This window comes from Proteus sp. CA142267 (assembly GCF_003336825.1).
Taxonomy (GTDB): Bacteria; Pseudomonadota; Gammaproteobacteria; order Enterobacterales; family Enterobacteriaceae; genus Proteus; species Proteus terrae.
Map to the genome: position 1 here is coordinate 1 of NZ_QPMG01000014.1, position 57,671 is coordinate 57,671.

Genomic DNA, 57,671 nt, shown 5'->3' on the forward strand with positions numbered 1-57,671 from the left:
TATTTTCGATAAAAACTTGCAAATGCAAGGTTTGCTGTTGATAGCAATGAGGTATGTTTACTTTCCTAAGTTTACCACACACTAATGAATATGTACGTTTTAAAATATAAAGGGATCATCTTTAAATTTAAGCAACAAAAAAACCCCGCCAAAGCGAGGTTCTATATATTCAACTATTTAACGCTTAACTCATTTGAGCAGCCATTACAGTCTTACAAAAAATACATTTTGCGCCGTGTGGATTGTTCACTGTGACATCAAATTGTGATGTTCTATATTGTGAACTGCTACAACAAGGGCATTTAAAATAGAGGCGAATAGTAATAGCGCCTTTAGAGAGCCACCACGTTGCCTGCTGCTGGGCCTTTCATACCATTTTCCATGGTGAATGAAACTTGTTGGCCTTCCGCTAATGTTTTGAAGTTATCACTTTGGATTGCAGAGAAATGTACGAAGACATCTTTGCTGCCATCAGCTGGAGTAATAAAACCAAAACCTTTACCTTCATCGAACCATTTTACTGTACCAGTCATTGTATTAGACATAGAATTTCCTTTAATTTATTTAATTTGCCATAAGGCATATGCGGTTTGTTTTGTATTTTTACTTATGGGTATTAATTAGAAGGAATTCACAATGAAGAGGTATCGAGGATAACGCTAAACGGGAACAACTTTAAACTTACTAACATAAATAGGTCTGTACTTCCAAACCAGTGACGCTATTAAGCCATAGAAAAATTCAGATAGCAAACTTTATTTTTTAGCGATGAAACCACTTGTGTACTATCAAAAATAAAACCCTACTAAATTTTAATTAATAAGACGCCTACTCAAAGCTCTTGAGTGAATGTGATGTGGGTATTGATTCTCTAGTCGGCATAGACGAAAAAGATACCAAAGCAACCTAATTTAAGATCGATACATTAATGGGAATCATTATTATTACCATAATATCAATTCCGGCAGTAATTGGTTATTTATACAATTATCTGCCTGGTCAGTTTGAACAAATTATTAATTAGCTTGAAACCGTTTTTGGAGTTTATCAAATTCATCTGATGGCAAATTTTCAATTCTCTCAGAACATGCATTTGCAAAACGAGTTAGCTGAGATTTATTCGTATGATCAAATGAATTTTTTACATTTCCACCCCGAGAAGCATATTTTACTTTTTCATTATCAATTACTAGTACAACACGCTCTTGATTATTTGGAGTCTTGTAAACTCCACCAACAACAATATCCTTTTCACTGATAGCCATATTAATCAATCCTCTTTTAATTCATGAAATTTTACTTCCAAGATAAACTCCATATTTTACAAATAGAGCCATATACACTATTGAAAACCTTTATTCATAGCGAATAGCAAGGCTCATAAAGTATACTATATAAGAGCGTAATGAATAGAAATCAATTCCTTCTCATCAGCAATAATATCTTGAATTGTGTAAGCCAATCTTCAATAAACACCTTCCGTCTCCTCAAGCTTTATAATCTATGGACTTTATAAAACAATTATAGCTACACATAAAAAATATGAGTAGCCATATCTACACACGATAACAATTACTTAATTAATTGTAATTTTGGTGTGAATTTATTTTTAGATCTCTGTATTTCTTCATTACCACTAATTGCTTCCATAAAGAAATTATTATTAAAAGTCAATGCGCTCAGCTCATCAATTGGTAATCTTAATTGTTTTAATATTTCACCTCGTTTAACCCCTTGAGAACGTAATGTAGAAAATACCTTATCTAATATTAAGGATTTTTCACGTCCGGGCATTCCTTCAGGTTCACTAGTTCGATAACCACGCCGAGCTAACTCAATAGATAATTGTCTATAATGCCATTCACTAGATAACCCAACATCAAATGTACGCCGTACCAACGCGGCTAAAGAAACTTTCCAATTCTTTTTCATGGAAATTAATAATTCTAATGGAGGCATTCTTGGAATTGTCGCTAAAATACTACGTTCAGGCATTAGAAATGCTGATGCAAAACGATCTGCATCTAATTCAGCTTGTCGCCCATTATTACTAGAATGTTTATGAAGAACTAAATGACCTAATTCATGCGCCGCATCAAAACGACTACGTTCCGGTGTTTTCATTGTATTTAAAAGTACAAAAGGTTTTTCATCCATCCAGAATGAAAAAGCATCAACTTCAAGACAATTTTCAGCTAAAGAAAAAACTTTTATACCATTGGCTTCAAGCAAATGAATTACATTAGATATTGATAACTCACCTATACCCCAACTTTCTCTAACTGCTCTAGCAGCATGTTCTGGTTCTAAGTAGCTATCAAAACTACAATTAGGCACATTTACCTTAGGTAAGGTAAACTTATTATCAATCCACATGGACAACTCTTGCGCCAACTTTCCAGCACTAAGCGCCGAATCTCTTTTTTGAGCACTCAGTTTTGTCATTGCGCGAAAACTCACAGCTTCTGTTGATAAAGAAGGGATATCTCTATCAAGAAAAAACTCTATGGGATAACCAAGAACAGCTGATATCCTCTCCATGCTATCACTTGCAATAGGCTCAAAAATACCTGCTTTTTCATAATTAGAAATTGTCTTACTAGTTAATCCTGCCTCCTCAGCTAACGCCCTTTGTGTCAAGCCTCTCCGCTCTCTGGCTATACGCAAACACTCTGAATTAAACATGGTACATACTTAACCTACTTTGGAAATATCAAGTTCAATATCCTGGGTAAACTGTGGTGTATCTCTACCTTGGATAATCGGTTCTGGTTGGTGAATATCTAATATCAAACGTGTAGAAAAACTATTTACTATATTCTTATCATTATAAGAAATTGGTCTCGAAAGTTCGGCTCGAATACCAACACGCCCATATTCGTCAGTCTTATCGAAATCATACAACAAAAACCATAAATCTAATCCAATTTTATTAGGTAAAGGTGGGGTAATGTCTTCATTCGAAAGGCCAAAATCTATTTTTAGTTGATTATCGTTCAGTTCTAATATGCCTTGACCAGGATTATTATTGCGAATAAGCCCCATTAAATCACAGGTAAAATCCCCTTTTTTCATACGGGATTCTGGATATCCATTAATAAGCCCCGTTTGATTACAGCCACGACAAATATAAATTGCGTGATTTTTATCAACCGTCAATTCAACATTTCTTAGAGATAATCCTTTATATCCCCTAGATGCAAGAATATCCCTAGCTCCACTCACTGCTTCTCCATAAAAATACTGCCCTCTAGAAATTAAAGGGTGATTTCGCGTTGTTGAATAACGCCCGGATAGACCCCGTTCAAAAATGCGGGTAAGATCGTGAAGACTAAGATTCATAGATTGTAAGTAAGATTCCACCACATCAGAATCTGACAACACTGTAGGTTTTGTAAGATTAAATGCTTGCATCAAATTAGCCTCGCTATAATTTTCTATTTTTTATACCTCATTTGAGGTTAAAAAACAAGAAAATAACTGGATAAATTCACAGAAAAGCATTTGTCTTGTAAAATAGAATTGAAATTTAGGAAGTCTTAATACAACCCCGTTATACTCACGAGGTTTTTAATTGATAAGCGATGTAACATCAAAACCATTATGAACACAATATATTGTGCTTTGTAATTACGCAAGACCATAAATGTGGTGCTTTCTAATTATTTTATCCATGTCTAATTTTACGTTATCAACCGATAGACATCCCTCAATAAAGCCTTCCGCTGTCTGCAATCGCTTAGCCACTTCGTTATGAGAAATACCGAGTTTTGAAGCCATTGAACGCAAAGGATAATTCTTCACGTAGTACATAATAACCAACTGAAACAAGTAACTATTATTTACCTTTAAATGTAATACCGCTTTATTGATTTTTAAGCCATCATCATCAGAACATTGCTCTCGGCTTCGTCTTGAGCTTGGAATTAATCCTTTAAAACCTGCGGCAATTGATGAGTAATCGATACTATTTCCCTCATTAGCTGACCACGCACCCCAACGCGATAAAACTTCCTGCATATCTCTCATACTAATACTCCCCGTGCCGTATACACGTTAAACCAATGCTCCCATTCCTAATGAACGGTTTAAAAAAGAAAATAACAATTCGATTTGATTGCCATAAGTGGCTTCCCACAACTTGGGATCACGATGCAATTCATCATGATGTTGACGACATAATGGGATAGTGAATAAGTCATGAGCTTTCGTTCCCATGCCTCCCATACCATGGCCGATGATATGATGTGGGTCATCAGCTTGTTGTCCGCAAACACAACAAGGCTGTGTTTTTACCCATTGAAGCCATTGGGTATTCTCCCAACGCCGCATTTTAGGTTTAAGAAGAAATGAGGCTGGAGGTTCAGGATCGACAGCTACATTAATAACGGGTTTTATAGCATCTAAACACGCATTCATTGCTGATAGTGCTGTCACTTCATTGGGAACAATATCAGCTTCAGGAAAACCGCCATGCACCCTGCGCTCTTTAGTTTTATCAGGCCAATTTAGAATACGGCGCAATATGGCATCAGGTAATTTATCAACCAGTTTATGCATCACGGCAAAAGCAAAAAAATCAGGTATCGTCAGCGAATGGCTATCATCTAATCTCAAACGACTGCGAATAGTGTCTATCATCCAAGCAATACGATTTTTATATGCTAATTCAGCAACCCACTCCGCCGATAAATTACGAATATGATTATCATGATACCAACAGGTTCGTATCACACCGTCTTTATGCCATGTGGTTGTTAATTCATGATGATGATAACTGTCATGCTCATCGTTAATCTGGCAGGAATGGATATTCCTGCCTATCCACATATTCATCGATGCCAACCCGCCCATAGCTTGGATCACTTTTTCATTATTCAAAAAGCCAATAATGTCCTTGTTATTCAATAATGGTTGTTCGTTCCCTGTTAATGCACCAGAAGGCCATTTATTTAAACTCTTTGGTACATCACTAATAATCACACGAGAATGTTGTTTAAGTTGCTCAAGCAACTCCGCTTCAGGCTTCAATAAAACAACGCCAAGATCGGGCTGAATATAGGGTGTTAATAGTAATTTCATGCACTCACCTGCTTATTCAGCATCACCATACGGATCAATTCATCCGTTTTACTTTCAAAAAAATGGGGTTGGGTTTCACGAGGATTATTAGGGCTGGTCATGTTCTTCCCAAACTGACAACCTCGAGCAGTCACAGACCAGAACTCTTTCACTTTGTTTGCGGTTTTCGTACTTGGACGAGATAAACGTTTAACAATGCCAAGATCGGCTAATCGTTTATAAGCTTGTTGCGCTGAAATAGGTAATTGGTGTTTTCTAATCAGTGTTGATAAAGCTACTGTTGGACGACTTGAACCATCCATTGATCCGCTTGGCGCATCAATCGCATACACAGGGGCTAATTCGGGTAAGCCTGCCATGGCTTGTAATTTTTGATACGCCCCTAATTTCGAAGAGTTTGAGAAATTCAGGCTCTTTGCCATCGATTCAAGCAGTATGACTCCAGCTTGAACTTTATCGGCTAACTTTTCGCCGTGTTGCTGTGTTATCAATGCATCAAAAGTACGGATCACTTTTAAATGAAATGATGGGCTTATCCACATTGCATAGGCATACACTAATTCTTTGCAAACATATGTTCCTTGGTTAAGCCCACCAACAATGGTCACAATGGGAACCGCTCCTGTGATCTCAGGAGCGGTTGAAATTTCATCAACCAATTCTTTGGTTTGAGTCAAGGCATTCCAATTCGAAGGTTGATGCCGTTTTTCACCACCTGAGACTCGATGAAGATCATTTAAACAATAGCGCCCCGCGATATCTCGACGAATTTGAACACCATCAATAACAATTAATCCATTCATGTTATTTTTCTCCACTCTCGTTTATAGCAAAACTTCCTGAGCAACTTGTTCCGCGACTTGTTGCCAAATACCTCGCCACGCAGCTAAACCTGCAACCTCATTCATTCGACCTAGACCATTTTTCTTTGCCTGAATAGCGGCTAATTCTTGGATTTTATTTTTAGGTTTCCAACCCGTACCCCAGATGAGCCGGAATGTTTCATCACGCTCTACGGAGTCGATGGTGATTTTTTTCTTACCCGCCAAACGTAAGGTTAAATCATCCCATTGAGCCCTGAGTGTACGAGGACACTGAACATTCTTTTTCCAAAAATCATCTTGTGTAATTCGTTTATAGAACTGGCAAATTTCTTTGTGAGTATGCCCATCAATCGTTGTCATTAAGCGAATATCATTAGCCCAATCAGTGAAATTGGGCTCTTTAGGCGTTTTTAATCCCATCTCTTGAAACACTTCGCATTTACGACTGAATAGCCATTTAGCGCACTTCAAATCGTCAGCGGAGCCCCATTTTTGAAAATTGGCGCTGTAAATCACAGCTTCAGGATAACGAGTTAAAAAATCATTTTTGGGCTGGTCGCTGGATTCGCCAGAATTCTGCGACGAAGAATGATTTATTAATGGATCATATTTTGAAGTTACTGATGGATCGCCCTCAGGAGCTGGCGGGTCAAAATCCCTATTTTTGCTCGATTCTGAGGGTACAGAATTTGATGCAACAAATTTTGATGGGTCAGATCCTGATGTGTCAGGTTTTGACACGTCAGATTTTGTTGGTTGAGAAAGCGCTTTCTTGGCTGATTGGTATAGTTTTTCTACATTCAGCTGATAAATATTGCTTGCGTTGCGATTGCCTTTTCTACGCTTTTCGCTGGTTAACCACCCTTCTTTTTCCAACTGTTTTATTGCCGTGCGCACCGTGCTTTCACCCGCACCAATTTGACGTGCAATCGTCACAACAGAAGGCCAACAAATACCTTCATCATTAGAAAAATCAGCTAATCTTGCCATGATAGCGACTGATGTGAGTTTTAAACCTGCATGGGCGCAACCATCCCAAACATAACTAGATAATTTAACACTCATAAGAGGCCTCACTTAACTCGGGTATATCTCTCTTTAAATCTTTGAACCGGCTCGCATTGTTCGTATTCACAACCATCAATCATAAAAATAACGCGCTGTTTTTGTCGATCATAACGAATGACATGAACAAGGAGCCCTCGAGGGTTTCTGTAATAGCGATCAAGACAATTGGGATCTTCATTTCGCATTGCATTTTCCTCCACTCAAGAAATAGAAATCAGCCCATGACTTTTTCAGTGTCCTCTTATCTACCAAATCGATATTTTTTCGGTAGTTGTGTGATCGATTGTCACTCGGTATGCTTTCTACATAGCGAAATGTTCCCTCTTTAGTTAAGGGTAAACAGCGAAATTGCTTTTTAGGTATTAGATGCGCTAATCTACTCATGCTTATTTCTCTTCACATAATTGAAATTGGCAATCGAAGCCAGAGGCCGTATACCTTTGGCTTCACCCTTTCTTAGTCGCTTCCTGTTTTTCACCGTATAACACTTTCAGTGAATCCAAGAACCCAATTGCATATGCAAAAACTTTCCCTGCTTTTCGATAAATACGCCCTATTTCTTCATCCGTTAAAACACCATCAACAAGGCTTTCTTGAATTAAAACGGCGAGTGATCCTTGCATAGCAGCCAATGTCATTCGCATATCAAATAGCTCTACTTGATCTATCTTTTCCGCTTCTATTTTTGGTAATGCACTCATGCCATGACGATCTAGGTGATATTCCACCAGCAACTTAGTGCCTGAAATGTCTTCCATGGCTTCTTGTTCATCAATATCAAAGAAACGACAGCCATTTTTTTCGTATAACTTGTTATTAAACGTCTCGAGTGACATACCTAAAGCCCCTGCCATAGCAGAACGTCCACCCGGCAGTGCTTTGCACATTTCTTTAATAACTTCTTTAATTGAATGTTTGCTCATATCTACCTGCTCTATCTTTTATTGGTAGTTAATTGCCTTATGCTATTTTGATATTTTTTCTATAAAGTTCAGGGTTATATTTAAGTTTTCCCTCAGTTAGTAAGTCAGCTTCAATTGCTCGATTTTTAGGTATTAATTGACCTGGTCTTTTCTTCCATTGATAAAAGGCTTCTGGCGTAATTTTAAAAAAACTAGCGACTTTGCTAGCATCACCAAAGTAAACTTCAACTTCATTAGTTGTCATAAGCACCTCCAATATAAGTTTTATTAGATATTAAAATATAAGTTTTCTTTTATCAATAAAAACTAAGATAACTTAGTTAAAAACTAACCTCGGAATGAAAATGGATACTGTTGGAAGCAGAATAAAAAAGCTTCGTAAGACAACCAAGACGACACAAAATGAACTAGGGAAATACTGTGGCGTATCGGGTGTTGCGGTTGGCTATTGGGAAAAAGATCTTAATTTGCCAAATGGTGATGCCCTAATAAAGCTTGCCCAGTTTTTTAATACAACTGAGTCTTACATCCTTTACGGCATATCATCGAAGGAAAATATTTCTGTGATTACAACAATGAGAAAACTTCCCGTTTTGTCATATGTACAAGCTGGTAAATTCACTGAATACCTAGCAACAGAGATTTATGATGAAACGTTGGAATATCTAGAAACTTCTTTAAAGGTATCACCTTCAAGCTTCGCCCTTACAGTAAGAGGTGATTCGATGACTAATCCTTCGGGTATGCCTTCTATTCCAGAAGGTGCGAAAGTTATTGTTGATCCCGCAGCAGAGGCAATTAGTGGCAAAATTGTAGTCGCTCGCCTTACAGGAAGTGACGAGGTAACAATTAAAAAATTAATTATTGATGGCCCTAATAAATACCTATCTCCACTCAATCCCCGCTATCCAAACATCCCGATCAATGGCAATTGTGAAATTGTTGGTGTTGTAAAGGGTGTTCAGTACGAATTGTAATCTCACCATCACACAAATCTAAATTTACTTAGATTTGTGTTGACATAAAATATAAGTTTTATTAGATTTAATTCTAACAAAACTTAGTATTAGATGAAGAGTCTTTCCCACTTCATAGAAAACAGCAGAAACCGCCACAACTTGAGGTAAGCAATAATCAAGTTCAATAATTGAAACATAAAAAATAAGTCTTTATTTGAATTTACCATTAACCAACATCAGGGAAACTTAATCTCGATTAATTCGAGAGGGATTTTTATTACTTAAATTATGTGGAGAGAATAATGTCTTATATTGCAACTGCAACGAATAAGCACTTCTATTACCTCGATGTACGGATCGAGGATATAGATATTCAAGACATTGCGACGGGTTTAGCTAATGAATGTCGCTTTAATGGGCAGATTGATAATTTCTATTCTGTTGCTCAACACTCGGTATATGTCAGCTATTTAGTTGCACCTGAATATGCTTTAGAAGCCTTACTTCATGATGCCAGTGAAGCCTATGTAAAAGATCTGCCATCACCGCTTAAAAAGCTATTACCTGAATATAAGGAGATAGAAAAAAGAATTGATGCTGTTATTCGTCAAAAATATAACTTGCCATCCGTTATGTCGGACGCTGTGCATTTAGCCGACTTAATGATGTTAGCAACCGAAAAACGAGATTTAGAAATTGATGTGGGTAGTAATTGGCTAATGCTTGAAGGTATTCCTACGAGTGATTTTATTGTTAATCCATTAACCCCACTACAAGCCAAAGTTTTATTTTTACGTAGATTTAATGAATTAAGTAAAAGGAGCTAAATAAACAGTTCTAAAAAGTTTAAATAAATACCACCAGCATAATTAACGTCTATTTAAACTGTATACGGCAGTATGGAGAGAAAATATGTCAAGAATGGTGACTCTTGAAGCGTGGGCAAGGTTGGAATTTGGAGATGCCTCTCCTTGCATAACGGTATTACAAAAATACGCAAAGAATAACCTTATTGCACCACCTGCAATGAAAGTTGGCCGCAAGTGGATGGTTGATAGAGAGGCTCGTTATGTGGGTTATCTATCTCTCCCTCAAATTCCTACTAAATCAACGGAACGACTTAAGAGGATAATTACAGATGGCTGCCCGACCACGAACCCATAAAATTATCATCCCTAATCTATATCGAAAGCTAGATAAACGTAACGGCAAAATTTATTGGCAATATAAACATCCCATCACTGGTAAATTTCATAGCTTGGGCACCGACGAGCAAGAAGCGAGAGAAACTGCCATTCAGGCCAATACAATTATTGCTGAACAACATACTCGACAGTTATTAAGTATTAATGAACGGTTATCAAAAATTAAGACAAACAAGTCTGAAATATCTGTCGATATATGGATAGATAAATATTTAGATATTCAAAAAGAAAGATTAGATATCGGTGAATTAAAAATTAATTCTTATCGACAAAAAATGAAACCTATTAATTTATTCCGTCAGTATTGTGGTACGAAAATATTAAAAGAGATAACTGCTTTAGATATTGCTGAAATAATAGATTCCGTCAAAGTATTAGGGCATTCAAGAATGGCTCAGGTCGTTCGCATGGTGCTTATTGATGTATTTAAAGAAGCTCAACATGCTGGCTATGTTCCGCCTGGTTACAATCCTGCGAAAGCAACTAAACAACCACGGAACCGAGTGAAAAGAGAACGCATGACATTGGACGAATGGCGCACTATTTACCAGCAAGCTAAGAACCACCCTCCTTACTTGCAATGTGGCATGTTGCTGGCCTTAACCACAGGTCAGCGGATCGGTGATATCTGTAAAATGAAATTCTCTGATATCTGGGATGACATGTTACATGTACAGCAAGAGAAAACAGGCAGTAAGTTGGCCATCCCTCTCTCGCTTAAATGTGAGGCTATCAATCTCTCTTTAAGGGATGTCGTTGCTCAATGTCGTGATGCTGTTGTAAGTAAATATCTCGTGCATTATCGGCATACCACCGCACAAGCAAAACGAGGCGAACAAGTCACACCAAATACATTAACCACAACGTTTAAAAAAGCGCGAGATAAATGTGGGTTAACTTGGGAAAAAGGTACGGCACCTACTTTCCATGAACAACGTTCTTTATCTGAGCGACTTTATCGTGAGCAAGGAATTAATACACAAAAATTATTGGGGCATAAAACACAAAATATGACCGATAAGTACCACGACGATAGAGGCAAAGAATGGCAAATTATTGCTGTTTAATTGAACAGTTTTGGGGAAGAGTTTTGGGGATATTTTGGGGAAGAATTTTATAGTACAAAAAATAAACGGGAACTAATAAGCTCCCGTTAACTATTTATCAAGTCAACAATTACATATGTTTGATAATCGCGTCACCAAACTCGCTACATTTCAGCAGTTTAGCGCCTTCTAACTGACGTTCGAAATCATAAGTGACAGTCTTAGCGGCAATCGCGCCTTCCATACCTTTAATGATTAAGTCAGCAGCTTCTGTCCAACCCATGTGGCGTAACATCATTTCTGCGGAAAGAATGATAGAGCCTGGGTTAACTTTATCTTGGCCTGCATATTTTGGTGCTGTACCGTGTGTTGCTTCAAATAAAGCACATTCATCACCAATATTTGCGCCCGGAGCAATACCGATACCGCCTACTTGAGCCGCTAATGCATCGGAAATATAGTCACCATTAAGGTTCATACATGCGATTACATCATACTCTGCTGGGCGTAACAGGATTTGTTGTAAGAATGCATCGGCAATAACATCTTTAACGATGATCTCTTTACCTGATTTTGGATTCTTGATTTTAACCCAAGGACCGCCATCTAATAATTCACCACCGAATTCTTCGCGTGCTAACTCATAACCCCAGTCTTTAAAGGCACCTTCGGTAAATTTCATAATATTACCTTTGTGTACCAATGTAACTGAATCACGATCGTTATCGATAGCGTATTCAATTGCAGCACGAACTAAGCGCTTAGTTCCTTCTTCTGAGCAAGGTTTGATACCAATACCGCAATCTTGTGGGAAGCGAATTTTGGTTACACCCATTTCATTTTGTAGAAATTTAATAACTTTATCCGCTTCTGCTGAGCCCGCTTTCCACTCAATACCTGCATAGATATCTTCTGAGTTCTCACGGAAGATAACCATATCAGTTAGTTCAGGTTGTTTAACTGGGCTAGGAGTGCCTTTGTAATAACGTACTGGACGTAGGCAAATATAGAGGTCTAGTTGTTGACGTAATGCAACGTTTAACGAACGGATACCACCGCCAACTGGGGTAGTAAGAGGACCTTTAATAGAAACACGATATTCACGGATAAGATCTAAGGTTTCTTCTGGTAGCCAAACATCTTTACCATAAACCTGCGTTGATTTTTCACCGGTGTAAACTTCCATCCACTCAATCTTACGCTCTTTGCCGTAAGCTTTCTCAACTGCTGCATCAACAACTTTTAACATTGCTGGCGTGACATCGATACCGATACCATCCCCTTCAATATAAGGGATAATCGGATTATTTGGAACAACAAGCTTACCTTTAGCATCTAGTGTAATTTTAGCGCCATTAGCCGGAACAACTACTTTGCTTTCCATTTACCTCTCCTTTCATGTAAGCGCACGCTTTGTTAATTTTTTGTAAGAGACCTGTCAATACTACTTGATTATTCAGCTAACGCCAATCGCTTCTCTTTTAAGGTATAATCAATCTCCCATTTTTTACAAAAATTAACTATGGCAAATCAACTTAAAAATAGCGCTAAATCGAGAAAACACTACACTCCATCAGCACAAAGAAAACCAGTGCGCCCAAGAGGTGAGCGTAAAGTCGTTATCTTCAACAAGCCCTTCGATGTTCTTGTGCAATTTACGGATGAAAATGGCAGAAAAACACTAAAAGATTTTATTCCTATTCGTGATATTTATGCAGCAGGACGTTTAGATAGAGATAGTGAAGGACTTTTAGTCTTAACAAATGATGGGAAGCTACAAGCAAAATTAACACAACCGGGTAAAAAAACAGGAAAAACCTACTATGCTCAGGTTGAAGGCACTCCAAGTGTGGCCTCATTACAACAATTTAGAGATGGGTTAGAGCTTAAAGACGGCAAAACATTACCTGCGCAAGTCGAAATAGTTGAACAGCCCGAATGGCTATGGAAGAGAAATCCTCCAATTAGAGAACGTCAAACTATCCCGACAACTTGGTTAAAAATAACGTTATTTGAAGGCAAAAACCGTCAAGTGAGACGAATGACCGCTCATATTGGTTATCCAACATTACGTTTGATCCGCTTTAGTATGGGAAATATTACATTGGATAACTTATTACCCGGTGAATGGAAGGAGATTGATTTTGTTTAAACCTCATGTGACTGTCGCGTGTATCGTTCATGCACAGAATAAATTTCTCGTTGTTGAAGAAACGGTCAATGGAAAAGCGACATGGAATCAACCTGCTGGGCATCTTGAAGCCAATGAAACACTTATTCAGGCTGTTCAGCGTGAATTATGGGAAGAAACAGGGTTAACACTTCCGGTTCAACATTTTCTTAAATTACATCAATGGATTGCGCCGGATAAAACCCCTTTTTTACGTTTTCTTTTTCTTATTGAGGCGCAAGAACAATTTGAAACACAACCTCAAGATAGCGATATTAATTGTTGTCTCTGGGTTAGTGCTGATGAAATTATTCATAGCCAGCAACTACGTTCACCGCTGGTGAGGGAAAGCCTGTTATGTTATCAACAAGGTGAACGCTATCCCCTCTCTATCTTGAGTAGCTTTGGAATCCCCTTTAACTAAATAATAGAAAAGGAAAAAACAAAGCATCAAAAACAGAGTAAGACTTGATGCACCTATGTCAGTGATATGGTAAAGTATGGCGCTTATTTTTCCGCAGTGAGATCCAGTCATGTCAGATAACAGCCAAAAAAAAGTCATCGTAGGAATGTCCGGTGGCGTAGATTCATCCGTCTCAGCCTATCTTCTTAAGGAACAGGGATATCAGGTCGTTGGTCTGTTTATGAAGAACTGGGAAGAAGACGACGATACAGAATATTGCTCAGCCTCTACCGATCTTGCCGATGCGCAAGCCGTGTGTGATAAACTTGGCATTGAGCTCTATACCATCAATTTTGCCGCTGAATATTGGGATAATGTTTTTGAACATTTTTTATCTGAATATAAAGCTGGTCGCACCCCAAACCCAGATATTCTGTGCAATAAAGAAATAAAATTTAAAGCATTTTTAGAATATGCCGCTGAAGATTTGGGTGCTGATTACATTGCAACAGGTCACTACGTTCGTCGTCGCGATATTGATGGTAAAAGTCAATTACTTCGCGGTGTTGATAATAACAAAGACCAAAGCTATTTCTTATACACATTAAGTCATGAGCAAATTGCACAAAGCCTTTTCCCTGTTGGTGAAATGGAAAAACCTGAAGTCAGAAAAATTGCTGAAAAGCTTGATTTAGCAACAGCAAAGAAAAAAGATTCAACAGGTATTTGTTTTATCGGCGAGCGTAAATTTACCGATTTCTTATCGCGCTATTTGCCTGCAAAACCCGGTGCTATCGTGACTGTTGATGGTGAAACTATTGGTGAACACCAAGGTTTGATGTATCACACATTAGGTCAGCGTAAAGGTTTAGGTATTGGTGGCACTAAAGATGGTGGAGAAGATCCTTGGTATGTAGTTGATAAAGATGTTGAGAATAATATTCTTGTTGTCGCTCAAGGTCATGAACATCCAAGATTAATGTCTGTTGGTCTAATTGCTCAGCAGTTACATTGGGTATCAAGAGAACCTATAACTGAAGCTTTCCGCTGTACTGTTAAAACACGATATCGCCAACCTGATATTGAGTGTACAGTAACACCATTAGGTGAAGATAAAATTGAAGTCCGCTTTGATTATCCTGTAGCTGCTGTAACTCCAGGACAATCAGCCGTCTTTTATCAAGACGAAGTCTGTTTAGGTGGCGGGATCATTGAAACACGTATTCAGGAGTAGATGTGGCTAAAGATTTTCGTGATATAACACTTGCATTGGCAGGCATCTGCCAAGCAAGTCGTCTCGTTCAGCAAATTGCTTACCAAGGTAATGCGAACGAGAACGATGTTGAAGTAATGGTTAACAGTGTTTTTAATCTCAACCCAACTTCAACACTAGATGTTTATGGCAATCAAATCAGCCACTTAAAATTAGGTTTTCAAACACTGAAAGCTATTCATCAGGCGGTAAGAAGAGAAAAGCTAACGCTTGAATTGATGACTTATCAGCAAGGGTTAATCAATCTAGAGCGTCTTATCAATAGAAATGATGATTACAGCTCTCATTTATCGCAAAAAATTTCTCAATTAGAGCGCCAAAAAAGTTATTTTGAACCTATGTCTGAAGGTGTATTTAATGCACTTGCGGGCGTTTATGTTGATGCTGTTAGCCCTGTTGGCCCTCGCATTCAGGTTCATGGCTCTATTGATCTTTTAAAGAATCCTATTATTCAAGCTAAAGTTAGAGCGTTGTTATTAACTGGCATTCGTAGTGCTGTGCTCTGGCGTCAAGTCGGTGGTCGTCGTTTTGATTTTTTACTGCATCAAAAGACTATTCTGCGACAAGCTGATGATTTTCTCGCTCAATGTTAATACTTTAAATTCAACCTGGGAGTTGCCAACAATGGAATTATCTTCGCTGACAGCGATTTCACCGATTGACGGTCGTTACGGTAGTAAAACTTCGTCGTTACGTTCTATTTTTAGTGAATTCGGTCTTCTGAAATTCCGTGTACAGGTAGAAGTTCGCTGGCTACAAAAGCTGGCATCTTGCGCCGACATAAAAGAAGTTCCAGCCTTTGAAAAAAACGCAAACGATTACCTTGATGCAATTGTTGCTAACTTCAATGAAGAAGATGCAACGCGTATTAAAACTATCGAACGTACCACTAACCATGATGTAAAAGCCGTAGAATATTTCTTAAAAGAAAAAGTGGCGACCATCCCTGCTTTACATCAGGTTTCTGAATTTATTCACTTTGCTTGTACTTCTGAAGATATTAATAATCTGTCTCATGCCATTATGTTGGAAACAGCACGCCAAGAGATCTTATTACCTGCATGGCGCGAAATTATTGATACCATTAGTAAAATGGCTCAGGAATACCGTGATTTACCATTACTTTCTCGTACTCATGGTCAACCTGCAACGCCGTCTACAATTGGTAAAGAGTTTGCTAACGTTGCCTACCGTATGGAACGCCAATATCGTCAACTAACACAAGTTGAGATCTTAGGTAAAATCAACGGTGCAGTGGGTAACTACAATGCTCACTTAGCTGCGTATCCTGAAGTAAATTGGCATCAATTTAGTGAAGAATTTGTCACTTCACTTGGTATTACATGGAACCCGTACACAACTCAAATTGAACCGCACGATTATATTGCTGAGCTTTTTGATTGTATTAGCCGCTTCAATACTATCTTGATCGATTTCGACCGTGATATTTGGGGTTACGTAGCACTGAACCACTTTAAACAAAAAACGATTGCTGGGGAAATTGGCTCATCAACCATGCCTCACAAAGTAAACCCAATTGATTTTGAAAACTCTGAAGGAAACTTAGGGTTAGCAAATGCCGTTATGGGACATCTTTCTAGCAAGTTACCTATTTCTCGCTGGCAGCGTGATTTAACAGACTCAACGGTACTGCGTAATTTAGGTGTGGGTATCGGTTATGCGCTGATTGCTTATCAATCAACCATGAAAGGTCTTAATAAACTTGAAGTGAATGAAAATCATCTTCGTGAAGAATTAGACTGCAACTGGGAAGTGTTAGCAGAACCGATTCAAACTGTAATGCGTCGTTATGGTATTGAAAAACCTTACGAAAAACTAAAAGAGCTTACTCGTGGTAAACGCATTACAGAACAAGATATGGCCATTTTCATTGATGGTTTAGAACTACCAGAAGATGAAAAAGTACGCTTAAAAGCAATGAAACCTGAAAGCTATATTGGTTTTGCAACTCAACTTGTTGATAAGTTAAACTAATTTCCCTCTCTAAAAAGGCAGATAATTTCTGCCTTTTTTTATAACCAAAACACAGAGAAAACTATCTACAACTTAAACACTTTGCTGGATACAGTGTTTTTTAAGCGCTAGATTGTCTATGATGAGCCCATATTTTTATATGATAGTTTGACTATCATTTCCTGTATTTATTTTACAACAGTGAATTTTTGCTGATTGTACTCAAGGTGGAATAATGCGGATCTTAATTATTGAAGATAATATCTTACTTCGCCATCACTTATCTGTGCAATTTCGTGATGCTGGACATCAGGTTGATGCAGCAGAAGATGCCAAAGAAGCAGATAGCTTTATAGCAGAAGGTACACCTGATGTTGCCATTGTGGATTTAGGATTGCCAGATGAAGATGGCATTAGCCTTATTCGTAGATGGCGAGAGAATAATATTACCCTACCAATAATGGTCTTAACGGCGCGTGAAAGTTGGCAAGAAAAAGTCTCAGCATTAAATGCAGGTGCTGATGACTATGTGACAAAGCCTTTTCATTTTGAAGAAATTGTTGCACGTATTCAGGCATTAATGCGAAGAAACATGGGAATTGCATCACAAACTCTCGTCATTGAATCTTTTGAATTGGATTTATCACGTAAAGAGTTCATGATTTCAGGAGAGCAAATTAAGTTAACCGCATTTGAATATACAATTCTAGAAACATTGATGCGCAATCAAAATAAAGTTGTTAGTAAAGATGCATTAATGCGTCAGTTATATCCAGATGCTGAATTAAAAGAGAGTCACACTATTGATGTACTAATGGGTCGACTACGTAAAAAAATCTTAGAAAAATACCCTGATGACGTTGTAGTTACAGTACGTGGGCAAGGCTACCGTTTTGATATGAAACCTTAATATGCAAAAAAAACAGCGCTCTCCGCTCTCATTACGAACTCGCTTTTTACTTGCAACTAGTGCCATTATTTTGGCACTTACACTCTCTTATGGGTTAGTTGCCATTGTCGGTTCGATTGTCAGTGTGGATAAAACTACTTTTATGTTGATGCGTAGTCAAAGTAATCTTTACTACAGCTTAGCGCAGTGGGATAGGAACAAGCTGAATATTGAATTTCCAACAAATCTTAATAATAACAATACCTCGCTGGTGGTTATTTTTGATGATAAAGGTAGTGTATTATGGACGCCGCCCGACTTACCGAAAGCTATTCCTGATAGCATTAAACATAAATGGCGCCATGAAGAAGGCCTATTTGAAATCTCTGTTGATGTCAAAACAACACGTTTAATGTTACAGCAGTTACCGCAATATCGTATTTATCTCAAACGCCTTGACGAATATTCCAGTAATGAATTTTTAACTCACTCTGTTGTGATTAATCATTATCCGGCGGCTGATAATATGCCTTATATGGCAATCGCGGTTATCGATCCTATTCCTCAACGTATGCAAAAAGTCAGTCAGGTTTGGGATTGGTTCTTATATATCATTCTTGCAAATCTATTTTTAGTTGTCCCCTTAATTTGGTTGGCTGCGCATTGGAGTTTAAGACCCATAAAGCAAGTTATTGAACAAATCAGTGCATTAGAAAAAGGGACTCGCAATGATTTGGATGAAAACCCGCCAACCGAACTAAAAGGCTTAGTCCGAAATTTAAATGTGTTATTGCGTAATGAACGCAGTCGTTACAGTAAATATCGTACAAGTTTATCTGATCTCACCCACAGCTTAAAAACGCCACTAGCTGTGTTGCAATCAACATTACGCTCTTTGCGATCAGGCAAACAAATGACGATAGAGCAAGCTGAACCTATTATGCTCGACCAAATTGAACGAATTTCACAACAAATGGGTTATTACCTACACCGCGCATCCATTCATGGTGATCACGATATTACCACGCGAAAACTCCATTCGTTGTCAGGATTACTCGATAATCTTTGTAGTGCATTAAGTAAAGTTTATCAGTCAAAAGGGGTTGATTTAACACTCAATGTTTCACCTGAAATTATGTGGTTAGGTGAGAAAAATGACTTTATGGAAGTGATGGGAAATATTCTGGATAACGCCTGTAAATATTGCTTAGAATTCGTTGAAATCAACGTTAGCAATAATGAAAACAGTGTAATGATTATTGTTGATGATGATGGCCCAGGTGTCAGCCCCGAAAAAAGAGAGGCTATTTTCCAGCGAGGAACTAGAGCAGACACGCTACGTCCAGGACAAGGTTTAGGCTTATCTATCGCGGTAGATATTATTGAACAATACAGTGGTGAAATTACTATTACCGATAGCCCTTTAGGTGGCACTCGTATCACCGTAACCTTTGCTGAGCAACAACTTACCACTGAGCGTGAATAATCATTATTGATAAGACACTCCTTTCTTTTTTCATTACTGCCAAATATACGGCGTTATGTATGATATCTGTTCAATTATTATTGTGTTACTCGCTATTACTCACATTGCTCAAAGGAATGTTTAGCAGGAAATTAGAATTCATTATACTATGGCTTCAGGCTTCCCGAATTCAGGATATACACAATGGACTATAAACTTAATTTAGATTGGCAATCATTCCTCGAAAGCCATTGGCAAAAACGCCCTTTATTAATTAAAAACGGCTTCTCTCGTTTTGTTGATCCTTTATCTCCTGACGAACTTGCTGGTCTTGCAATGGAAGATGAAGTAGATAGCCGTCTTGTAAGCTGTCAAGACGGACAGTGGGGAGTCAAACACGGGCCTTTTGAGCACTTTGAAGGACTTGGTGATAAAGACTGGTCTTTACTTGTACAAGCCGTCGATCACTGGCATTTTCCTAGTGCGGCATTAATGAAGCCATTTCGCGTGTTACCCGATTGGCGCATTGATGATTTAATGATCTCTTACTCTGTTCCCGGTGGTGGTGTAGGCCCACACCTTGATCAATATGATGTCTTTATTATTCAGGGTCAAGGTCGTCGTCGCTGGCGTGTGGGTGAAAAAATCCCAATGAAACAACATTGCCCTCACCCTGATCTGCTTCAAGTTGATCCTTTTGAAGCAATTATTGATGAGGAATTAGAACCGGGTGATATTCTTTATATTCCACCTGGATTCCCACATGAAGGCTATGCGATTGAAGAATCGCTAAACTACTCGGTTGGTTTCAGAGCTCCTAATGCTCGTGAACTTTTCAGTGGTTTCGCTGACTATGTGCTAGCAAATGATTTAGGTAGTTATCGTTATAGCGATCCAGATCTAACACCGCGTGAGAACCCTGCATTAGTGCAACATCAAGAGTTAAATAAACTCCATGACATGATGGAAGATTTACTTGCTCAACCAGAAGTATTCCGTCATTGGTTTGGTGAATTTATTTCTCAATCTCGTCATGAACTTGATCTCGCAGTTCCAGAGCCTTTATATGAAAATGCAGAAATTCACGATTTACTGCAACAAGGTGAGCAACTTCATCGTTTAAACGGTATTCGTGCGTTACGTGTTGGCGATAACTGTTTTGTAAATGGCCAATTGATGGATACTGATCATATAGAAGCTGTGGATGCGCTTTGCCAATATGATTATATTGCTAAACAACACTTGGGCGATGCATTAGCTGATCCCAAATTTGTGCGTTTATTAACTCAGTTAGTTAATCAAGGTTATTGGTATTTTGAAGATTAATTATTACTAATTTCCAATAATAAGTTATAAAGCCCTGTCATATTAATGGCAGGGCTTTTTTTATTATTAAATATTTTATAACTTAACGAATTAAATAATTTATCGTTTCTTTTAAAAGTACTCTTGTATTACGAAAGAAAAAAGGAATAACAACAAAAAATGTACTCTGTAAGAAAAAAAGCAATAACGTATGCTTACTATTTGTTGCATAAAGAGAAAATGAGATTAAATAAGTTATCAAAAAATAGCTAGAGATAATAATAAATGATTGTTTTTCATGTGTTTTTATTAACATTTTATTTTCATTATTAATATTCATTTCTTTTTTATTATTTAAATCAATTTGTTTTTCAATTACAGGATTAACTAATTTCCCTGATGTCGCATCCATTCTACCATCCTTATATTATCATTTTACAATAATTATAGATGACATTAACTTGTTCTAATTTATCAATCTATTGCGGTAAAATAGCGTATATTTTAAGTTTGAAAAACTCATAATTAACATTCATATTATTATGAAGTGATTTTATTTTAACTTAAGAGACTCTATCTAATTTATTTTAGATTTCTTTTTAGTAATTTATTCTATTTTGTTTTATCAATATCACTTAAGATAAAACTGAAGGTAACACGTTAAATGAAGATTAAAAAGAACATAAATAGCCTTAGCTAACACTGTAAATAAAAAGTGTAACCAAAAAAATAGCCGAAATATCGGCTATTTTTTTATTTTCGAAGCTCTCAATAAGTGATTAATTAATCACTTTAGCCTTTTCTCTTTCAGCTGTAATTTCAGCGATACGCATGATCACACTCACCGCTGCTTCCATGCCTTCTAAAGAGATAAATTCATGCTTACCATGGAAATTATAACCACCTGTAAAAATATTAGGGCAAGGTAATCCACGGTAAGAAAGTTGAGCGCCGTCTGTACCACCACGGATAGGCTTGATATTTGGTTCAATATCACAATCAATCATTGCTTGTTTGGCTATGTCAATGATATGTGGGAATTGAACAACTTTATCATGCATATTGTAATAGCTATCATCAATCGTTAGCTCAATATAGCAATCAGGATGTAGACCTTTACCGACCCTCTCTGCAATCGCAATCATATTTTGTTTGCGTTTTTCAAATAAGTTACGGTTAAAATCACGGATAATATAATGCATTTCCGCTCTTTCTACCGAGCCTTTGATACTTTGCAGATGGTAAAAACCTTCATAACCGTCGGTATTTTCTGGCGTTTCATCGACAGGTAATTCTTGATGAATGCGCGTTGCTAATCCTAACGCGTTAACCATCACCCCTTTTGCACTGCCTGGGTGAACATTGTTACCTACAATTTTGATACTTACGGATGCGGCGTTGAAGTTTTCATATTCCAGTTCGCCAACACCACCACCATCAACGGTATAAGCCCAGCTTGCGCCAAATGCTTTTAAATCTACATAATGCGCGCCACGCCCAATTTCTTCATCAGGAGTGAAAGCAATACGAATATCCCCATGAGGTCGATTCGTTTCTTTTAAGCGCACCATCGCAGTAATAATTTCAGCAATACCCGCTTTATCGTCCGCACCCAGTAATGTTTTGCCATCTGTAGTAATTAATGTCTTACCAATCATTGAATGTAAGATTGGGAACATTACTGGTGATAACACTTCATCACCAATACCCAAAGCAATATCACCACCACGATAATCTTCAAGAACTTGTGGTTTCACATGTTTTCCTGAAAAGTCAGGAGATGTATCAAGATGCGAAATAAAGCCAATAACTGGCACTGGCCAAGATACATTGGATGGTAAACTTGCCATTACACATCCTTTGTCACTGAGCATCACATCAGAAAAACCCAGTTTTTTTAATTCTTGAGCCAATGCCTTGGCTAGTTTTAATTGTCCATCACTGCTTGGTGACATTTTTGAAGATGGTTTTGATTGTGTATCAAAATTAATATATTCAAAAAAACGTTCTAATAATTTATCCATTTTGCCCCCTAAGATCTCTCTAAGAACAATAATAGGGAACTCTATAAAATAATTATTGCGTCAAATCAGCTTTAGGATCATTAATTAATTCAAACAATTTATGAACATATTCATCAACTACCTGACTCGCAGGGCCATAATGTTTCTCTTCAAACTGGCTTTCAACCAAACTTGGCTCAAGATTTAGCTCAACGGTATGAGCACCTGTTAAGCGAGCTTCATGGACAAAACCTGCTGCTGGATAAACATTTCCAGATGTACCGATAGAGATAAAAATATCAGCCTCAGCCAAAGCACGATAAATCTCTTCCATGCCAATTGGCATTTCACCAAACCAGACAATATGAGGGCGTAATGGTGATGGGAATTGGCAACAATGGCAACGATCTGTTGTTTCTAAGTCCTCTTTCCATTCAAATACTTGGCGAGATTGAGGGCAACGCACTTTTAGCAATTCACCATGCATATGCAAAATATGTTTACTCCCTGCTTTTTCATGCAGATTATCAATATTTTGAGTCACCAGTAAAAAATTCTCTTTGCCTAAACGTTGCTCTAGTTTCGCTAATGCATAATGCGCTTCATTTGGTTGAATAGAGGGTTGCTGCAATTGGCGGCGACGTTCATTGTAAAACTGCTGAACCAATTGGGGATTGCGTTGATAACCTTCAGGTGTTGCAACATCTTCAACGCGATGTTCTTCCCACAATCCATCTTCTGATCGGAATGTTTTAATTCCTGATTCAGCCGAAATGCCAGCCCCTGTTAATACGACAACTTTGGGTAAATTCATTTCATGTTCCGTTTTATGGGTTAGATGAAAATAGCGACAACGTGAATGTTGTCTACGTAAATTCTTAATTTTACGAAACTTCCTAAGCCGACGATGACGAAGTTTAAGTTTCATCATTACAATCCTTGGTTTTCAAATTTAAATATCGCGTTTCTTATCTTCACTAGTTTAAGCGTTTTTTCTTCTTTGTATGTCAATAAACTTATTGTCCACTTAAAATTCTTGCAGGATCTAGTTTAGTGGCTCGACGTGCAGGATACCAACTTGCAATCAGGCTTAAGATCACAGTGGTAATAAATACAGAGAAAACGTCAATTAAATGAACTTCTGAAGGTAGAAAATCAACGAAATAAACATCGCCAGACAACACACTATGTCCTGTTAATGATTCAATAACAGACACTAATGGCGTTAAATTATAAGCAACCAACACACCCAATATCACACCAGCGATACAGCCAATCATGCCTGATAATAAGCCATACCATAAAAAGATATTACGAATATGGCTATCTCGTGCACCTAATGTTCGTAAAATAGCGATATCACTACTTTTATCTCTTACCGCCATAATCAGCGTTGAGACAATATTAAAACAAGCGACACCAATCACTAAGATCATCGATAAATACATAATGCTACGGATCATCTGAATATCGCTATACATATAGCCATAATCACTTATCCAGCTTTTTGCATAAACATATTCTTTGCTGTTTAAACCTGCATTATGAATAATTTCATTGGCGAAAAAAGGATCTACCGTTTTCACTTCAATCCCAGTAATGCCTTGCCCATAATCCATATATTGCTGGGCATCTGCTAAAGGAATTAACGCTAATTGATGATCGAGCATACCACTAAGTTTAAATATGCCACTGACTTGTAAGCGAATACGTTTAGGCTGTAAAAGTTTAGTTGGATCATCATTATTAGGAATTAATACGGTGAGCCAATCATCCTGTTTGATCTTTAGTGCATCAGCAACGCCTTGCCCGATAATAATTTGTTGCTTACCGGCTTTAAAATCTTGCCATGCATTGTTTTGAACATATCGAGGTAACAGACTGATATCACTTTGCTTTTCAGGTGAAACACCCATAACTTGCACTGCCTTTAACTCTGTTCCTTTTTCTAACAATCCAGTGAGTAAAACATAAGGAGCAGCAGCGACAACACCTTGAGTATTCTCGATACGAGGTAATGCGGATTGCCATTGCATAAATGGCTGCTCTACTGAATAAATTTGCCCGTGAGGCACCACCGATAAAATGCGATTTTTTAATTCACGTTCAAATCCATTCATGGCACTTAAGCCAATAATTAAGACAGTAACACCAAGCATAATGCCCAGCGTTGAAATAACTGAAATTAAAGAAACCATTCCCGCACGTTTTCGTCCTCTTGAAAAACGTAATGCGGTCACTAATGCAAGTGGCAATTGCGCCATTATTTCACTCCTGAAATTGCGTTTTGTGACTGTAGTTGACCATCTTTCATTTCAAGTTGGCGCTGAAAACGAGCAGCCAATGACAAATCATGCGTGACGACCAGAAATGCAGTTTGTTTTTCTCTGTTTAACTTAATCAACAATTCGAAAATCCCTTCTGCATTTTTCTGGTCAAGATTACCCGTCGGTTCATCAGCAAGAACTAATGCAGGATCGTTTACTAATGCTCTTGCAATCGCAACACGTTGTCTCTCACCACCAGAAAGCTCTGAAGGACGATGATGAGCACGATCTTTTAATCCAACCGATTCAAGTAAAGACATCGCTTTTTCTTTCGCCATTGAAGCGCTCGTGCCACCAATCATTAGTGGCATAGCAACATTTTCAAGTGCTGTAAAATCAGGTAATAGATGATGAAATTGATAAATAAAACCTAATTGGCTATTACGCAGATCTGCTTTTTCAGAAGAGGATAATTTATTAAGTGACTGCCCTTTAAAAAAGACTTCACCTGATGTTGGAGAATCGAGCCCACCCAATAAATGTAATAGGGTGCTTTTTCCTGAGCCTGAGCTTCCCACTATGGCAAGAAAATCGCCCTTATCCATTTTAAAAGAGACTGATTTCAGCACTTGTGTGGAAATAGAGCCATCTTGGTATTGTTTACATAGGGCGTGGCAATCCAATAAACCATCTTCGTTAATTTGCATTTGTTTTTCTGATGCCATTGGCTGTTTATTCAAAGAAGAATTACTCATAACGTAGCGCCTCTGCTGGCTGAATAGCCGCGGCCCGCCAAGACGGGTATAAAGTGGATAAAAGGGAAATGATAATAGCGGAGAAACCAATCATAAAGACTCGTCCCCACTCAAGTGTTGCGGGTAACTCCACACCTTGGGGAATAAGTCCTACTGCTGGCATAATAACATTTAGTTGGCTCGAGAGTAATGCGCCTAACAAGCCACCAGCTACCGCCCCTAAAATACCTGCTCCTGCACCTTGTAGCATAAAGATGGACATAATCTGAGAACGTTTTAAACCCATAGTTTGCAAAATAGCAACTTCACCTTGTTTTTCCATCACCAACAAAGAAAGTGAGGTAATAATATTAAAAGCCGCCACTGCGATAATTAAGCTTAATAATAATCCCATCATATTTTTTTCCATTTTAACAGCTTGGAAAAATTCACCTTTACGTTCGCGCCAATCTCTCCAACTTAGATTTTTATCTAAAGGTTGCGCACTGTATTTTTCAATATTAAGAGGATCAGAGAAGAAAAGACGCCATCCGGTAATATTCCCCGGCTGATAACGCATTAAACGTGCTGCATCTTGCTGATTCACTAAGATTTGTGAGGCATCTGCATCACCACTACTTTGGAAAATACCTTTAACAGTAAATAGCCGTTGGCTAGGTAATCTTCCCATTGGCGTTAATTGGCTTACACTTGGCACAATAAGGCGAATGTTATCCCCTTCTTTTGCTTTTAACTGTTTAGCGAGGCCACTACCTAAAATCACACCATAATCGCCCGCTTTCAGCATAGAAAAATCCCCAAACCGAATATGCTGCGTTAAAGGTTCATCTTGCTCTTTTTCTATACCCAGCATGACACCAACGCTGATATTGTCTTTACTTTGCAAAACAACATCGCCTTCTACTAAAGGGGTCACGTTTATGATACCTTCACGCGTCAGTAATCTTTCAGCTATATTTGAATCTCGGGGTAATTGCCCGTTAGGTGATGTCACGATTGCTTGTGGAATATAAGCAAGAATACTTTCTTGCAATGAACGTTCAAAGCCATTCATGACAGAAGTCACTGTGATCAGTGCTGCTACACCTAACATAATCCCTAAAGCGGATAGCCATGAGACGAAGCGACCGAACTTATCGACCGCACGACCCCGCATATAACGGAGCCCTATATAAAATGAGACAGAATTGTACATGAAATCTGTGCTGTTCCTGTTGCTAATGCGAAGTGTTCAGGGATAATAAAGGGTAGTCTTACTGAATGGAACCACTCTATTCCCAAACTGTGGTTTTTTCTTTTATCTTAACCTGCCCGCCAGTTTAAGCTTTAGCCATTAAGCTAAAGATGTGTTGGGAGTTAACTACAACAAAGAGTTCACATTACACGCTTATGTCCTCAGAATATCGTTATCAACTTCCTATAAAACAAGGGGATACTCGTCAGCTAGGTCAACTGACTGGCGCCGCTTGTGCTCTAGAATGTGCAGAGATCATCAAACGTCACTCTGGATTAGTCGTTCTTGTTACTCGTGATATGCAAAATGCATTACGTTTACAAGATGAAATCCGTCAGTTTTGTGATTATCCAGTAGAGACATTATCGGATTGGGAAACACTGCCATACGACAGTTTTTCACCTCATCAAGAAATTATCTCAAACCGCCTTTCTACGCTATACCGTATTCCATCACTTCTCAAGGGAATTTTAATCTTACCTGTCAATACGTTAATGCAGAAAGTCTGCCCTACGGATTATCTCGCAAGTCATGCGTTGGTAATGCAAAAAGGAGAGACACTTTCTCGTGATAATTTACGTAAAACATTAGATGAAGCGGGATATCGCCATGTCGAACAAGTTTTAGAACATGGGGAATACGCAACGCGTGGTGCATTATTAGACTTATTTCCGATGGGAAGTGAATTTCCTTATCGTATTGATTTTTTTGATGATGAAATAGATAGCCTGCGTACTTTTGATGTTGACACACAGCGAACATTAACAGAAGTTGATCAAATTAATTTACTACCTGCCCATGAATTCCCAACAGATGCAAATGCGATAGAAATTTTCCGTAGCCAATGGCGCGAGCGGTTTGATGTAAGACGTGATCCTGAACATATTTATCAGCAAGTAAGTAAACACATATTGCCAACGGGAATTGAATATTGGCAATCCCTATTTTTTGAACAGCCTTTATCTAACTTATTTGCTTATTTCCCTAAAAACACATTAATAGTGACGCAAGATCTGCAAGATTTTGCAGAAAAATTTTGGCAAGACATCAATCAACGCTTTGAAAGTCGTCGTGTTGATCCTATGCGACCACTGTTACCACCGGATGATATTTGGCTGAATGTTGATAAATTTAATAAAGAATTAAAGCAGTGGCCTCGTATTCAACTTAAAACAGAAACGTTGCCAGAAAAAGCCGGGCAGACCAATTTAGGCTATCAACCTCTTCCTGATTTATCGATTAACTCTCAAAGCAAATCACCTTTAGATAATTTACGCCGATTCCAAGAACAATTTTCAGGTAGTGTAATTTTCTCTGTTGAAAGTGAAGGTCGACGCGAAACTGTACAAGAGCTTTTATCACGGATAAAAATAGCACCCAAGCAGATCATTGAATTATCTGACGCCCAAGAGAAAGGTTTTTACTTTATCATTGGTGCTGCAGAGCATGGTTTTATTGATAGCTATCGCCAATTAGCCATGATCTGTGAAAGCGATATGTTAGGTGAACGCATTAATCGCCGTCGCCAAGACAATCGCCGCGCCATCAATACAGATACCTTAATTCGCAACCTTGCTGAATTAAGCATAGGGCAACCTGTTGTTCATCTTCAGCATGGTGTTGGTCGTTATCAAGGTATGACAACCCTAGAAGCGGGTAGCGTTAAAGCTGAATACTTGATGTTAAGCTACGCAGGTAATGACAAGCTTTATGTTCCTGTTTCATCACTGCATTTGATCAGTCGTTATTCTGGTGGTGCAGATGAAAATGCCCCATTACATAAATTGGGTGGCGATGCATGGGTAAGAGCACGTCAAAAAGCCGCTGAAAAAGTACGTGATGTCGCAGCCGAGTTATTAGATGTTTATGCTCAACGTGAAGTAAAAACAGGCTTTGCCTTTAAAATGGACAAAGAGCAGTACCAATCTTTCCGTCAAAGTTTTCCTTTTGAAACAACACCTGATCAAGAAATGGCTATCAATGCAGTACTTAGCGATATGTGCCAAGCTATTTCAATGGATAGACTCGTCTGTGGCGATGTCGGATTTGGTAAAACAGAAGTTGCGATGCGTGCCGCTTTTCTTGCAGTTAACAACAATAAGCAAGTCGCCATTTTAGTACCAACTACCCTATTAGCTCAGCAACATTTTGATAATTTCCGTGATCGTTTTGCTAATTGGCCCGTTAATATTGAGATGATCTCGCGTTTTCGTAGTGCAAAAGAGCAGCAACAAATCACAGAAAAACTGGCTGAAGGAACAGTTGATATTGTGATTGGTACACACAAACTCCTTCAACCGAATATTCAATGGAAAGATTTGGGATTGTTAATTGTTGATGAAGAGCACCGCTTTGGAGTTCGTCACAAAGAGCGTATCAAAGCTATGCGCGCAAATGTCGATATTTTAACGCTAACAGCAACGCCTATTCCTCGTACGCTGAATATGGCAATGAGTGGCATGCGTGATCTTTCTATTATTGCAACACCACCAGCACGTCGCTTATCCGTGAAAACATTCGTTCGTGAATATGATGATTTAGTGGTGCGTGAAGCTATCTTGCGTGAAACCTTGCGTGGCGGACAAGTTTATTATTTGTATAACGATGTTGAAAATATCGAAAAAGCACGCGAGAGACTGGCCACACTCGTTCCTGAAGCACGTATTGGTATTGGTCACGGACAAATGCGGGAACGTGAACTTGAGCGTGTGATGAATGATTTCCATCACCAGCGTTTTAATGTGTTACTTTGCACCACTATTATTGAAACAGGTATCGATATACCCACTGCAAATACCATTATTATTGAACGGGCAGATCATTTTGGTTTAGCACAATTACATCAATTACGTGGTCGTGTAGGTCGTTCTCATCATCAAGCTTATGCTTATTTGTTGACGCCACATCCGAAAGCAATGACTAAGGATGCTCATAAACGTTTAGAAGCGATTGCTTCTCTGGAAGATCTGGGTGCAGGTTTTGCATTAGCAACTCATGACTTAGAAATTCGAGGTGCTGGTGAATTACTAGGTGAAGAACAAAGCGGTCAAATGAATACCATTGGTTTCTCACTTTATATGGAATTACTAGAAAGCGCTGTAGAAGCACTTAAAGAAGGTAGAGAGCCATCACTTGAAGATCTCACCAATCAACAAACTGAAATTGAATTAAGAATGCCAGTCTTGTTGCCTGATGATTACATTCCTGATGTAAATGTCAGACTTTCATTCTATAAGCGAATTGCTAGTGCTATCGACTTAACAGAGCTTAATGATCTAAGAGCAGAGTTAATTGATAGATTTGGTAAATTGCCTGATGCAGGACGTTATCTACTACGTAATGCCGCTATTCGCTTAAGTGCGATGAGCTTGGGTATCACCCGAATTGAAGCGCATGATAAAGGCGGTTTTATTGAGTTTGGAGAGAAAAACAAAGTCGAACCAGGCTACTTAATCAGCTTACTTCAAGAGCAACCTGCCATTTTCCGCTTAGATGGCCCATCAAAACTGAAATTTATTACCGATTTAACTGAGCGTGAAAAACGACTCACTTTTATTGATGATATGTTAAGTGCATTTGATGAGCATAAAATAACCACTCTCTAATGGTTATTAGATCAACAAAAAGGCGTAACTGAAGTAACTTCATTACGCCTTTCTTTTTACATCATTAGATTTATTCTTTGCGGCAAGGCACTTTTTCATTCATAGAGCAATAAGGTTCTTGTTCTAAAATCAGCCTACCATCAGAATCTAACGCAATAACTTCACCTGGTTTAAATGTAGTTCGTACTTTGCCCGGTGTTCCATCGATAGTATAAAGCACATCATAACCCACAACTCTGCGCTCTTGACGATAAATTGGAATACACTCTTTAAATTGAGGATAAGGGAAATTAGCAATATTACTGTTATTAAGTGCTTCAATCATATAAAACACCCGACACTCTTGCTCTGCTGGGTGAAATCGTGACAATTTTTCTGGTGTAAAAGGTGTAGGTAAGCCAATTCGATGACAATACTCTTCTGTCACAAAAACGGTCGATTTAATAGGTGTCGCTGAAACGACATGAGCGTATTGAGGCTGGGGAAATACCCACCTCCATGCAATAAATGAAAGAATAGCTAATACAATGATTAGTCCTATTAGTGTGTACTTTCTGACATTAACACCCACTTTTACCCCTTTTTATTTGTTTTATCCTTAATTGCCACAGATACGTAATAAAAGCCACTGTTTCACTCTAACTGGCTAATATATTTAGTATTCAATAAATGAATTCTCTAATCTAATAGCTTAATTCAACATCCATGCTGATTAACATAATAAGTAAACTACGTATTTATGACATGTTAAATACACCACTTATTTCTGTTTTAATTACTTAATTAAATAAATACTGACTACATTCTTAAGACTTACACATTATATTAAGATAGATCTTAATTTATTAAGCTGAAAAAAATAGAAGTCGTTATGCTATTTATAATATAGCATTATGATAACACCAAGTTAACAAATGTCGCCTAAAAATAGGAGATATTTCATATTTAACTCATATCATAAAATTTACTTTTAAGATTTGTAAAATTATTTTACTCACTTAAATACGAGTAAAAATAACAAGTTAAGCTTATCTCTAATAATTTTCACTTATTATCTTTTTAATACAAATCCATGAAATACCATAACATTTTATTTGATGAATTAATGAATTAAATATCATTTTTTATTTAAGAAAAGTCTTAAATAATTTAGCGTAATAAATAAAAAAAATGCTATTTTTAATATTACAAGTTTAACCTTAATAATAAAATTATATTTATCATTGTTCTATTGAGCTTTAGAGTTATTGGTTATTTTCGATATAAACAGATAAATCATCTAGTGCTTTATGCTAAGATTATTTACCTTATTTAGATATTCTCATTTAATTATTTAATTTAAAAGAAAAAATAGATAAAAAACCCTCATATAATATGAGGGTTTAAAAAGGTAACTTTTGCCTTATCTACAAAGCAAAAGATAAATTAATGAAGTTTGAGCTTAGGTCTAATCACTCGGTTGATTGATCCTACTAGCATCATAAGCCCTGTTTTGATGTAACCATGCAAAGCAATCTGATGCATTCGATATAAAGAGATATAAACAATCCGCGCAATGCGCCCTTCGATCATCATGTCACCCTTCATCAAATTCCCCATCAAACTCCCTACAGTACTGAACTTAGAAAGTGAAACGAGTGAACCATGATCGGTAAACACATAATCTTTTAGCGGTTTATCTTTTAACATTGCCAAAATATTGCTGTAACAACGACTTGCCATTTGATGAGCTGATTGTGCTCTTGGAGGAACAAATCCCCCTTCTTTTCGTGGACAAGATGCACAGTCACCAATCGCAAAGATGGACTCATCTAAGGTTGTTTGTAAGGTGGGTTTAACAACTAACTGATTAATACGATTGGTTTCTAGGCCTGCAATCTCTTTCATAAAATCAGGCGCTTTAATACCTGCTGCCCACACCATTAAGTCAGCATCGATATGCTCACCTTCTTTGGTGTTTAATCCACCATTATCTGCGCTTGTGACCATAGTTTTGGTCATCACTCGCACGCCTAATTTTGTTAATTCTTGATGTGCAGCACTAGAAATACGTACTGGTAATGCAGGTAAAATACGTTCACCTGCTTCAACCAACGTAATATTTAATGCTGAAGGCGCTAATTTTTTTAATCCATAGCTATTAAGTTGGCGTACTGCATTATGCAATTCAGCCGAAAGCTCAACACCCGTAGCGCCACCACCCACAATCGCAATATTTACCTTACGGTTTTCTTCTTGTGCATTGGCATCTGCTGAGTATTTTAAAAACAAATTCAACATTTCGTTATGGAAACGATGTGCTTGTTGCGGACTATCCAAGAAAATACAGTTTTCTTTAATACCAGGTGTACCAAAATCGTTTGATTTACTGCCTAATGCCATCACTAAAATATCGTAGTCTAACGTACGTTCCGGTACGAGTAGCTCTTGCTCTTCGTTATAAATAGCAGCCAGTGTGATGTTTTTCTGTTCGCGATCAAGCCCCGTTAATGAGCCTAATTGGAAATTGAAATGATGGTTATAACCGTGTGCTAGGTAGCTTAAAGCATCAACACCATCATCTAAAGAGCCTGTTGCCACTTCATGTAGCAGGGGTTTCCATAGATGGCTGTTGTTGCGATCCACTAAGGTAATTTCTGCTTTTTTGCTGCGTCCTAATTTATTGCCTAATTTGGTTGCCAGTTCTAAACCACCCGCACCACCACCGACAATAACAATTTTTTTTAATGACATTTAACGTCACTCCATAAAGATATTTACTGTTGTTATTTAAATAGCCTTAGTGAAATCTACTTAAATAACGACAGTTAAATCGTTTCGGCTGTTATTTTTGTTCTTAAGCAAGTTAATTGGAAAGATGGTCATACCAAAGTTGATTTATATCAAAAATATTTGAATATTCATATCTATTTTTTGAAGAATATAGTCGTTTTTTGTCTTTGAGTGATGAAAAAATCACCATCAAAAACACAGGGATGCTCTTTTTTATCAACAAATACAATGAATTGAAATAACAAGGACAAAGGGGACTGTTAAAATCAATAGAGATAATTGAAATGATAAAAATAAAGGAGCAAAACAAGTGTTGAAAAAAGATAGATAGAAAGGAAAGTATGAGCATTTTTACGACATTAGACAAAAAAATGGATGGAACAAACACCATCCATTTTAAACACATTACTTTAGTCTTAGTTTTTGCTATTAAACGCTTTAATTTTAAATAGATGCTCAGAGAGGCTCTTAAATTTATGCGTTTGCACTTCATCCCAAATTACAGAGTAATAAGGCGATAATTCATCAGCAGAACGCTGATTATCTAAAATCTCATCATTACGGGATAAAATCACTAAAGCGTTATCTTTGTTTTTAGAACGAAAATCTTTAATACATTTCGTTGCAATATCTAAATATTCTTCAGGCCTGTCGATTTTGTCTGTCATGTTTTCGTAAGGAAAAAGATTAGGGTTAATCATTACCTGACGAATATTACATAAGAAACCAATACGCTCCGCCCAATATCCACCTAATCCTACGCCGCAAATTAATACGGGCTCTTTCGTGGATTTAATCACTTTATCTGTTTCTTTCAGTAAGTGTTGCATATCATGACGAGGATGCAACGTACTGTAGCTTAAAAAACGGACATCAGGATCAATAAACTGTAGCTGTAAAACTTTCTCATGATTTCCAGGACTTGTGGAATCAAAACCATGCAAATATATAATCATGCTCGCTCCTGCCATTGCTCCTGTAATTGGGTCAGCAACTGATTCGCTTTTTTCCAACGATCAGAGGTTTGTAGCTCACTCAATGTGTAACGACCCCGGTGATGGTACAATGTGGAAATGCGTTCTGCTTTGACAGAGGACAGGTTATCTAACACACTCACCGCCCCTTTTCGGTTATTACACACTAAAAGCATATCACAACCAGCATCTAATGAACGTTGTGCCCTTTCTGCGTAACTTCCCATAATAGCAGCACCTTCCATCGATAAATCATCAGAGAAGATAACGCCTTGGAAGCCTAATTGTTCACGTAAAATGGATTTCAGCCAGTACGATGAGCCACTAGCAGGGCGCTCATCAACCTGAGAATAAATAACGTGAGCTGGCATAATGGCATCTAATAACTGGCGTTGAATGAAATCTTTAAAAATAGACATATCACGTTGGCGAATATCATTTAAAGAGCGATCATCACGAGGCGTTTCTTTATGAGAATCCGCTCTGACTGCACCATGACCAGGGAAATGTTTGCCTGTTGATTTCATGCCAGCAGAGCGCATACCTTTAATAAAACTCTCTGCCATTGTCATAGCAACTTCAGGTGAATCATGGAAAGAACGCTCACCAATGGCAATACAGTTATGACCTAAGTCGAGTACAGGTGCAAAACTGATATCAATATCCATAGCTATCATTTCTGATGCCATTAACCATCCAGCTTCTTGTGCTAAATGGCTCGCTTGATAACCTTCATTTAATGCCGCATAAGATTGAGCTGCCGGTATGCGTGTAAAACCATCACGGAAACGCTGTACTCGTCCCCCTTCTTGGTCTACTGCAATCACAAGGCGCTCATGAGATGCATCACGAATTTGGCGAACTAATTCATTTAATTGTTCAGCATCGTGGAAGTTGCGGGTAAAAAGGATTAATCCACCGACAAGAGGATGCTTTAAAATTTCACGCTCTTCACTATCGAGTTCATATCCTTCAACATCAAGCATTACCGGACCCATAACATTCCTCTCTTTGTAATTGTGACAAGATAATGTCTTTAACTCGTCAGACTAAAATAGCGACGTAAAGGTTCAGACATTATTAAAAATGATCCATCTTTTGTTTGTTGCCAACGAACTTCATACCACATTAGCATCATATAAAAAATGAATGGCTTTCTTGAAAGAATACGCTCTCTCAACTCCTTCACAGAAGAAACATCTGTCTCTTTGAGTTGAGAATAATGACAATGATACGAACAATAATAATCTAAAAACATATTTTGCTGCGATTCATTGAGTTGATTTGTTGCAAAGAACGTCATCAACGAATCCGCTGTATCAATATCGGCAGCATATTCCCAATCAATAAATTTTATACCGGAATCACTAAGAAGAATATTCTCAACATGCAAATCCATGTGAGCAGGCGCGTATTTTATGAGATTACATCGCGGTTGGCGTAAAAAATGTTGTTGTAAGTGTAGCCATTTAGCAGATAAACGTTTTCTATCAATACTCTGCCAATAAACTAATAGCTCATGATTTAAATTGAGGGGGAAACCTAATGGCGTGTGTTGATGAAGTATGGCTATTTTTTCAGCCAGCGGTTTTAAATAAGTACTAAAAAGTGATTGATGGGTTAAATGTTCGCCCTGTAACCAATAAAGAAAAAACCATTCTTTATAACGGGTGGCAACTTTAGGTGATATGTCCGATCCTGAAAGCTGTTTTAAAATGGCGTATTCTTTTCTTCCATGTACATAAAGCGCTTTTTTTTCATCACCATAATAGCGAGCAACCCAATCTATATCTGCACATTGCACACGAAAAACGCCACCACCTGATCCTTCTAATGCCGTAATTTTCCATTTACTTAATGCCGTTGCAGGAAAAAGCGCTTGCAAGGCATTAAGCAAACTTGAGTAATGCGGATCACTCAACCTGATGGCGTCCATTCCAAAGAATTTCACCAGAAGAAACTGACATTAACTGCATACTGATCACACGGTTATCTTTTTTACCATCAACGGTTGAGAATAAAATATAATCAGCTTTCAAATAACGGGCTAAACCAATCGCTGCACTACGAAGACCTAAACTATCTTCACCTGATAAACCAAGTGCTTTTCGTGCTGACATCATTTGTGTATAAGGCACGGTTTGCAATGCACTAATACTATTAACTGATTCAATAATGGTATTGGTTGCATTTACCGCTTGAATATTCCCGCCTGAATTATTTTTAACATTATCAACAACGATAAGCTTACCCACTTCTAAATCACCAGTAACCGCCATTTCTCTAATTAAAGGAGTGACAGCTACATTCCAATTAATACTCGTGATTTTAGGTGGCGTTGGCACAACTTCAATCGGTGGCTCTATGGGTTTAGGTGGCTCGACTGGCTCAGTAGGCGTAACTGGTTCAACAGGTACTGGCGGTTGTTGTGGCAACATGGATGGACAACCTGCTAATAAAAACACAGACATCGCCACAAATAGAACTCTTTTCATGCTCGCGTTACCTTATCCTAAGTAAAGAGATAAACTCTGACATAACTAATGGTCTTATCTGGTATATCACCACTAATTTCGGTATCACCATCGCCAAGAATAGTCACATCATTTACATTCCCAGCAGGGGAAACTTCAAGCCCTTGTTCGTTATACCAATAAAAACGATAGCGAATAGAGACAGGATAAGATTGTGTATTTGATAACATGACTGTCGCTTTTGTGCCATTAGCATGGTGTTCAATGGTTGGCTGACCAGCAACAATACCTACAACTAATACTGAAGGCTCCATAATAATAGCCTGCTGACGATTGAAATAGAGTTTATTATCTGAATGAGATGATAAACATCCTGAGAGCAATATCGTCATAAACACAGCGATAAGCAATGAACAAATGGCCTTACCTTGTCTTATCATGTATTACTTCCTGTTATCCTGCTGTTAGCATTATATCCATTATTGGCTTAATAGTGGCCCTAACGGTTTTCCGCCAAGCAAATGCATATGAATATGGAAAACTTCTTGTCCACCATGTTTATTACAGTTCATCACCAAGCGATAACCATCTTCAGCAATACCTTCTTGTTGTGCAATTTTTGCAGCAACAACAAAAAGGTGCCCTAATACTTGTTCATCTTCCACAGTAACATCATTTACAGTAGGAATAAGTTTATTGGGAATAATTAAAATATGAGTGGGCGCTTGAGGTGAAATATCACGAAATGCGGTCACGGTATCATCTTGAAAAACGATATTAGCCGGGATTTCACCACGAATAATTTTACTGAAAATTGTTTCTTCTGCCATTTCCATCACCTTATTATTTATTTTAATTCCTGATTAATTCTATTAAGCAGGTAAGTTTTGAATATGAAAGAGCTTAGCAAAGTTACGCGTTGTTTGTTGCGCTAACTCTTCAACACTCACCCCTTTTAAGACTGCCATATACTCTGCAACATCACGGACATAAGCAGGTTGATTTTCTTTTCCGCGATGAGGAACTGGCGCTAAATAAGGAGAGTCTGTTTCGACTAAAATTCTATCAAGAGGAACGATACGAGCGGCCTCTCTGATTTGTTCAGCATTTCTAAATGTCACAATGCCGGAAAAAGAGATATACATTCCAAGATCAAGTAATGCTGTTGCAGTCTCTTTATCTTCTGTAAAGCAATGCAGAACACCGCCACAATCTTGAACTTTTTCTTCTTTTAAAATGGATAACGTATCTTCACGAGCACTGCGTGTATGCACAATAACGGGTTTATTAACTTGGCGCCCAATACGAATATGTTCACGGAAAATGTCACGTTGTAGTGCCGCATTTTCTTGTTGGTAATAGTAATCTAGCCCTGTTTCACCTAAAGCCACAACATCAGGTGCGGCTGCTAAACGAGCTAATTCTTCAACATCATGACCTTCGTCTAAATTTAAAGGATGGAGCCCACAAGAAAAGGCAATATTGTCACGTTTACCGATTAGCTCACGCATACTCTTAAAACCCGGTAATGTGGTTGCTACTGCTAACATATATTGAACATCACGCTGCTGTGCTTTTTCGACAACATCATCAATATTTTCATGTAATTTATCATAATCTAAGCAGTCGAGATGGCAGTGTGAATCAACTAAAAACATAACTTACTCTCATTTATCTGGTACAACTTATAGGTGTTTTTTATTACAGCTAAATCATAATTAATATATAGCTAATTAATTTTTTGTGGCTAGCTGATTTTCCCAATCTAGCAGTTGTTCTACTAGTAACAATTCTCTATTTAATGCAGGAATGGTCATTAACTGATAACGACACTGTTTCCATCCATCAATAGTGGATAATAAAATATCCGAAGGCCATTGTGATAATGCCATAATCAATGCTTGCTGATCTTGGTTCATGCAATAGGATTGTGCATTGGTTTGATATTTTAATGCATCAAGTAGCAGTGATAACAACCAATACAAGCGATGCTCGGCATTATCTTGATTTAATTGTGGCAGAAATGCATATAAATCAAGTTGTTGTATACTGGTATATAACGCTTGGCAAAAAGTCTCTCTTTCTTTCCACTCATCTTTCAATAATGAAAGCGCCAAAATCGGAGCATTCTGCGATAAATTCAATGCTGTCACACTATTCGCATAAGGCATGTTTGGTAATTGTTGCTGTAACCAGTGCGTTGCGTGTTGAAGATCCGGCGTTGCTAAATGGTAATAAAAACAACGGCTACGCAATGTCGCTAATAAAACCTCTGGTTGCTGACAATTCAGTAAAAAATAGGTGTTTTTAGGCGGCTCTTCTAACGTTTTAAGTAATGCATTTGCAGCAGCTTCTGTTAACGCTTCAACGTCTTTTATCCAAACTACTCTAGAACCACTTTGCTGAGCATGATGCTCCAGCTTTTCCGTGACTTTTCTTACGGCTTCAATCCCAATCGAGGACTTACCCTTTTCACTTTGTAAAACATGCCAATCAGGGTGTGTTTCAGCAAGCATCAATCGACAGCTATGGCATTCATTACAACTTTTTAATCCCTGTTTATTCTGGCACATTAACCAACGACTTAACCCATAAGAGAGTGCTTCTCCTCCCATGCCTTCTATCGCATGTAAAAGCAAAGCATGATGACCACGCCCTTCTTGATACATGCTAATAAGTTGTCGATATGCCTGATTTAGCCAAGGATACCAATTCATAGTGATTTATTTTCCTGCTGAACTAGCCACGCTGTTAATGTTTGATGAATATCTGCTTGTACTTTTTCAATCGCTTGGGAGGCATCTATCGTAATAATGGAATCATCATCTTTAGCCAATGCTTGATAACGTTCACGAGTACGATAAAAGAAATTCATTGACTCTTTCTCAATCCGGTCTAGCTCACCTCGAGCACGCGCTCTGGCAAGGCCAATAGCAGGATCTAAATCAAGATATAGGGTTAAGTCAGGGCGAAAATCACCAAGGACAGTATTACGAAGTGACAACATAAGATCTTTATCTAAGCCGCGCCCACCGCCTTGATAAGCTTGTGAAGATAGATCATGTCTATCACCAATAACCCATTTCCCATCCGCAAGCGCAGGTTTTATCACATTTTCTATAAGCTGAACACGCGCTGCATATAGCATCAATAATTCTGCTTTATCCGTGACTTTTTCACCTTCAATACCTTGTTTGATAAGTTCACGTAATTTTTCGGCAAGTGGTGTGCCACCCGGTTCACGCGTAAATGCTAGGTTAGTAATACCTTTATCTTTTAGGGTATCAACAACCGTTTGGATCGCACTGGTTTTTCCAGCGCCTTCAAGTCCTTCAATTACAATAAATTTACTGTTGTTCATAATTATCTTTGTTGTAAGCGTCGATATTGTGCGACAGCTTTATTATGTTCATTGAGTGTGGTTGAAAATTTATGACCACCCGTTCCATCTGCAACAAAATAGAGATAGCGAGTATCCGCTGGATGTGCAGCCGCTCTAATTGAAGCGACACCCGGCATTGCTATTGGTGTTGGTGGTAAGCCATCAATTTGATACGTGTTATAAGGTGTATAACCATTTAAATCACTACGATAAATCGTGCCTCTATATTTATCACCTAAACCATAGATAACCGTTGGATCGGTCTGTAATCGCATATTAGTTTTTAATCGATTAACAAAAACAGACGCAACTTTTGTTCTTTCAGCATCAATGCCCGTCTCTTTTTCAATAATTGATGCCATGATAAGCATTTCATAAGCCGATTTATACGGTAAATCACTATCGCGTTTAATCCACTCTTCTTCTAATGTTTTTTCCATTTGCTGGTAGGCGCGTTTTAAAATTGCGACATCTGTCGTACCCGCGGTGTAATGGTATGTATCAGGTGCAAACCAACCTTCTAGATTAGAAATCTCTGGTTTTATTCCTATTTCTTCACGTAACTTATCACTATTCATTGTGTGTGCGACAGCAGCAAGCTGAGGCGCTTGCTCAAAAATAGATTGCCAATCCTTTAAGCGACTTCCTTCAATAAAACGGATTGAGAACTGGGCTTCTTTACCACTTTTGATAAGCAGTAAGACATCATGCAATGTCATCCCTTTTGTTAAACGATAAGTACCTGCTTTAAATTGGCTTAATTCAGGTTTCACTTTTAATAAAACCTGAAAATAATCTCCTTCACTAAGCAGATTGCTTTTTATTAATAGTTGTTCCATAGCAACACGCCCTGTTCCTGCTGGTACAGTCAGTAGCATTTCATCTTGTTTTACAACAATATTTTCTTCTAGACCCCGAATATGTTGCATCATATACAATGCAACTGCGCCAAGGCTAATCAATAAGGCAAAAAAAACTATCCATACTATTTTTTTTATCTTCATTTATAACTCATTAAATTCTATTTAAGTGACAAAGTGTGTTGTAAAACAACATGATAATAGTCCCTACTAGGATATTGATAGCACTTATCATCTGAAAAAGTGACTTGTGAAACGGGGATCACTGGCATCAACACATTTGTTAACCATATTTCATCAGCCTGATAAAGTATTTCAGGTTTTTCTCTCACAATATCAATTTTCCAATGATTTTTTTGAGCTAATTGAAAAATAGATTGACGCATAATGCCATTTACCCCTGAATTAGTCAGATCTGGTGTAAAAAGCCTATCTCCTTTGCGCCAAAAAAGATTCGCCGCATTAGCTTCAACTAAATATCCTTCATTATCACACACTAAAACATCATCAAATTCTGTTTTTTCTAAATGATATTTGATAAGAACTTGTTCTAGGCGATTGAGATGTTTGATCCCTGCCAACAAAGGGTTTTGCCCTAAAGTAACAGGGCTAATACCAAGAGATACACCTTCGTTTTGCTGGTGGAGATAATGAATAGGATAAGAGGACAGTGAGATTATTACCGTCGGCGTTATAAATCCATTGGAGGAATATCCTCGTCCACCATAACCACGACTAATAATAATTTTAATAACACTTTTTGTTTGAGCCAGAGAAGCCACATCGATGATCTGCTTTTCAAGTTCAGACCAATTAGGATGAGGTAAAAAGAGAGCGTTACAGCCTTGTTTTAAGCGGTTTATATGTGCAGATAATAAAACGGGATCACCCTGTTCAACAGCCAGTGTTGTAAAACAGCCATCACCAAACTGTACAGCTCGATCACTGGCATCTACATTTTGTTGCTGTTGTCCATTTACCCAATACATCTAACACACCTTACATCTATGTTATTGATATCAATCTGCACATGATAAAACAACTGGCAGTAAAAGGACAAAATAAAAGACCCAGAATAATCCTGGGCCTTTAGGTATTTTTTCAACTTTCTACAAAAAACGGCTTATACGCGTTTAAAGAGAATTGAACCGTTAGTACCACCAAAGCCGAATGAGTTACACAGAGCATATTCCATGTTCTCAACTTTACGTGCTTTATGTGGAACAAAATCAAGATGACAATTTTCGTCTTGATTATCTAGGTTAATTGTTGGAGGTACTATTTGATCACGCAGTGAAAGGATAGTAAAGATAGACTCAATTGCACCCGCAGCACCTAATAAGTGACCTGTCATAGATTTTGTTGAGCTAACTAATACATCAGTGCCTTTACCAAATACGTTTTCTACCGCTTGTGCTTCAGCAACGTCGCCTGCATTTGTTGATGTGCCGTGTGCGTTGATATAACCCACGTCTGATGAGGCAATACCTGCATCTTTCAGTGCATTTGTCATAGCCAGCGCACCGCCTTCGCCATTTTCTGCTGGTGAAGTCATGTGATAAGCATCGCTGCTCATACCAAAACCAACTACTTCAGCATAAATTTTAGCGCCACGGTTTTTAGCGTGTTCGTATTCTTCAAGAACAAGAACGCCAGCACCATCACCTAATACAAAACCATCACGCTCTTTATCCCATGGACGGCTAGCCGCTTGAGGATTATCGTTACGTGTTGATAATGCACGAACAGCACCAAAGCCACCCAGACCTAATGGTGTGGTTGCTTTTTCGGCACCGCCTGCCAGCATTGCATCTGCATCACCATAAGCGATAATACGTGCAGCATGTCCAATATTATGAACACCTGAAGTACACGCTGTTGCGATAGAGATTGTAGGGCCACGAAGACCATACATAATGCTTAAATGCCCTGCAACCATGTTAATGATGGTTGAAGGTACAAAGAATGGGCTAATTTTACGAGGGCCGCCATTCATCATAGATGTATGGTTTTCTTCGATAAGGCCTAAGCCACCAATACCAGAACCAATAGCAGCTCCGATACGACTTGCATTGGCTTCTGTTACTTCAAGACCTGAATCCGCAATGGCCTGCACACCTGCTGCAATACCATATTGAATGAAAAGATCCATCTTACGCGCGTCTTTACGCGAAAGATTATAATCTTCGTGATTGAAATCTTTTACCAATCCAGCGAATTTAGTCGCATGATGACTGGTGTCAAAATCTTCGATAAGGCCGATACCACTCTGTCCGGCACACACTGCTTCCCAAGAAGCTTCTGCGTTATTACCGACAGGAGATAACATGCCTAGTCCGGTCACAACTACACGACGCTTAGACACGCTTATCCTCCAAGGAGGGAAAAAGTTTAGGATTAAAAATATAGGCGGTCGAGTGACCGCCTAGATTAGCAAGCTTATTTGCCTGCGTTTTCAACGTAATCAATAGCAGCTTGAACTGTAGTAATTTTTTCTGCTTCTTCGTCTGGGATTTCGATATCGAATTCTTCTTCCAGAGCCATTACCAGCTCAACTGTGTCAAGAGAATCAGCGCCTAAGTCATCAACAAATGAAGCTGAATTTACAACTTCTTCCTCTTTAACACCCAGTTGTTCAACAATGATTTTCTTAACGCGTTCGTCGATAGTGCTCATACTATTAAATTTCCTATCAAAACTCGCTTGCGCGATGATTTTCTTAGTTTATAAATACAGGAAAAGATCTAACCAATCCCGACTGTGTGGACTACTTTATTCGCTATATTTTGCATTATATTGTACGCAAAAAGCAAATATAAAGACGTCCCCATAATTAGATCATGTACATGCCACCATTGACATGCAATGTTTCACCCGTGATATAGCTTGCTTCATCAGAAGCTAAGAAAGCTACAGCACTGGCAATCTCTTTGGCATCACCTAAACGGTTAGCAGGGACTTGAGATAAAATACCTGCTCTTTGGTCATCTGTTAATGCTCTAGTCATATCAGTTTCGATAAAGCCCGGAGCAACAACATTCACCGTAATGCCACGGGAAGCAACTTCGCGTGCTAATGATTTACTAAAACCAATCACACCCGCTTTCGCCGCCGCGTAGTTTGCCTGTCCTGCGTTACCCATGGTTCCAACAACAGAACCAATGGTAATTATACGACCATGACGTTTTTTCATCATAGCACGCATAACTGCTTTAGACAGACGGAAGACTGATGAAAGATTAGTGTCAATGATATCTTGCCACTCATCATCTTTCATGCGCATCAACAGGTTATCACGAGTAATACCTGCATTATTGACCAAAATATCAATTTCGCCAAATTCAGCACGCACATCTGCTAAAAATTTTTCGATAGAGTCGTTTTCTGTGACATTTAACACAAAACCCTTACCCTTACCGTCTAAATATTCGCTGATAGCTTGTGCACCGTTTTCACTCGTTGCTGTACCAATTACTGTCGCACCGCGTGCAACTAAATCTTCTGCAATCGCACGGCCAATACCACGGCTTGCACCAGTAACTAGCGCTATTTTTCCGTCAAATCCCATGAGATCCCTCAGTCATTTCCTAATGCAACATCTAATGACGCAATATCATTAACTGCTGCAGCGTTCATTTCTTTAGAAATGCGTTTTGTTAAGCCAGTTAATACTTTTCCTGGCCCGATTTCTAATAGTTGTGTGATACCTTTTTCGGCAATAAGTTCAACCGTTTCAGTCCAGCGAACCGGATTATAAAGCTGGCGAACTAACGCATCACGAATTGCATTTGCATCAGTTTGCGCTACCACATCAACGTTATTAACGACCTGAATTTCAGGTTGTTTAAATTCAATTTCTTGTAATGCAACCGCAAGCTTATCAGCAGCCGGTTTCATTAAAGCACAATGAGAAGGCACGCTTACCGCTAACGGTAAAGCACGTTTAGCACCTGCTTCTTTACATAACACACCAGCACGTTCTACGGCTTCTTTGTTGCCCGCAATAACAACTTGGCCCGGTGAGTTAAAGTTTACAGGCGAGACAACTTGTCCTTGCGCTGCTTCTTCACAGGCTTTTGCAATAGCGTCATTATCTAAACCGATAATCGCATACATTGCACCAGTACCCGCAGGCACGGCTTCTTGCATTAGTTGACCGCGTAACTCTACTAATTTAATTGCAGCGGTGAAATCAATAACACCAGCACACACTAAAGCAGAATACTCGCCAAGACTGTGACCTGCCATCATTTGTGGCATTTTGCCTTGTTTTTCTTGCCATACACGCCAGATAGCAACAGAAGCTGCTAATAATGCTGGCTGTGTTTTCCAGGTTTTGTTTAGCTCTTCTTCTGGGCCATTTTGAACTAAGTCCCAAAGAGAATAACCCAATACATCAGATGCTTGAGCAAATGTTTCAGTCACGATTGGATATTGCTCTGCAAGTTCTGCAAGCATTCCAACAGCTTGAGATCCCTGACCGGGAAAAACCATTGCAAAATCAGTCATGTTTATTTTCCTGATAATATTAAAAACGGATAAGTGCAGAACCCCAAGTAAAACCGCCACCAAACGCTTCCAGTAAAATTAACTGACCACGTTGAATACGATTATCTCTTACAGCTTCATCTAATGCTGTTGGGACTGATGCTGCTGACGTATTGCCATGGCGATCTAATGTCACCACTACTTTATCCATTGTCATATCCAGCTTTTTCGCTGTCGCTGAAATAATTCTTAAATTTGCCTGATGAGGCACAAGCCAGTCCAGTTCAGATTTATCAATTTTGTTAGCTTCAAGTGTCTCATCCACAATGTGGGCAAGTTCACGAACTGCGACTTTAAATACTTCGTTTCCTGCCATAGTAACGTAAGCAGGTAAATCGACACTTTCTCTACTCTGATAAGGTAATGCTAATAGATCACCAAAACGTCCATCAGAATGTAAATGAGTAGAGATAATACCTTCTTCTTCTGATGCACCAACAACCACAGCACCTGCTGCATCACCAAATAAGATAATTGTGCCACGATCTTCTGGATCTAAAGCGTGAGATAATCTGTCAGCACCAATAACCAATGCTTTTTTAACAGAGCCTGCTTTAATAAATTGATCCGCAATACTTAATGCATAAACAAAACCTGAACATGCAGCCGCAACATCAAAAGCAATACAGTCATTAATCCCTAATGCATTTTGAATTTGGCAAGCCGCGCTTGGAAATGCGTGTGAGCCCGATGTAGTTGCAACAATAATCAATCCAATGTCTTGCTTATCAATACCTGACATCTCTAATGCTTTTTCGCCAGCACCCGCGCCCATCACAGCAACCGTTTCTTCTTCTGCTGCAATTCGACGTTCATGAATACCGGTTCTGGTAACAATCCACTCGTCAGATGTTTCAACCATTTTTTCTAAATCGGCATTAGTTCGCACTTGTACAGGCAAGTAACTACCAGTACCTAAGATTTTTGTATACATTCTATCAATCGCTCTTGGGTAATACTGTTGTCAGTCGTGAAGCAATTCGCTCTGGAATTTTTCGCTCAACGGCATGAACAGCCTGTTCTATTGCTGCTGTAAACGCGCTTTCATTTGCGCCACCATGGCTTTTAATGACGATACCGCGTAATCCTAACAGAGAAGCACCGTTATACTGGTCGGGGTTCATATGTCCAAAACGCTTAATTAGCCGCTTTTGTAACCACTTCTTCAATATTTTTATCCACCACGACGTTTTTTTATTTTCGGTAGTAGAAGATTTAATCAATGAAAGGAAAACTCTGATAACCCCTTCCATCGTTTTAAGGGAGACATTACCTGCGAAGCCGTCACACACCAAAACATCAGTTTTGCCTGTCAGTAATTCATTACCTTCAACATAACCAATATAATTAATATTCGGTGTCGATTTTAATACCGTAGCAGCTTCGCGGATATTATCTAATCCTTTACTCTCTTCTTCACCAATATTTAAAAGCGCCACTTTCGGTGAATCAATCTCTGCTATCTCTTCGGCCATAACTGCGCCCATTACCGCAAACTGTACCAGCATTTTGCTATCACAATTAACGTTAGCGCCTAAATCCAGAACAACCGTCTTGCCTTTTTTCTGGTTAGGTAATACCGAAACCAGTGCAGGACGTTCAATTCCATCAATAGCATTAAGTCGAAGTTTTGCTAATCCCATCAATACGCCAGTATTCCCTGCACTTACACAAGCCTGTGCTTCCCCTGTTTTCACGAGATCAAGTGCCACTCGCATTGATGTGCCTTTACTTGCTCTAATAGCCTGTGAAGGTTTAGCATCATTGGCAACAATATGTTCTGCGGGTATAACTTGTAAACGGGAGATTAGCTCAGCATTTTGATTTGCAAGCAGAGAAGAGATAGAGTCTGGTTGACCTACCAGCAATATTTTTAAGTGAGGATTAGATGCCAGCGCCCGCAAACAAGCAGGCACTGTGATGCGAGGACCGAAGTCCCCGCCCATCGCATCTAACGCTATGGTTAGATTTGTCAAGGTATCAACGAGCTATAAAGCTAATTACTTGTTGATAACCTTGCGGCCACGGTAGTAACCGTCAGCAGTTACATGGTGACGCAGGTGAGTTTCACCAGAAGTTTTGTCAACAGAAACCTGAGTTACTGTCAGCGCGTCATGAGAGCGACGCATACCACGTTTAGAACGAGTTGGTTTGTTTTGTTGTACGGCCATTGACCTTACTCCTTAGTACTTTTCTTTAAACTGGCTAATACGGCAAATGGATTTGGTTTCTCTGATAATTCTTCAGGGAGTTCACCAAACACCATATCCGCGTCGGACACTTCACAGTGTTCAAAATCATGTACCGGAACTACCGGCAAGTTGAGGATTATTTCATCTTCAATCATCGCCAGCAAATCTATTTCACCAAATTCGTTTACATCGACTGGTTCATATTCTTCCGGTAATGCCTCGGCCCGTTCATCACTGACAACAGGGCTAAAACAATATGTTGCGTGAACATGATACGGAAAATGGCCACCACAACGCTGACATTCTAAAGTTACATCCACATCGGAATGTCCTTTAATCACGGCAAGACGTTGATGGTCAATATCAAATGATAAAGCCACATCAATATTACTGTCCACACTGACCACCGATTCAGCTAAGCGGCTTACTTGCTCTGGAGAATAATGACCGTCATAGTCTAAATTCTTTTGAGCTGCTCGCAGCGCATCAATGGTCAGGGGTAATTTTACCTTTTGCATAAGGCGCGCATATTATCTTTGTAATGGAATATAGTCAAAGAAAAAGGCGGGTTATCTACACCTTTCCACCAAAATTCGCTTTATCAGCGGCGCATAGTTTAGAATGTCAGGCATCATTTTGCTACGGATTTTAAAAAAAATATGTTGCCACTCGTTCTTGCGTCTACTTCACCCTTTCGAGCTCAGTTGCTGAAAAAGCTTGGGATGCCCTTTTTACAAGCATCTCCAGAGATTGACGAAACCCCGATGCCCACAGAGTGCGCTCAAGATCTTGTCAGCCGCTTATCCTATGAAAAAGCCAGCGCTTTACAAGCAAAATTTCCACATCACCTTATAATTGGTTCTGATCAAGTTTGTGTGCTGAATAAAAAGATCACGGGGAAACCCCATAATTTTGATAATGCCTTTGCACAATTAAAACAAGCTTCAGGGCAATGTATTTCGTTCTACACCGGATTAACTGTGTATAATTGCCTAACTTTAGAACATCAAACGCATTGTGAATTATTTCAAGTTTACTTTCGCCATTTAACTGATGAAGAAATTATCAGTTATTTAAATAAAGAAATGCCTTTCAATTGTGCAGGAAGTTTTAAATCTGAAGGGTTAGGCATTACTCTATTTGATAAACTTGTTGGCGATGATCCGAATTCTTTAATTGGTTTACCACTTATCCGATTGAATAAAATGTTACTCTCGCAAAGAATAAACCCATTATTTTTCTCTGATGATCAAAAATAAATCTGATCATCTTATTTTTAATCTTATGTAGCGATAAAGCGTATTATGAATAAATTAGCATCAGTCTTAACAGCTTTAGTGATGGCAACAGCATTAGTGGGTTGTTCTGATGAAAAAGATACTGAAATTTCAACAACGAAAACAACTACCACCGCAAATACTATTCAAGACAGCGTGATTTCAGACAAAAAAGAGGACAACACATCCTTATTTAAAAAGAACTTTGTCAGTAGTTGCATATTAGGTTCGGGTATTACTGATGATGCGCTAATTCCTCAAATTGCCGAAGTGTGTGAATGCACTTACGACAATATTATTAAAAATTACGGAATAACAGAATTTATCCGTGTAGATATGGAAATGCGCAAAAACGGCTCAAAATCACTGCCTAAAGAGTGGGATATTGATAAAATTGTTGAGCAATGCATGACAAAAGTCGAAGGTTAATTCTATTTTCTATTCACGTTCTTAGTGAATTAAGAAAAACAATACGCCCAGCTAACTGGGCGTATTGAGTATTCGGATTTTCTGTTGAAACAAAAAATTTCAGGCTTAAGATTTTTGACTACGTAATACTTGTAAACAATGGCGTAACTGATTATCCATTGGCGCTTCAATTCGCATTTGTTCACCCGTTGAAGGATGAGTAAATGTCAAAGAACTTGCATGCAAGAATAGGCGCTTAAGTTTTGTTCCTACCAATTGTGAATCAAAATCACGATCACCATAGCGATCATCAAATGCAATAGGATGACCTGCATGTAATGTATGCACACGAATTTGGTGTGTTCTTCCTGTCACAGGGCTTGCTTTCACAAGTGTGGCAAATTCAAAACGCTCTTCAACCTTAAAACGAGTCTCTGAAGGTTTTCCTTCATTACTCACTTTAACCACTCGTTCACCACTTTGAAGAATATTTTTCAATAACGGTGCTTGAACAACTTTAGTATGAGATTGCCACTGCCCACGAACTAAGGCTAAATAATCTTTTTGCATCTGTTTTAAGCGTAATTGCTCATGCAACGCACGCAATGCTGAACGTTTCTTTGCAATTAATAAAACACCCGATGTATCTCTATCAAGACGATGTACAAGCTCTAAAAAACGAGCTTCTGGGCGCAATGCGCGTAAGCCCTCAATCACACCAAAACTTAACCCACTACCTCCATGCACTGCGGTTCCTGAGGGTTTATTGATGAGCATTAAGTGGTCATCTTCATATAAAATACAATCTGCCAATGCCGAAACTTTATCAAGTTTTGGTGATACAGCGATCTCTTCTTTTTCTGATACTCGTACAGGAGGAATACGAATGCTGTCACCCGCATTAATTTTGTATTCAGGTTTAATTCGCCCTTTGTTAACTCGAACTTCTCCTTTTCGGATAATTCGGTAAATCATACTTTTGGGTACACCTTTCAAGCGTGCCAGTAAAAAATTATCGATACGCTGGCCTGCTTCATCGCCATCAATGGTGACGAACTGAACTTGATTAAATGATTTCATAGTGGCGATTCTTTGGCTCTCTTAAAATAAAAATTACAAACAACTTTATGGTGCACAAAATAACATCAATTCTGCCGTCTATTTTAACCTGAATAATGGGAAAAAGACGAAACATTAGCTAATCTCTCATATTTATACAGAAAAAGTCACCAAAGCAGAAAAGTCATCTTGCTATAACCCTAACACCAATGGAATAATGCAGACTCTCCTGATTATGTTTATCAGGTATATTTATGAAAATTTTGTTTGTTTGATTTTCAAAATGCAGCAATGGCGTAAGACATAGTCGAAAATCAAACAATTTAGTATGCCATAAATACATCGCTTATTGAGTTGAAACATTGTGTTCAATTAAAGAGTGCTGAATTTTTGAACTAAAAATCAGACTCACCGACATATTGCACCTCTATACAATCGACAACCGTGAGGTTGACGCATTTGTAAAAGACACGAGGTCATCGGTTATCAATAGTGTAATTACGTATGTTAGTGGCACATTATAAAACGTGAAAATAACGAGTAAGTCACAATATGAAAAGAATGTTAATTAACGCAACTCAGCAGGAAGAGTTGCGTGTTGCCCTTGTCGATGGGCAACGTTTGTACGATCTGGATATCGAAAGCCCCGGTCATGAACAGAAAAAAGCGAATATCTATAAAGGTAAAATCACTCGAATTGAACCCAGCTTAGAAGCCGCTTTTGTTGATTATGGTGCGGAACGCCACGGTTTCCTTCCTATCAAAGAAATAGCCCGCGAATACTTTCCTAGTAATTATCACTCCCATGGTCGTCCTAACATCAAAGATGTCTTAAAAGAAGGCCAGGAAGTTATTGTTCAAGTTGATAAAGAAGAGCGTGGTAATAAAGGTGCAGCGTTAACCACTTTTATCAGCCTTGCAGGAAGCTATTTGGTATTAATGCCAAATAATCCTCGTGCAGGTGGTATTTCTCGCCGTATTGAAGGTGAAGATCGTACTGAACTTAAAGAAGCTTTATCAAGCCTTGAAATCCCAGACGGTATGGGTCTGATTGTACGTACAGCTGGTGTTGGCAAATCGGCGGAAGCACTGCAACAAGACTTAAGCTATCGTCTAAGACACTGGGATGCTATTAAGAAAGCGGCTGAGAATCGCCCTGCACCATTCTTAATCCATCAGGAAAGTAACGTAATCGTTCGTGCATTCCGCGACTACTTACGTCCTGATATTGGCGAAATCTTAATTGATAACGCAAAAGTCGTTGAAATGGCGCGTAGTCATATTGAAGCGATTGGCCGAGGTGATTTTGCTAGCAAAATTCGCCATTACACTGGCGCCGTTCCTCTATTTAGCCATTACCAGATTGAATCACAGATTGAATCTGCGTTTCAGCGTGAAGTTCGCCTTCCTTCTGGTGGCGCTTTAGTTATTGATACAACTGAAGCATTAACAGCGATTGATATCAACTCCTCACGCTCAACCCGTGGTGGTGATATCGAAGAAACTGCATTTAATACTAACTTAGAAGCAGCTGACGAAATTGCACGCCAATTACGTTTACGCGACTTGGGTGGTTTAATTGTTATCGACTTTATTGATATGACGCCTGTGCGCCATCAGCGTGAAGTTGAAAACAGAATGCGTGAAGCTGTTCGTCAAGATCGTGCTCGCATTCAAATTGGACGCATTTCTCGCTTTGGTTTATTAGAGATGTCTCGCCAACGTTTAAGCCCTTCATTAGGTGAATCTAGCCATCACGTTTGCCCACGTTGCTTAGGCACTGGTACTATTCGTGATAATGAATCACTGTCACTTTCTGTGTTACGTCTTATTGAAGAAGAAGCACTTAAAGAAAATACCCATGAAGTGCATGCGATTGTACCTGTTCAAATCGCCTCTTATTTGCTGAACGAAAAACGTAAAGCAGTTACCGACATCGAGTTACGTCAATCTAATGTCAAAGTGGTTATTGTTCCTAATGACCAAATGCAAACCCCTCATTTCTCTGTTATTCGTGTACGTAAAGGCGAAGAAATTACTTCCCTTAGCTACAACTTAGCGCAATTCCATGAAAGTCAGTTAAATGAAGCTGAAGACGATGTTGTTACAGAGCGTAAAGCACCTGAACAACCTGCTATTTCAGCCTTTGGGTTACAAGAAGAACCTGTTGCTGAAACAGTAAAAAATAAAAAGGTACCTCAACCTCAAGCTAAACCTGCTAAAACAGAAGAAGCTCAAGGTACTGGTTTCTTTGCTTCTATTGCAAAATTCTTCTCTAACTTATTTGCTAGTGAACCAGAGCCTGCGGTAACACAAGAAAAACCACAGGAAAACAAGAAAGAGAACAACGACAATCGTCGTGATCGTCGTAATAACAATAATCGACGTAACAATAATAATCGCCGTGACCGTGATAACGATCGTAATCGTGATAACGCAAATAGCGAAGACAATCGCAAGAATCGCAATCAAAAACCACAAACGACTCCAACAACTGAAGTTAGTAGTGAACAAGAGATTGCAGAACGCGAAGCTCGTCGCCAGCAGCGTCGTGAACAACGTGCTGAACAGCGTCGTCGTCAAGAAGAGAAACGTCAACAGCAACAAGAAGCAGCTAAAGCTCAAGCGGCTCTTTCTGAAAATGATACAGTTGCAAAGAATAGTGCTGATGAGAAGAAAGAAGAACCTCGTCGCCCTGCTATGCAACGCCGTAATCGTCGTCAATTAACACAATCTGTACGTGTGACTGACAATGATAATACATTAGCCGCTGTACCTGTTGCGACCGAAAAAGCGGTTTCTGAACCACCAGTTGCAACAACACAAACTAAAGTTGCCCCAACTGAAAAACCAGCACCTAAAGCAGTCGCTGTTGTGAAAGTTGAAGCAAATGAAGCACAAGTTGTAAAAGCACTACCTGATGCAACTAAATCACAAGATGACAATAAAAACGAAGATAATAACGGGCAAGATAATGTTATGCCACGTCGTTCTCGCCGTTCACCTCGTCATTTACGTGTAAGTGGTCAACGTCGTCGTCGCTATCGTGATGAGCGCACCTTAACAGTATCACCAATGCCTCTGGCAATGGCTGTTGCTTCTCCTGAACTGGCTTCAGGTAAAGTCTTCATTCGCTATCCAGTCACTCCTGTAAGTGATGCACCATTTATTGAGAATGATGTTGAAAACAACAATGACGTTTCTGTTGGAAACCACATTATTACTCATAAAGATCCACAAATGGTAGCTATCGCACCGGCGGTTTCAGAAGCCATTGTTGCTGATATTGCACAGACAGAAACCACTGAATCAACTTACTCTGTCACAGTTAGCACAGAATCAACCACTGAAGCTATTGCTGAAATTGTTGCAGTAGAGCCACAAGCTGAGCCTGTTGAAACTAACGTGATCACTGATGCAATCAATGAAGTGAATACAGAAGAGCATGTTACTCGTAAAGAGAATATTTCAGCAGTATTGAATACCACTGAAGCTTACATGCATGAAATTTCACAACAAATTGAAACAAATATCGCGCCAGAAGAAGTTGCACAAGATACGGTTGCACCAGTAGAAAGTGAAGCATCAACACCTGGACCTCAACCTGTTGAAGCAGTAATAGCAACTGAAGAACCTGTTGAACAGCACAAAGAAATTGCTATTGAAACTGTTGCATCCCCTGTCGTTGAAACTATTGTTGAAACCGTTGTTGAAACTATCGTTGAAGACCAACCAGCAGAAAGCGCAACACCGGTTGTGGAAGTTGAAGCAGTAACAGAGAGCAAACCAGCTGAAGTCGTTATTCGTCAAGAGCCTATTGTGGCTACACGCCAACTACATGCAAGCTCACCAATGACAAAAGCCCCAGCCGCTAATGAAGCGCCTGTGGCAATTGAAATCAAAGCGTGGGAAGCACGCCCTGCTTTTGATAAAAAAGGCCGCACAGGTGCAGGTGGACATTGTTCTACTAGCCACGCGTCTTCAGAAATGACGAAAGCTGAAAGCAAAAACTAATAATAAGGTGTTATTAAGAATATCTTGATAATACTTCTAAATTGAGAACCCACTTTTTAGTGGGTTCTTTTTTTGGTAACTGTTAACAAATTAACTGAGGATTTATAAAGCCAAAAATAAGATAAAAAAAAGCCCCTGAATATTTAATTCAGAGGCAGTTAATTTCTTAGCAAAGCAATCAGTCTTTTAGATCAGGCAGATTTTTAATTTCACCCATCGCTTTTAACTGCTTAGATAATTCGCGACGCTCTTTAGACAGATCGGCATTTTTAATAATGTAATCGTCAACACGATCGTCATAGTCACTACGCATATTAGCAATAATACCCAGTACATCTTCAATCGACATACCTGGTTTAATATATTCACTTAAGTTGTCTAACAAAAGAACACGTTTTTGGTTATCGCGGATCTTTTTCTCATTGTCAGTGATCTCACGACGGATTTTGTTCTTACGACGATACATACGCACAAACTCCAGTACGTTTTGGAAAGACGGCTTGTTTGCGTTATCCATTTCCTACACCTTTACAATTGATATTTAAGATAAATAGTTCTGTTTAAGATTATCGCTTAATCGTGTCAATAAACAAGCAAAGTTTACAAATTTAATTGATTTTGCTTAATTAACAATTAATTAGGATTATATGCATTAATAAATATAGTCAACATTCTTTAACCCGTAAATGTTCACTTAATTAATAATAAAAAAATGGCTACACATTTTCACTGGTAGCCCAAATCGACACTACAAAGGATAAACTTATGAGCGATTAAATAGGTTGTGCTTTATTTTTATCTTCATGTTGTAAGCCATCGAGTGGCAATAATGCTTTCGCATCTGAACGTAAAAACATAGCAGAGAAAAGTGTTGTTCCTATCACTATACATCCCATCACCATATAAGTTGGTGCAAAACCATAATGATCATAGCCATAACCCGCTAATGGAGATAATAATGTTGCGACAATAGAGCTCACACATTGAAAACCGACTAAATAAAGTGTTGAAGACAAACGTTTATCAAAATGTTGGCTGTTATATTTAAAAATTGAAATTAATAAAATCGGTAATTCAACCGCATGTAATAACTTCATACAAGAGATCAAAACAGGCCCTTCAACTAATCCAGAACCAATAATACGCGCAGCCATAACACTACTTGCTAGTAATAAGCCATTTTTAGCACCAATTCTATTTACAAGGAAAGGTGCGATAAACATACCACCAGCTTCTAAGAATACCTGCAATGAATTCAGATATCCGTACATCTCATTTCCCTGTTGTAAGGTCGCAAATTGTGATGAGAAAAAGACGGGAAATTGTTGGTCATAAACCCCATAAACACAGGTGCCAATAACAAACAAAATAAGTGCCCAAAAACGCGGCAATGAAAGTAAATTCAGTGCATCTTTGAGGGTAATCGCTGATGTTTTCCCATGCTCTAATTGATTAAATGCATCTGATTTATCGGTTTTTAATAGTGCTAAAAGAATTAAGAACACAATGCCAGAAATAGAAGCCATCACAAAATTGTAATTAGGATCGATATTTATATTGTGTCCGGCAATAAAAGTTGCTGATGCCCAACCTAACGATCCCCACATTCTCGCCCTACCATATTCAAAACCACGAATACGACTAACACGCTCTGTATATGACTCTAATACGCCAATACCCGCATTAAATGTCATTCCAACATATAAGCCCCCTAAAATGGAGCCAACAAATATATTCCAACGTAGTATTGATGCGAAACCTAGAAAAAAAGGCCCAGAAAGAATAAGCAATACTGCAATCACTAATAACAAATTCTTTCTTAGTCCTAATTTATCTTGAATAAAGCCATATAAAGGTTGAGCACATAGCGCAATCAGAGAAATTGCAGAAAATATTAATCCAGTATCAGTCGCTTTTAACCCTACATACTGATTTAACCAAATAGAAACTAATGAAAATGATGATGACCAGGTAAAAAAGAAGAAAAATAACAGTGCACTTAAGATCGCATAGTATTTTTTTGAGTCTTTATTCATTGTTTTAGTGCCTTATAAAGTCATTCCACCCCTAAATGTTAACGTTAACTTTTAAGTTAACAAACAATTTTATCGCTTTAATGTGATATAAAGCACACAAGTTAACGTTAACAATTTAAACTATGTGTTCTAGATCCACTTTTATCTTTTATTACCGTTACTCACAGTAAAACGCACAAATAGGTATCATATAATCCATTTTCTTTGGTTTTCTTTGCTAAAATAGCTGTATCTTTAATAACTATCTTAAAGCCATGCTAACTGATTTAAACCACCTAACCCTCGCTGTCAATAATGTGAATAAAAGCTTTGCCTTTTATACTGAAATATTAGGCTTTAAACCTCTTGCTTTATGGAATAACGGCGCTTACCTACAACTGGGTTCCTTATGGCTATGTTTATCTCACGATAAACGCCATATTACTGAAGACAGTGATTACACCCATTATGCTTTCAGTTTATCTGCAAATAATTTTGAAACCTTTAAACAGCATCTTTTATCCCATGACATTACTGCATGGAAAGAAAATAAAAGCGAAGGTGATTCTTTCTATTTTTACGATCCTGACCATCATAAACTTGAAGTCCATGTGGGTGATTTAAAAAGTCGCTTAGAAGCTTGTCGTCAACATCCCTACTCTGGTATGCAATTTTTCGACAAATAAAAAGATGATAAGGATGAATGGCTAAAATAATACGATAGATATGCTTGTTGTAGTTTTATGTTATTGTCATCAAAAAGATCAATATTAGTGGTGGTACGCTCCTACTTATACTTACTGTGACACCCTATATTAAACACTACATAAGTACGCTTTGATCTGACATTTCACGTTTACCGCATTATGGTTTACCATGGTCTTAATTAAGCCCAATACAGCTCATTGAGTAATGATTTTAAAAATCATCAATAAATTTACGGTAGGAAACCTTGTCTAATTCAGCAAAAACGCCCACATTTTACATCCACGACTACGAAACCTTCGGCACTAATCCTGCCCTAGACCGCCCAGCTCAATTTGCAGGTATAAGAACTGATATGGATTTCAATATTATTGAAGATCCTCTCGTTATTTATTGCAAACCTAATGATGATTATCTACCTCATCCAGAAGCCGTGATGATCACGGGAATAACACCACAAATTGCGGCAAAAAATGGGATGGTTGAAGCAGAGTTTACTCGCCAGATCCATCAAGCTTTTAGCCAACCTAATAGTTGTATT

At 38.4% G+C, this 57,671-nt stretch carries 60 protein-coding genes and 1 pseudogene (1 of these 61 running past the window's edge); 18 read left to right on the forward strand and 43 right to left on the reverse strand.

The annotated features are described in order from the left end of the window. Nucleotides 1–202 precede the first annotated feature (202 nt). The 12 genes and pseudogenes from C0T34_RS18380 to C0T34_RS17030 form a co-directional block, all read right to left on the reverse strand. Nucleotides 203–325 (reverse strand): annotated as a pseudogene (locus C0T34_RS18380) (cold-shock protein); the annotation flags it as partial. A 7-nt stretch (nt 326–332) separates the two neighbouring features. Beyond that, on the reverse strand, nt 333–545 hold the full coding sequence (gene cspA / locus C0T34_RS16975) for an RNA chaperone/antiterminator CspA (protein ID WP_006537195.1): 213 nt from the start codon (nt 543–545) through the stop codon (nt 333–335). Between the two features lie 471 nt (nt 546–1,016). Further along, nucleotides 1,017–1,265 carry a hypothetical protein gene (locus tag C0T34_RS16980; RefSeq protein ID WP_109850532.1) on the reverse strand — a complete coding sequence of 83 codons (249 nt, stop codon included), beginning with the start codon at nt 1,263–1,265 and terminating at the stop codon, nt 1,017–1,019. A 307-nt stretch (nt 1,266–1,572) separates the two neighbouring features. After that, nucleotides 1,573–2,685, reverse strand: a complete 1,113-nt coding sequence (locus C0T34_RS16985; protein ID WP_109850533.1) for an XRE family transcriptional regulator — start codon at nt 2,683–2,685, stop codon at nt 1,573–1,575. A gap of 9 nt (nt 2,686–2,694) precedes the next feature. Continuing rightward, a complete protein-coding gene (locus C0T34_RS16990) occupies nt 2,695–3,414 on the reverse strand; it encodes a hypothetical protein (protein WP_036894724.1) in 720 nt (239 codons plus the stop codon). 216 nt (nt 3,415–3,630) lie between these two features. Beyond that, nucleotides 3,631–4,029 carry an antiterminator Q family protein gene (locus tag C0T34_RS16995; protein ID WP_109850534.1) on the reverse strand — a complete coding sequence of 133 codons (399 nt, stop codon included), beginning with the start codon at nt 4,027–4,029 and terminating at the stop codon, nt 3,631–3,633. A gap of 27 nt (nt 4,030–4,056) precedes the next feature. Beyond that, nucleotides 4,057–5,082 carry a DUF968 domain-containing protein gene (locus C0T34_RS17000; protein WP_109850535.1) on the reverse strand — a complete coding sequence of 342 codons (1,026 nt, stop codon included), beginning with the start codon at nt 5,080–5,082 and terminating at the stop codon, nt 4,057–4,059. Further along, the gene (locus tag C0T34_RS17005; protein ID WP_109850536.1) at nt 5,079–5,885 is read right to left on the reverse strand and encodes a KilA-N domain-containing protein; all 807 of its coding nucleotides are present in this window, start codon (nt 5,883–5,885) and stop codon (nt 5,079–5,081) included. Before C0T34_RS17005 ends, C0T34_RS17000 begins: the two co-directional genes overlap by 4 nt. Nucleotides 5,886–5,906: 21 nt before the next feature. After that, nucleotides 5,907–6,971 carry a helix-turn-helix domain-containing protein gene (locus tag C0T34_RS18385; RefSeq protein WP_239450340.1) on the reverse strand — a complete coding sequence of 355 codons (1,065 nt, stop codon included), beginning with the start codon at nt 6,969–6,971 and terminating at the stop codon, nt 5,907–5,909. An 8-nt stretch (nt 6,972–6,979) separates the two neighbouring features. Then, the gene (locus C0T34_RS17020; protein WP_109850537.1) at nt 6,980–7,159 is read right to left on the reverse strand and encodes a DUF4222 domain-containing protein; all 180 of its coding nucleotides are present in this window, start codon (nt 7,157–7,159) and stop codon (nt 6,980–6,982) included. A gap of 261 nt (nt 7,160–7,420) precedes the next feature. Then, the gene (locus tag C0T34_RS17025; RefSeq protein WP_036908083.1) at nt 7,421–7,897 is read right to left on the reverse strand and encodes a YmfL family putative regulatory protein; all 477 of its coding nucleotides are present in this window, start codon (nt 7,895–7,897) and stop codon (nt 7,421–7,423) included. Between the two features lie 37 nt (nt 7,898–7,934). Then, nucleotides 7,935–8,141, reverse strand: coding sequence for a Cro/CI family transcriptional regulator (locus tag C0T34_RS17030; protein WP_109850538.1), 207 nt, complete (start codon nt 8,139–8,141; stop codon nt 7,935–7,937). A gap of 100 nt (nt 8,142–8,241) precedes the next feature. On the opposite strand from C0T34_RS17030, the gene C0T34_RS17035 reads away from it, so the two are divergent. The 4 genes from C0T34_RS17035 to C0T34_RS17050 all read left to right on the forward strand — a co-directional run bounded on the left by C0T34_RS17035 (nt 8,242) and on the right by C0T34_RS17050 (nt 11,128). Then, nucleotides 8,242–8,874: a LexA family transcriptional regulator gene (locus tag C0T34_RS17035; protein ID WP_017628378.1), complete on the forward strand. Its 633-nt coding sequence runs from the start codon at nt 8,242–8,244 to the stop codon at nt 8,872–8,874. 284 nt (nt 8,875–9,158) lie between these two features. Beyond that, nucleotides 9,159–9,683, forward strand: a complete 525-nt coding sequence (locus C0T34_RS17040) for a hypothetical protein (RefSeq protein WP_109850539.1) — start codon at nt 9,159–9,161, stop codon at nt 9,681–9,683. Nucleotides 9,684–9,768: 85 nt separating this feature from the next. Beyond that, nucleotides 9,769–10,020: an excisionase gene (locus C0T34_RS17045; protein WP_109850540.1), complete on the forward strand. Its 252-nt coding sequence runs from the start codon at nt 9,769–9,771 to the stop codon at nt 10,018–10,020. Continuing rightward, nucleotides 9,995–11,128 carry a site-specific integrase gene (locus C0T34_RS17050; RefSeq protein ID WP_109850541.1) on the forward strand — a complete coding sequence of 378 codons (1,134 nt, stop codon included), beginning with the start codon at nt 9,995–9,997 and terminating at the stop codon, nt 11,126–11,128. Before C0T34_RS17045 ends, C0T34_RS17050 begins: the two co-directional genes overlap by 26 nt. 109 nt (nt 11,129–11,237) lie before the next feature. On the opposite strand, the gene icd is transcribed toward C0T34_RS17050, so the two are convergent. Further along, the gene (gene icd / locus C0T34_RS17055) at nt 11,238–12,491 is read right to left on the reverse strand and encodes an NADP-dependent isocitrate dehydrogenase (protein ID WP_109850542.1); all 1,254 of its coding nucleotides are present in this window, start codon (nt 12,489–12,491) and stop codon (nt 11,238–11,240) included. Between the two features lie 138 nt (nt 12,492–12,629). Here icd and rluE point away from each other — a divergent pair, with 138 nt between their 5' ends. The 8 genes from rluE to C0T34_RS17095 all read left to right on the forward strand — a co-directional run bounded on the left by rluE (nt 12,630) and on the right by C0T34_RS17095 (nt 20,607). Next, on the forward strand, nt 12,630–13,259 hold the full coding sequence (rluE, locus tag C0T34_RS17060) for a 23S rRNA pseudouridine(2457) synthase RluE (RefSeq protein WP_109850543.1): 630 nt from the start codon (nt 12,630–12,632) through the stop codon (nt 13,257–13,259). Continuing rightward, the gene (locus C0T34_RS17065; RefSeq protein WP_098943327.1) at nt 13,252–13,701 is read left to right on the forward strand and encodes an NUDIX hydrolase; all 450 of its coding nucleotides are present in this window, start codon (nt 13,252–13,254) and stop codon (nt 13,699–13,701) included. The genes rluE and C0T34_RS17065 overlap by 8 nt, the downstream gene beginning before the upstream one ends. A 109-nt stretch (nt 13,702–13,810) precedes the next feature. Then, on the forward strand, nt 13,811–14,914 hold the full coding sequence (mnmA, locus tag C0T34_RS17070) for a tRNA 2-thiouridine(34) synthase MnmA (RefSeq protein ID WP_098943329.1): 1,104 nt from the start codon (nt 13,811–13,813) through the stop codon (nt 14,912–14,914). Nucleotides 14,915–14,916: 2 nt separating this feature from the next. Further along, nucleotides 14,917–15,546 (forward strand): high frequency lysogenization protein HflD, encoded by a 630-nt coding sequence (gene hflD / locus C0T34_RS17075; RefSeq protein ID WP_098943331.1) that lies wholly within the window; start codon nt 14,917–14,919, stop codon nt 15,544–15,546. 31 nt (nt 15,547–15,577) lie between these two features. Then, nucleotides 15,578–16,948 (forward strand): adenylosuccinate lyase, encoded by a 1,371-nt coding sequence (gene purB / locus C0T34_RS17080; protein WP_109850544.1) that lies wholly within the window; start codon nt 15,578–15,580, stop codon nt 16,946–16,948. 214 nt (nt 16,949–17,162) lie between these two features. After that, complete coding sequence (gene phoP / locus C0T34_RS17085) at nt 17,163–17,837, forward strand: two-component system response regulator PhoP (protein ID WP_098943335.1); 675 nt, start codon at nt 17,163–17,165, stop codon at nt 17,835–17,837. Nucleotide 17,838: 1 nt separating this feature from the next. Then, nucleotides 17,839–19,302 carry a two-component system sensor histidine kinase PhoQ gene (gene phoQ, locus C0T34_RS17090; protein ID WP_109850545.1) on the forward strand — a complete coding sequence of 488 codons (1,464 nt, stop codon included), beginning with the start codon at nt 17,839–17,841 and terminating at the stop codon, nt 19,300–19,302. A gap of 183 nt (nt 19,303–19,485) precedes the next feature. Continuing rightward, a complete protein-coding gene (locus tag C0T34_RS17095) occupies nt 19,486–20,607 on the forward strand; it encodes a cupin domain-containing protein (protein ID WP_109850546.1) in 1,122 nt (373 codons plus the stop codon). Nucleotides 20,608–20,689: 82 nt separating this feature from the next. On the opposite strand, the gene C0T34_RS17100 is transcribed toward C0T34_RS17095, so the two are convergent. The 6 genes from C0T34_RS17100 to lolC all read right to left on the reverse strand — a co-directional run bounded on the left by C0T34_RS17100 (nt 20,690) and on the right by lolC (nt 26,806). Next, nucleotides 20,690–20,998 (reverse strand): hypothetical protein, encoded by a 309-nt coding sequence (locus C0T34_RS17100; protein WP_098943341.1) that lies wholly within the window; start codon nt 20,996–20,998, stop codon nt 20,690–20,692. Between the two features lie 367 nt (nt 20,999–21,365). After that, a complete protein-coding gene (gene pepT / locus C0T34_RS17105) occupies nt 21,366–22,610 on the reverse strand; it encodes a peptidase T (RefSeq protein ID WP_098943343.1) in 1,245 nt (414 codons plus the stop codon). A 52-nt stretch (nt 22,611–22,662) separates the two neighbouring features. Then, nucleotides 22,663–23,520, reverse strand: a complete 858-nt coding sequence (cobB, locus tag C0T34_RS17110; RefSeq protein WP_098943345.1) for a Sir2 family NAD+-dependent deacetylase — start codon at nt 23,518–23,520, stop codon at nt 22,663–22,665. A gap of 85 nt (nt 23,521–23,605) precedes the next feature. Then, entirely contained in the window at nt 23,606–24,853 is a 1,248-nt protein-coding gene (gene lolE / locus C0T34_RS17115; RefSeq protein WP_098943347.1) for a lipoprotein-releasing ABC transporter permease subunit LolE, read from the reverse strand. Next, complete coding sequence (lolD, locus tag C0T34_RS17120) at nt 24,853–25,557, reverse strand: lipoprotein-releasing ABC transporter ATP-binding protein LolD (protein WP_109419049.1); 705 nt, start codon at nt 25,555–25,557, stop codon at nt 24,853–24,855. The genes lolE and lolD overlap by 1 nt, the downstream gene beginning before the upstream one ends. Before the next feature lie 46 nt (nt 25,558–25,603). Beyond that, nucleotides 25,604–26,806, reverse strand: coding sequence for a lipoprotein-releasing ABC transporter permease subunit LolC (gene lolC, locus C0T34_RS17125; RefSeq protein WP_075673196.1), 1,203 nt, complete (start codon nt 26,804–26,806; stop codon nt 25,604–25,606). A 194-nt stretch (nt 26,807–27,000) separates the two neighbouring features. Here lolC and mfd point away from each other — a divergent pair, with 194 nt between their 5' ends. After that, a complete protein-coding gene (gene mfd, locus C0T34_RS17130; RefSeq protein ID WP_109850547.1) occupies nt 27,001–30,450 on the forward strand; it encodes a transcription-repair coupling factor in 3,450 nt (1,149 codons plus the stop codon). A gap of 70 nt (nt 30,451–30,520) precedes the next feature. On the opposite strand, the gene umoD is transcribed toward mfd, so the two are convergent. From umoD to yceD, 21 genes are all read right to left on the reverse strand, one after another. Further along, complete coding sequence (gene umoD, locus C0T34_RS17135; protein WP_098943352.1) at nt 30,521–31,021, reverse strand: flagellar biogenesis regulator UmoD; 501 nt, start codon at nt 31,019–31,021, stop codon at nt 30,521–30,523. A gap of 854 nt (nt 31,022–31,875) precedes the next feature. Continuing rightward, nucleotides 31,876–33,183: an NAD(P)/FAD-dependent oxidoreductase gene (locus tag C0T34_RS17140; RefSeq protein ID WP_098943354.1), complete on the reverse strand. Its 1,308-nt coding sequence runs from the start codon at nt 33,181–33,183 to the stop codon at nt 31,876–31,878. 455 nt (nt 33,184–33,638) lie between these two features. Continuing rightward, entirely contained in the window at nt 33,639–34,178 is a 540-nt protein-coding gene (ycfP, locus tag C0T34_RS17145; protein ID WP_075673192.1) for an alpha/beta hydrolase YcfP, read from the reverse strand. Then, nucleotides 34,175–35,194 (reverse strand): beta-N-acetylhexosaminidase, encoded by a 1,020-nt coding sequence (gene nagZ / locus C0T34_RS17150; RefSeq protein ID WP_098943356.1) that lies wholly within the window; start codon nt 35,192–35,194, stop codon nt 34,175–34,177. The genes ycfP and nagZ overlap by 4 nt, the downstream gene beginning before the upstream one ends. Nucleotides 35,195–35,232: 38 nt before the next feature. Continuing rightward, nucleotides 35,233–36,132, reverse strand: a complete 900-nt coding sequence (locus C0T34_RS17155) for a phosphotransferase (protein ID WP_109850548.1) — start codon at nt 36,130–36,132, stop codon at nt 35,233–35,235. Further along, complete coding sequence (locus tag C0T34_RS17160) at nt 36,110–36,691, reverse strand: penicillin-binding protein activator LpoB (protein ID WP_109850549.1); 582 nt, start codon at nt 36,689–36,691, stop codon at nt 36,110–36,112. Before C0T34_RS17160 ends, C0T34_RS17155 begins: the two co-directional genes overlap by 23 nt. A gap of 17 nt (nt 36,692–36,708) precedes the next feature. Next, entirely contained in the window at nt 36,709–37,110 is a 402-nt protein-coding gene (locus C0T34_RS17165; RefSeq protein WP_098943362.1) for a YcfL family protein, read from the reverse strand. A 39-nt stretch (nt 37,111–37,149) separates the two neighbouring features. Continuing rightward, nucleotides 37,150–37,500: a purine nucleoside phosphoramidase gene (hinT, locus tag C0T34_RS17170; RefSeq protein WP_098943364.1), complete on the reverse strand. Its 351-nt coding sequence runs from the start codon at nt 37,498–37,500 to the stop codon at nt 37,150–37,152. A gap of 42 nt (nt 37,501–37,542) precedes the next feature. Continuing rightward, nucleotides 37,543–38,328, reverse strand: coding sequence for a metal-dependent hydrolase (locus tag C0T34_RS17175; protein WP_109850550.1), 786 nt, complete (start codon nt 38,326–38,328; stop codon nt 37,543–37,545). A gap of 75 nt (nt 38,329–38,403) precedes the next feature. Beyond that, nucleotides 38,404–39,387 (reverse strand): DNA polymerase III subunit delta', encoded by a 984-nt coding sequence (gene holB, locus C0T34_RS17180; protein ID WP_109850551.1) that lies wholly within the window; start codon nt 39,385–39,387, stop codon nt 38,404–38,406. Then, nucleotides 39,384–40,031, reverse strand: coding sequence for a dTMP kinase (tmk, locus tag C0T34_RS17185; RefSeq protein ID WP_098943370.1), 648 nt, complete (start codon nt 40,029–40,031; stop codon nt 39,384–39,386). Before tmk ends, holB begins: the two co-directional genes overlap by 4 nt. A 2-nt stretch (nt 40,032–40,033) precedes the next feature. Continuing rightward, complete coding sequence (mltG, locus tag C0T34_RS17190) at nt 40,034–41,056, reverse strand: endolytic transglycosylase MltG (protein ID WP_098943371.1); 1,023 nt, start codon at nt 41,054–41,056, stop codon at nt 40,034–40,036. Between the two features lie 17 nt (nt 41,057–41,073). Further along, a complete protein-coding gene (gene pabC / locus C0T34_RS17195; RefSeq protein WP_109850552.1) occupies nt 41,074–41,901 on the reverse strand; it encodes an aminodeoxychorismate lyase in 828 nt (275 codons plus the stop codon). 134 nt (nt 41,902–42,035) lie between these two features. After that, entirely contained in the window at nt 42,036–43,277 is a 1,242-nt protein-coding gene (gene fabF / locus C0T34_RS17200) for a beta-ketoacyl-ACP synthase II (protein ID WP_088493189.1), read from the reverse strand. A gap of 74 nt (nt 43,278–43,351) precedes the next feature. Then, the gene (gene acpP / locus C0T34_RS17205; RefSeq protein WP_004247087.1) at nt 43,352–43,588 is read right to left on the reverse strand and encodes an acyl carrier protein; all 237 of its coding nucleotides are present in this window, start codon (nt 43,586–43,588) and stop codon (nt 43,352–43,354) included. A gap of 157 nt (nt 43,589–43,745) precedes the next feature. After that, complete coding sequence (fabG, locus tag C0T34_RS17210; RefSeq protein ID WP_088493190.1) at nt 43,746–44,480, reverse strand: 3-oxoacyl-ACP reductase FabG; 735 nt, start codon at nt 44,478–44,480, stop codon at nt 43,746–43,748. A gap of 8 nt (nt 44,481–44,488) precedes the next feature. Next, nucleotides 44,489–45,421, reverse strand: a complete 933-nt coding sequence (gene fabD / locus C0T34_RS17215; protein WP_098943374.1) for an ACP S-malonyltransferase — start codon at nt 45,419–45,421, stop codon at nt 44,489–44,491. A 19-nt stretch (nt 45,422–45,440) separates the two neighbouring features. Continuing rightward, nucleotides 45,441–46,394 (reverse strand): beta-ketoacyl-ACP synthase III, encoded by a 954-nt coding sequence (locus tag C0T34_RS17220; RefSeq protein WP_098943375.1) that lies wholly within the window; start codon nt 46,392–46,394, stop codon nt 45,441–45,443. A 4-nt stretch (nt 46,395–46,398) separates the two neighbouring features. Further along, nucleotides 46,399–47,436 carry a phosphate acyltransferase PlsX gene (gene plsX / locus C0T34_RS17225; RefSeq protein ID WP_098943376.1) on the reverse strand — a complete coding sequence of 346 codons (1,038 nt, stop codon included), beginning with the start codon at nt 47,434–47,436 and terminating at the stop codon, nt 46,399–46,401. A 24-nt stretch (nt 47,437–47,460) separates the two neighbouring features. Further along, nucleotides 47,461–47,631, reverse strand: coding sequence for a 50S ribosomal protein L32 (gene rpmF, locus C0T34_RS17230; protein ID WP_006537252.1), 171 nt, complete (start codon nt 47,629–47,631; stop codon nt 47,461–47,463). Nucleotides 47,632–47,636: 5 nt separating this feature from the next. Beyond that, the gene (gene yceD / locus C0T34_RS17235) at nt 47,637–48,170 is read right to left on the reverse strand and encodes a 23S rRNA accumulation protein YceD (protein WP_036937758.1); all 534 of its coding nucleotides are present in this window, start codon (nt 48,168–48,170) and stop codon (nt 47,637–47,639) included. 141 nt (nt 48,171–48,311) lie between these two features. On the opposite strand from yceD, the gene C0T34_RS17240 reads away from it, so the two are divergent. Together C0T34_RS17240 and C0T34_RS17245 are read left to right on the forward strand one after the other, a co-directional pair. Next, a complete protein-coding gene (locus C0T34_RS17240) occupies nt 48,312–48,911 on the forward strand; it encodes a nucleoside triphosphate pyrophosphatase (protein WP_098943377.1) in 600 nt (199 codons plus the stop codon). 45 nt (nt 48,912–48,956) lie between these two features. After that, nucleotides 48,957–49,358, forward strand: a complete 402-nt coding sequence (locus C0T34_RS17245) for a hypothetical protein (protein ID WP_098943378.1) — start codon at nt 48,957–48,959, stop codon at nt 49,356–49,358. A gap of 105 nt (nt 49,359–49,463) precedes the next feature. Here C0T34_RS17245 and rluC read toward each other — a convergent pair whose 3' ends face one another. Next, nucleotides 49,464–50,417, reverse strand: a complete 954-nt coding sequence (rluC, locus tag C0T34_RS17250; protein WP_098943379.1) for a 23S rRNA pseudouridine(955/2504/2580) synthase RluC — start codon at nt 50,415–50,417, stop codon at nt 49,464–49,466. Nucleotides 50,418–50,948: 531 nt separating this feature from the next. Here rluC and rne point away from each other — a divergent pair. Beyond that, a complete protein-coding gene (gene rne, locus C0T34_RS17255; RefSeq protein WP_109850553.1) occupies nt 50,949–54,410 on the forward strand; it encodes a ribonuclease E in 3,462 nt (1,153 codons plus the stop codon). A gap of 178 nt (nt 54,411–54,588) precedes the next feature. On the opposite strand, the gene tmaR is transcribed toward rne, so the two are convergent. Continuing rightward, on the reverse strand, nt 54,589–54,927 hold the full coding sequence (tmaR, locus tag C0T34_RS17260) for a PTS system regulator TmaR (protein ID WP_036937771.1): 339 nt from the start codon (nt 54,925–54,927) through the stop codon (nt 54,589–54,591). Nucleotides 54,928–55,183: 256 nt separating this feature from the next. Continuing rightward, nucleotides 55,184–56,446, reverse strand: coding sequence for an MFS transporter (locus tag C0T34_RS17265; RefSeq protein ID WP_098943381.1), 1,263 nt, complete (start codon nt 56,444–56,446; stop codon nt 55,184–55,186). 254 nt (nt 56,447–56,700) lie between these two features. On the opposite strand from C0T34_RS17265, the gene C0T34_RS17270 reads away from it, so the two are divergent. Continuing rightward, nucleotides 56,701–57,111: a VOC family protein gene (locus C0T34_RS17270; RefSeq protein WP_098943382.1), complete on the forward strand. Its 411-nt coding sequence runs from the start codon at nt 56,701–56,703 to the stop codon at nt 57,109–57,111. Nucleotides 57,112–57,377: 266 nt separating this feature from the next. Then, nucleotides 57,378–57,671, forward strand: the start of a protein-coding gene (gene sbcB / locus C0T34_RS17275; RefSeq protein ID WP_109850554.1) for an exodeoxyribonuclease I. Its footprint extends 1,137 nt past the window's final position; only the first 294 of its 1,431 coding nucleotides appear in the window; the start codon lies at nt 57,378–57,380; its stop codon lies off the right edge, out of view.

Coding starts and splice junctions, on each gene's coding strand:
- cspA (WP_006537195.1), bottom strand. CDS start 545: ATGTCTAATACAATGACTGGTACAGTAAAATGGTTCGATGAAGGTAAA.
- C0T34_RS16980 (WP_109850532.1), bottom strand. CDS start 1,265: ATGGCTATCAGTGAAAAGGATATTGTTGTTGGTGGAGTTTACAAGACT.
- C0T34_RS16985 (WP_109850533.1), bottom strand. CDS start 2,685: ATGTTTAATTCAGAGTGTTTGCGTATAGCCAGAGAGCGGAGAGGCTTG.
- C0T34_RS16990 (WP_036894724.1), bottom strand. CDS start 3,414: ATGCAAGCATTTAATCTTACAAAACCTACAGTGTTGTCAGATTCTGAT.
- C0T34_RS16995 (WP_109850534.1), bottom strand. CDS start 4,029: ATGAGAGATATGCAGGAAGTTTTATCGCGTTGGGGTGCGTGGTCAGCT.
- C0T34_RS17000 (WP_109850535.1), bottom strand. CDS start 5,082: ATGAAATTACTATTAACACCCTATATTCAGCCCGATCTTGGCGTTGTT.
- C0T34_RS17005 (WP_109850536.1), bottom strand. CDS start 5,885: ATGAATGGATTAATTGTTATTGATGGTGTTCAAATTCGTCGAGATATC.
- C0T34_RS18385 (WP_239450340.1), bottom strand. CDS start 6,971: ATGAGTGTTAAATTATCTAGTTATGTTTGGGATGGTTGCGCCCATGCA.
- C0T34_RS17020 (WP_109850537.1), bottom strand. CDS start 7,159: ATGCGAAATGAAGATCCCAATTGTCTTGATCGCTATTACAGAAACCCT.
- C0T34_RS17025 (WP_036908083.1), bottom strand. CDS start 7,897: ATGAGCAAACATTCAATTAAAGAAGTTATTAAAGAAATGTGCAAAGCA.
- C0T34_RS17030 (WP_109850538.1), bottom strand. CDS start 8,141: ATGACAACTAATGAAGTTGAAGTTTACTTTGGTGATGCTAGCAAAGTC.
- C0T34_RS17035 (WP_017628378.1), top strand. CDS start 8,242: ATGGATACTGTTGGAAGCAGAATAAAAAAGCTTCGTAAGACAACCAAG.
- C0T34_RS17040 (WP_109850539.1), top strand. CDS start 9,159: ATGTCTTATATTGCAACTGCAACGAATAAGCACTTCTATTACCTCGAT.
- C0T34_RS17045 (WP_109850540.1), top strand. CDS start 9,769: ATGTCAAGAATGGTGACTCTTGAAGCGTGGGCAAGGTTGGAATTTGGA.
- C0T34_RS17050 (WP_109850541.1), top strand. CDS start 9,995: ATGGCTGCCCGACCACGAACCCATAAAATTATCATCCCTAATCTATAT.
- icd (WP_109850542.1), bottom strand. CDS start 12,491: ATGGAAAGCAAAGTAGTTGTTCCGGCTAATGGCGCTAAAATTACACTA.
- rluE (WP_109850543.1), top strand. CDS start 12,630: ATGGCAAATCAACTTAAAAATAGCGCTAAATCGAGAAAACACTACACT.
- mnmA (WP_098943329.1), top strand. CDS start 13,811: ATGTCAGATAACAGCCAAAAAAAAGTCATCGTAGGAATGTCCGGTGGC.
- purB (WP_109850544.1), top strand. CDS start 15,578: ATGGAATTATCTTCGCTGACAGCGATTTCACCGATTGACGGTCGTTAC.
- phoP (WP_098943335.1), top strand. CDS start 17,163: ATGCGGATCTTAATTATTGAAGATAATATCTTACTTCGCCATCACTTA.
- phoQ (WP_109850545.1), top strand. CDS start 17,839: ATGCAAAAAAAACAGCGCTCTCCGCTCTCATTACGAACTCGCTTTTTA.
- C0T34_RS17095 (WP_109850546.1), top strand. CDS start 19,486: ATGGACTATAAACTTAATTTAGATTGGCAATCATTCCTCGAAAGCCAT.
- C0T34_RS17100 (WP_098943341.1), bottom strand. CDS start 20,998: ATGGATGCGACATCAGGGAAATTAGTTAATCCTGTAATTGAAAAACAA.
- pepT (WP_098943343.1), bottom strand. CDS start 22,610: ATGGATAAATTATTAGAACGTTTTTTTGAATATATTAATTTTGATACA.
- cobB (WP_098943345.1), bottom strand. CDS start 23,520: ATGATGAAACTTAAACTTCGTCATCGTCGGCTTAGGAAGTTTCGTAAA.
- lolE (WP_098943347.1), bottom strand. CDS start 24,853: ATGGCGCAATTGCCACTTGCATTAGTGACCGCATTACGTTTTTCAAGA.
- lolC (WP_075673196.1), bottom strand. CDS start 26,806: ATGTACAATTCTGTCTCATTTTATATAGGGCTCCGTTATATGCGGGGT.
- mfd (WP_109850547.1), top strand. CDS start 27,001: ATGTCCTCAGAATATCGTTATCAACTTCCTATAAAACAAGGGGATACT.
- C0T34_RS17140 (WP_098943354.1), bottom strand. CDS start 33,183: ATGTCATTAAAAAAAATTGTTATTGTCGGTGGTGGTGCGGGTGGTTTA.
- ycfP (WP_075673192.1), bottom strand. CDS start 34,178: ATGATTATATATTTGCATGGTTTTGATTCCACAAGTCCTGGAAATCAT.
- nagZ (WP_098943356.1), bottom strand. CDS start 35,194: ATGGGTCCGGTAATGCTTGATGTTGAAGGATATGAACTCGATAGTGAA.
- C0T34_RS17155 (WP_109850548.1), bottom strand. CDS start 36,132: ATGGACGCCATCAGGTTGAGTGATCCGCATTACTCAAGTTTGCTTAAT.
- C0T34_RS17160 (WP_109850549.1), bottom strand. CDS start 36,691: ATGAAAAGAGTTCTATTTGTGGCGATGTCTGTGTTTTTATTAGCAGGT.
- C0T34_RS17165 (WP_098943362.1), bottom strand. CDS start 37,110: ATGATAAGACAAGGTAAGGCCATTTGTTCATTGCTTATCGCTGTGTTT.
- hinT (WP_098943364.1), bottom strand. CDS start 37,500: ATGGCAGAAGAAACAATTTTCAGTAAAATTATTCGTGGTGAAATCCCG.
- C0T34_RS17175 (WP_109850550.1), bottom strand. CDS start 38,328: ATGTTTTTAGTTGATTCACACTGCCATCTCGACTGCTTAGATTATGAT.
- holB (WP_109850551.1), bottom strand. CDS start 39,387: ATGAATTGGTATCCTTGGCTAAATCAGGCATATCGACAACTTATTAGC.
- tmk (WP_098943370.1), bottom strand. CDS start 40,031: ATGAACAACAGTAAATTTATTGTAATTGAAGGACTTGAAGGCGCTGGA.
- mltG (WP_098943371.1), bottom strand. CDS start 41,056: ATGAAGATAAAAAAAATAGTATGGATAGTTTTTTTTGCCTTATTGATT.
- pabC (WP_109850552.1), bottom strand. CDS start 41,901: ATGTATTGGGTAAATGGACAACAGCAACAAAATGTAGATGCCAGTGAT.
- acpP (WP_004247087.1), bottom strand. CDS start 43,588: ATGAGCACTATCGACGAACGCGTTAAGAAAATCATTGTTGAACAACTG.
- fabG (WP_088493190.1), bottom strand. CDS start 44,480: ATGGGATTTGACGGAAAAATAGCGCTAGTTACTGGTGCAAGCCGTGGT.
- fabD (WP_098943374.1), bottom strand. CDS start 45,421: ATGACTGATTTTGCAATGGTTTTTCCCGGTCAGGGATCTCAAGCTGTT.
- C0T34_RS17220 (WP_098943375.1), bottom strand. CDS start 46,394: ATGTATACAAAAATCTTAGGTACTGGTAGTTACTTGCCTGTACAAGTG.
- rpmF (WP_006537252.1), bottom strand. CDS start 47,631: ATGGCCGTACAACAAAACAAACCAACTCGTTCTAAACGTGGTATGCGT.
- yceD (WP_036937758.1), bottom strand. CDS start 48,170: ATGCAAAAGGTAAAATTACCCCTGACCATTGATGCGCTGCGAGCAGCT.
- C0T34_RS17240 (WP_098943377.1), top strand. CDS start 48,312: ATGTTGCCACTCGTTCTTGCGTCTACTTCACCCTTTCGAGCTCAGTTG.
- C0T34_RS17245 (WP_098943378.1), top strand. CDS start 48,957: ATGAATAAATTAGCATCAGTCTTAACAGCTTTAGTGATGGCAACAGCA.
- rluC (WP_098943379.1), bottom strand. CDS start 50,417: ATGAAATCATTTAATCAAGTTCAGTTCGTCACCATTGATGGCGATGAA.
- rne (WP_109850553.1), top strand. CDS start 50,949: ATGAAAAGAATGTTAATTAACGCAACTCAGCAGGAAGAGTTGCGTGTT.
- tmaR (WP_036937771.1), bottom strand. CDS start 54,927: ATGGATAACGCAAACAAGCCGTCTTTCCAAAACGTACTGGAGTTTGTG.
- C0T34_RS17265 (WP_098943381.1), bottom strand. CDS start 56,446: ATGAATAAAGACTCAAAAAAATACTATGCGATCTTAAGTGCACTGTTA.
- C0T34_RS17270 (WP_098943382.1), top strand. CDS start 56,701: ATGCTAACTGATTTAAACCACCTAACCCTCGCTGTCAATAATGTGAAT.